The 57,671-nt window shown below is 72.2% G+C and carries 36 protein-coding genes and 2 pseudogenes (1 of these 38 running past the window's edge); 17 read left to right on the top strand and 21 right to left on the bottom strand.

What is annotated here, in order from left to right; translation table 11 throughout:
- The coding region (locus tag B207_RS41390; protein WP_407671329.1) for a DUF6444 domain-containing protein at positions 1 to 200 on the bottom strand (200 nt) is incomplete at its 3' end.
- Positions 201 to 819: 619 nt separating this feature from the next.
- Here B207_RS41390 and B207_RS33805 point away from each other — a divergent pair.
- A pseudogene (locus tag B207_RS33805) lies at positions 820 to 1,702 on the top strand (aldo/keto reductase).
- A 572-nt stretch (positions 1,703 to 2,274) separates the two neighbouring features.
- Positions 2,275 to 4,104, top strand: coding sequence for a flavin-containing monooxygenase (locus B207_RS0113780; RefSeq protein WP_026311035.1), 1,830 nt, complete (start codon positions 2,275 to 2,277; stop codon positions 4,102 to 4,104).
- 98 nt (positions 4,105 to 4,202) lie between these two features.
- Here B207_RS0113780 and B207_RS0113785 read toward each other — a convergent pair whose 3' ends face one another.
- The gene (locus B207_RS0113785) at positions 4,203 to 5,453 is read right to left on the bottom strand and encodes an acyl-CoA dehydrogenase family protein (RefSeq protein ID WP_018637134.1); all 1,251 of its coding nucleotides are present in this window, start codon (positions 5,451 to 5,453) and stop codon (positions 4,203 to 4,205) included.
- A 1,275-nt stretch (positions 5,454 to 6,728) separates the two neighbouring features.
- Between B207_RS0113785 and B207_RS0113790 the strand changes: the two genes are divergently transcribed.
- The 12 genes and pseudogenes from B207_RS0113790 to B207_RS0113850 all read left to right on the top strand — a co-directional run bounded on the left by B207_RS0113790 (position 6,729) and on the right by B207_RS0113850 (position 25,110).
- Positions 6,729 to 7,592 (top strand): phosphopantetheine-binding protein, encoded by an 864-nt coding sequence (locus B207_RS0113790; protein WP_018637135.1) that lies wholly within the window; start codon positions 6,729 to 6,731, stop codon positions 7,590 to 7,592.
- 155 nt (positions 7,593 to 7,747) lie between these two features.
- Positions 7,748 to 9,451 (top strand): long-chain-fatty-acid--CoA ligase, encoded by a 1,704-nt coding sequence (locus tag B207_RS0113795; protein WP_018637136.1) that lies wholly within the window; start codon positions 7,748 to 7,750, stop codon positions 9,449 to 9,451.
- Positions 9,448 to 9,894 carry a hypothetical protein gene (locus B207_RS0113800; RefSeq protein ID WP_018637137.1) on the top strand — a complete coding sequence of 149 codons (447 nt, stop codon included), beginning with the start codon at positions 9,448 to 9,450 and terminating at the stop codon, positions 9,892 to 9,894. Before B207_RS0113795 ends, B207_RS0113800 begins: the two co-directional genes overlap by 4 nt.
- 63 nt (positions 9,895 to 9,957) lie before the next feature.
- The gene (locus tag B207_RS0113805) at positions 9,958 to 11,193 is read left to right on the top strand and encodes a cytochrome P450 (RefSeq protein ID WP_018637138.1); all 1,236 of its coding nucleotides are present in this window, start codon (positions 9,958 to 9,960) and stop codon (positions 11,191 to 11,193) included.
- Positions 11,194 to 11,207: 14 nt separating this feature from the next.
- A pseudogene (locus B207_RS33810) lies at positions 11,208 to 11,600 on the top strand (LLM class F420-dependent oxidoreductase); the annotation flags it as partial.
- A gap of 10 nt (positions 11,601 to 11,610) precedes the next feature.
- Entirely contained in the window at positions 11,611 to 12,612 is a 1,002-nt protein-coding gene (locus tag B207_RS0113815; protein WP_018637140.1) for an LLM class flavin-dependent oxidoreductase, read from the top strand.
- Between the two features lie 351 nt (positions 12,613 to 12,963).
- Positions 12,964 to 13,815 (top strand): SAM-dependent methyltransferase, encoded by an 852-nt coding sequence (locus tag B207_RS0113820; protein ID WP_154675335.1) that lies wholly within the window; start codon positions 12,964 to 12,966, stop codon positions 13,813 to 13,815.
- A 109-nt stretch (positions 13,816 to 13,924) separates the two neighbouring features.
- Positions 13,925 to 14,554, top strand: a complete 630-nt coding sequence (locus tag B207_RS0113825; protein WP_018637142.1) for a PaaI family thioesterase — start codon at positions 13,925 to 13,927, stop codon at positions 14,552 to 14,554.
- Between the two features lie 258 nt (positions 14,555 to 14,812).
- Positions 14,813 to 15,643: an RICIN domain-containing protein gene (locus B207_RS38295; RefSeq protein ID WP_154675336.1), complete on the top strand. Its 831-nt coding sequence runs from the start codon at positions 14,813 to 14,815 to the stop codon at positions 15,641 to 15,643.
- Between the two features lie 940 nt (positions 15,644 to 16,583).
- The gene (locus B207_RS33820; protein WP_018637144.1) at positions 16,584 to 23,162 is read left to right on the top strand and encodes an SDR family NAD(P)-dependent oxidoreductase; all 6,579 of its coding nucleotides are present in this window, start codon (positions 16,584 to 16,586) and stop codon (positions 23,160 to 23,162) included.
- A 385-nt stretch (positions 23,163 to 23,547) separates the two neighbouring features.
- Positions 23,548 to 24,225 carry a TetR/AcrR family transcriptional regulator gene (locus B207_RS36900; RefSeq protein WP_018637145.1) on the top strand — a complete coding sequence of 226 codons (678 nt, stop codon included), beginning with the start codon at positions 23,548 to 23,550 and terminating at the stop codon, positions 24,223 to 24,225.
- A 438-nt stretch (positions 24,226 to 24,663) separates the two neighbouring features.
- Entirely contained in the window at positions 24,664 to 25,110 is a 447-nt protein-coding gene (locus tag B207_RS0113850; protein ID WP_018637147.1) for a nuclear transport factor 2 family protein, read from the top strand.
- 165 nt (positions 25,111 to 25,275) lie between these two features.
- Here the strand turns inward: B207_RS0113850 and B207_RS39730 are convergent, their stop codons facing one another.
- From B207_RS39730 to B207_RS0113920, 14 genes are all read right to left on the bottom strand, one after another.
- The gene (locus tag B207_RS39730; RefSeq protein ID WP_018637148.1) at positions 25,276 to 25,638 is read right to left on the bottom strand and encodes a hypothetical protein; all 363 of its coding nucleotides are present in this window, start codon (positions 25,636 to 25,638) and stop codon (positions 25,276 to 25,278) included.
- 114 nt (positions 25,639 to 25,752) lie between these two features.
- Positions 25,753 to 28,929: an ATP-binding cassette domain-containing protein gene (locus B207_RS41400; RefSeq protein WP_018637149.1), complete on the bottom strand. Its 3,177-nt coding sequence runs from the start codon at positions 28,927 to 28,929 to the stop codon at positions 25,753 to 25,755.
- A 13-nt stretch (positions 28,930 to 28,942) separates the two neighbouring features.
- A complete protein-coding gene (locus B207_RS0113865; RefSeq protein WP_018637150.1) occupies positions 28,943 to 31,096 on the bottom strand; it encodes an NHLP family bacteriocin export ABC transporter peptidase/permease/ATPase subunit in 2,154 nt (717 codons plus the stop codon).
- On the bottom strand, positions 31,093 to 31,893 hold the full coding sequence (locus B207_RS0113870; protein ID WP_154675338.1) for an HlyD family efflux transporter periplasmic adaptor subunit: 801 nt from the start codon (positions 31,891 to 31,893) through the stop codon (positions 31,093 to 31,095). The genes B207_RS0113865 and B207_RS0113870 overlap by 4 nt, the downstream gene beginning before the upstream one ends.
- The gene (locus tag B207_RS33835; RefSeq protein WP_018637152.1) at positions 31,893 to 33,356 is read right to left on the bottom strand and encodes a SagB family peptide dehydrogenase; all 1,464 of its coding nucleotides are present in this window, start codon (positions 33,354 to 33,356) and stop codon (positions 31,893 to 31,895) included. The genes B207_RS0113870 and B207_RS33835 overlap by 1 nt, the downstream gene beginning before the upstream one ends.
- 104 nt (positions 33,357 to 33,460) lie before the next feature.
- Positions 33,461 to 35,815, bottom strand: a complete 2,355-nt coding sequence (locus tag B207_RS33840) for a TOMM precursor leader peptide-binding protein (protein ID WP_018637153.1) — start codon at positions 35,813 to 35,815, stop codon at positions 33,461 to 33,463.
- A 410-nt stretch (positions 35,816 to 36,225) separates the two neighbouring features.
- The gene (locus tag B207_RS33845) at positions 36,226 to 36,990 is read right to left on the bottom strand and encodes a MerR family transcriptional regulator (RefSeq protein ID WP_018637154.1); all 765 of its coding nucleotides are present in this window, start codon (positions 36,988 to 36,990) and stop codon (positions 36,226 to 36,228) included.
- A gap of 174 nt (positions 36,991 to 37,164) precedes the next feature.
- On the bottom strand, positions 37,165 to 37,833 hold the full coding sequence (locus B207_RS0113890) for a DUF5825 family protein (protein WP_018637155.1): 669 nt from the start codon (positions 37,831 to 37,833) through the stop codon (positions 37,165 to 37,167).
- Entirely contained in the window at positions 37,814 to 39,745 is a 1,932-nt protein-coding gene (locus tag B207_RS0113895; protein WP_018637156.1) for a RiPP maturation radical SAM C-methyltransferase, read from the bottom strand. Before B207_RS0113895 ends, B207_RS0113890 begins: the two co-directional genes overlap by 20 nt.
- Positions 39,742 to 41,274 (bottom strand): TfuA-like protein, encoded by a 1,533-nt coding sequence (locus tag B207_RS36905; RefSeq protein ID WP_026311039.1) that lies wholly within the window; start codon positions 41,272 to 41,274, stop codon positions 39,742 to 39,744. The genes B207_RS0113895 and B207_RS36905 overlap by 4 nt, the downstream gene beginning before the upstream one ends.
- Positions 41,267 to 42,409 carry a YcaO-like family protein gene (locus tag B207_RS33855; protein ID WP_018637157.1) on the bottom strand — a complete coding sequence of 381 codons (1,143 nt, stop codon included), beginning with the start codon at positions 42,407 to 42,409 and terminating at the stop codon, positions 41,267 to 41,269. The genes B207_RS36905 and B207_RS33855 overlap by 8 nt, the downstream gene beginning before the upstream one ends.
- A 116-nt stretch (positions 42,410 to 42,525) precedes the next feature.
- Complete coding sequence (locus tag B207_RS0113910) at positions 42,526 to 42,885, bottom strand: hypothetical protein (RefSeq protein WP_018637158.1); 360 nt, start codon at positions 42,883 to 42,885, stop codon at positions 42,526 to 42,528.
- 242 nt (positions 42,886 to 43,127) lie between these two features.
- Positions 43,128 to 44,690 (bottom strand): thiopeptide-type bacteriocin biosynthesis protein, encoded by a 1,563-nt coding sequence (locus B207_RS36910; RefSeq protein WP_051102522.1) that lies wholly within the window; start codon positions 44,688 to 44,690, stop codon positions 43,128 to 43,130.
- Complete coding sequence (locus B207_RS0113920) at positions 44,687 to 47,434, bottom strand: lantibiotic dehydratase (RefSeq protein WP_195905289.1); 2,748 nt, start codon at positions 47,432 to 47,434, stop codon at positions 44,687 to 44,689. The genes B207_RS36910 and B207_RS0113920 overlap by 4 nt, the downstream gene beginning before the upstream one ends.
- Before the next feature lie 350 nt (positions 47,435 to 47,784).
- On the opposite strand from B207_RS0113920, the gene B207_RS33865 reads away from it, so the two are divergent.
- Positions 47,785 to 50,097 carry an AfsR/SARP family transcriptional regulator gene (locus B207_RS33865; protein WP_018637160.1) on the top strand — a complete coding sequence of 771 codons (2,313 nt, stop codon included), beginning with the start codon at positions 47,785 to 47,787 and terminating at the stop codon, positions 50,095 to 50,097.
- A 202-nt stretch (positions 50,098 to 50,299) separates the two neighbouring features.
- Complete coding sequence (locus B207_RS0113930; protein WP_018637161.1) at positions 50,300 to 51,079, top strand: FadR/GntR family transcriptional regulator; 780 nt, start codon at positions 50,300 to 50,302, stop codon at positions 51,077 to 51,079.
- 85 nt (positions 51,080 to 51,164) lie between these two features.
- Here B207_RS0113930 and B207_RS0113935 read toward each other — a convergent pair whose 3' ends face one another.
- On the bottom strand, positions 51,165 to 51,983 hold the full coding sequence (locus B207_RS0113935; protein WP_063820921.1) for an enoyl-CoA hydratase/isomerase family protein: 819 nt from the start codon (positions 51,981 to 51,983) through the stop codon (positions 51,165 to 51,167).
- A gap of 90 nt (positions 51,984 to 52,073) precedes the next feature.
- On the opposite strand from B207_RS0113935, the gene B207_RS0113940 reads away from it, so the two are divergent.
- Positions 52,074 to 53,834 carry an AMP-binding protein gene (locus tag B207_RS0113940; RefSeq protein ID WP_026311041.1) on the top strand — a complete coding sequence of 587 codons (1,761 nt, stop codon included), beginning with the start codon at positions 52,074 to 52,076 and terminating at the stop codon, positions 53,832 to 53,834.
- Between the two features lie 41 nt (positions 53,835 to 53,875).
- Here the strand turns inward: B207_RS0113940 and B207_RS0113945 are convergent, their stop codons facing one another.
- The 4 genes in view from B207_RS0113945 to B207_RS0113960 are tightly spaced (at most 37 nt apart) and all read right to left on the bottom strand, a layout consistent with a single transcriptional unit that may run on beyond the window.
- The gene (locus B207_RS0113945; RefSeq protein WP_018637164.1) at positions 53,876 to 55,309 is read right to left on the bottom strand and encodes an acyl-CoA dehydrogenase family protein; all 1,434 of its coding nucleotides are present in this window, start codon (positions 55,307 to 55,309) and stop codon (positions 53,876 to 53,878) included.
- The gene (locus tag B207_RS0113950) at positions 55,309 to 56,499 is read right to left on the bottom strand and encodes an acyl-CoA dehydrogenase family protein (protein WP_018637165.1); all 1,191 of its coding nucleotides are present in this window, start codon (positions 56,497 to 56,499) and stop codon (positions 55,309 to 55,311) included. The genes B207_RS0113945 and B207_RS0113950 overlap by 1 nt, the downstream gene beginning before the upstream one ends.
- Positions 56,496 to 57,398: an enoyl-CoA hydratase/isomerase family protein gene (locus B207_RS0113955; protein ID WP_018637166.1), complete on the bottom strand. Its 903-nt coding sequence runs from the start codon at positions 57,396 to 57,398 to the stop codon at positions 56,496 to 56,498. Before B207_RS0113955 ends, B207_RS0113950 begins: the two co-directional genes overlap by 4 nt.
- A gap of 37 nt (positions 57,399 to 57,435) precedes the next feature.
- A protein-coding gene (locus B207_RS0113960; RefSeq protein WP_018637167.1) for a class I adenylate-forming enzyme family protein crosses the window boundary here: on the bottom strand, positions 57,436 to 57,671 show its 3' portion. The gene runs 1,273 nt beyond the window's last position; 236 of the gene's 1,509 nt are visible here — the last part of the coding sequence; its start codon lies beyond the right edge, outside the window — the gene reads right to left on this strand; it ends in the stop codon at positions 57,436 to 57,438.

The following is a 57,671-nucleotide window of genomic DNA, read 5'->3' on the forward strand; positions in this document are numbered from 1 at the left end:
GACGACCGCGACGACCGCGACGGTGCCTTCGTGAACGGGCTGTCCGACGACGGCGGCTTCGACGACGTCGAACTGTCCGCACCAAGCCTGCGTTCGAGTTCAGCGACCCGGGCCGTCAGCCGCTCGATCAGCGCGGCCTGGTCCGCGACCAGGCGCACGAGCTCCTCGTAGCTCGGCTGACCCGCGGACTCCACCCCCACAAACTATCCGATCTTGACCCGCCGGCCGGCAACCAGCCGAACGATCAACAGACAAGATCCGCAAGACACCCGTTCAACCGAGCTGAACAGCTACCTTCCATCGATACCGGATTCCGCGGCCCGGGAGGATGACGCCTCCGCCACGGCACTCAGCGCGCCGACGACAAGTACACCTGCCGCGGCGGCTGCCACGGCACGAATAATCCTGCGATGATGCCGGTTCACGGGGCCCTCTCCATACCTTGGTACATGCTGACGAATGCGGTCAGGACGCGCTGACAAGATCAGAGCTCGGCCAGGATGGTCGCGCTATCCGTGGCACACCGTGCGCAGCCTAGGGGCCGAAGATGAACCGCTCCGGACCCTGGGGAAACCAGAATGCCTACATTTCTGCCCGATCAAAGGCCGGCGGTGCGTGCCAGGAACACCGCGTTACCGGGATCGGCCTTGCGGGCCCCTGATCCCCTGAGATTGACGAGCAGCAGACCGCAGCCCTGGCACAGCCCTGGTTACCGCCGGTTCGATATGTCTCCCCCTCGCCCGCAGCCGGTATGACCGATCACACGGAAGGACGGCGACCACAGCGAAACGCTCGGATCCAGGCGTAGGGAGAGCAGCTATGACGGCAGGCCGACAGGTCGGCATCCACCGCTCCGGGACCTTCGGTCTGGGCGGGAAGGTCGTGCACCGACTCGGGTTCGGCGCCATGCGCCTGGCCGACCCGGATATCCGGGGTCCCCCCCCCGCGGACCGGGACAACTCCGTCGGGGTCGCACGCCGCGCCGTCGAGCTTGGCATCGACTTCATCGACACCGCGGACGCGTATGGCTTCGGTGTGACCGAAGAGATCCTCCGGGAGGCACTGCACCCGTACCCTGATCATCTGTTGATCGCCACCAAGGCAGGCCACCCCCAGACGCGGCCTCGGGAATGGGTCTCTCTCGGCCGCCCCGAGTACCTTCGCCAACAGTGCGAGTACAGCCTGCGACGCCTGCGGGTCGACCGGATCGACCTTTTCAGCTTCATCGCATGGATCCTGAGGCCCCGTTCGACGACCAGATCGGCGAGCTGAAAGCACCGCAGGAGGAGGGCGGGATCCGAGCCGTCGGCCTGAGCGAGGTGGACGTCCCTCAGATCGAGGCCTCACGAAGGACAGTCGAGATCGCGAGCGTACACAACCTGTACAACCTGTACAACCTGGAGAGCCGAGGCTGGGACGAGGTCGTCGACTACTGCGCGCGCGAACGCATCGCTTTCATCCCCTGGTTCCCTGTCATGAGCGGGGACATGTCATCCGACAGTGCTGTCGCCGAGGTGGCGGCAGCGACGGGCGCCGCATCCAGGCAGATCGCACTCGCGTGGCTGCTGGCCCGCGCAGACGTGGTACTTCCAATCCCGGAACCTCGTCCGTCTCCCCTCTCGAGGAAAACGCCGTGGCCGCTCGGCTGGAGCTGAGCGCTGACCAGGTCGCAGCTCTCTCGGCGGCTCCGGTGACCCGGTAGTAGCCATCGCCCCACGGAAGCCGCCGTCGATCCACTCGGCGAACACCCTTGGCACTGCGCCCAGCCGGCGCACGTAGGCGCAGCTGACGACATGCGGATGCAGGCCGAGGGCCATCCAGGCCTCGGCCTCGCTGTCACGTTACGTGACGATTCCGACCGGACCAGGCCTATCGGACTCTCGTGGGCGTTGTCCATGCCCTCGTACGGCCGTGGTAGCGGTCGGTGGCCGGGGCGCAGGACAGGCGGGGCAGCCCCACCGCCGCGCAGGAGCTGCGCCAGGCGCTGGCCACCCGGGGAATCCACAACCGCTGATCAGTCGTATGGGCCGTTGATGGGTTCAGTCAACATTGCTATCCTTGCAAGGATACATGGCATAAGTCCGCGATGATATGACGTGCGGCGTGCCGCCGACGGCCAGCGACGGAGACGTGTCGGAACACCGGCGTCCGTACGTGCGGGGGGTCTCGACCGTGGTTTGTCACCGGTGCCGGCCAGCCGGCCAGCCGCGGAGCCGGCCATGACCGGATCCGCGGTGCTCAACAACACCCACGAGCAGGACCGAGGAATCCCCTATGCAGCCCTGTGAACCCACGAAAACCCCGGAAGTGGTCGACCAGGAGGCGCTTCACCAGAAGTACCTCGCCGAGCGCGACAAGCGGTTACGCCGCGACGGCCAGAAGCAGTACGTGGAGACCGTCGACGATTTCGCCGAGTTCTACGAGGCTGACCCGCACACCCCGGTCACGCCGCGCACGCCCATCGACGGCGACATCGAGGTGGTGATCCTCGGCGGCGGCTTCTCGGGTCTGATCGCCGCGCACCGGCTGCAGCAGGCCGGCATCACCGACTTCCGAATCGTGGAGCTGGGCGGGGACTTCGGCGGCGTCTGGTACTGGAACCGCTATCCGGGAATCCAGATCGACTCGGACGCCTACTGCTATCTTCCGCTCCTCGAGGAGACCGGCTACCTGCCGAAGGAGAAGTTCTCCCACGGCGACGAGTGCTATGAGCACGCACAGCGCGTCGGGCGCCATCTCGGAGCGTACGAGAAGGCACTGTTCCACACCCTGATCCGCTCGCTGGGGTGGGACGAGGAGATCCAGCGCTGGCGGATCGCCACCAACCGCGGCGACACGATCCGGGCCCGGTTCGTCATCATGTGCCAGGGCCCCTACAACCGGCCCAAGCTCCCCGGCATCCCCGGCATCTCCGACTTCCGCGGGCACACCATCCACACCGCGCGCTGGGATTTCGACTACACCGGCGGGAACCTGCACGGCGGGCTCGACAGGATCGCCGACAAGCGGATCGCCGTGATCGGCACGGGTTCCAGCGGCGTCCAGGCGATTCCGCACCTGGCCCGCGGCGCGAAGCACCTGACGGTGTTCCAGCGGACGCCGTCCTACGTCTTCGAGCGCTCCGACTCCCCGACCGACCCGGAATGGGCGGCGTCCCTGAAGCCCGGGTGGCGGGAGGAGCGCCAGCGCAACTTCCACAACGCGACCTTCGCCTTCTACTCCCCCGGCGAGCAGGACTGGATCTGCGACGCCTGGACGGAGGTCTCCCGCAACCTGGCAGCCCGCCTCAACGCCACGGACGGCTGGGGCGCGCTGGCCGATCCCGTGAAGTTCGCCGAGATGCACGAGGCCGAGGACTACCGGGTCGCGGAGCGGATCCGTCAGCGGGTCGACAGCGTCGTCACCGACCCGAAGACCGCGGAGGTCCTCAAGCCGTACTTCCGCATCCTGTGCAAGCGCCCGGTCTTCAACGACGAGTACCTGCCGACCTTCAACCGCCCGAACGTGACCCTCGTCGACGTGTCGGACGCGAAGGGCGTCGAGCGGATCACCGAGCGCGGGGTCGTCGCGAACGGCATCGAGTACGAGGTCGACTGCATCGTCTTCGCCAGCGGCTTCGAGATCACCAGCTCCCTCGACCGGCAGCTGGCCATCCAGCCGCTCGCCGGGCGCGAGGGCAGGTCCCTCTACGACCACTGGGACAAGGGCTTCCGCACGCTGCACGGCATCATGTCGCACGGCTTCCCGAACTACTTCTCGACCGGCTTCATCCAGGGCGGCGTCACCGCCTCCACGACCAGGATGTTCGAGCAGCAGGCCGACCACATCGCCTACATCATCGCGGCGGCGAAGACACGCGGGGCGACGGTCGTGGAGCCCACCGCCGAGGCGGAGGAGAACTGGATCCGCACCATCCGCGAGAACAGGATCGACAACACCAGGTTCGTCGGCGAGTGCACCCCCGGCTACTACAACAGCGAAGGCGAGACGAACGGGCGCTTCTTCCTCGGCGAACCGTACGGCCCCGGCTTCTACGCCCTCGAGGAGCTGCTGCAGGACTGGCGTGATGCCGGCGACCTCGCCGGTCTCGACCTGACCAGCTGACACCGCGCGATCTTGTCGGCCGGCCCCGCCACCCGTAGCGGTGGCGGGGCCGGCCGGACCAGCCCGGACCAGCCCGGGTCAGCCCGGGTCAGCCCGGGTCAGCCGGGCTGGCGTGCCGCGCGGGCGGCCGCCTGCCGGCGGATCTCGGCGCGGGCCAGGGCCGCCCGGTGGACCTCGTCGGGCCCGTCCGCGAAGCGCAGCGTCCGGATGCTCGCGTAGGCCTCCGCGAGCGGGAGGTCCTGGGACAGGCCCGCGGCACCGTGCGCCTGGATGGCCTTGTCGAGGATCCACTGCACCGCGGCCGGGGTCGCGATCTTGATCGCCTGGATCTCGGTGTGCGCCGCCCGGTTCCCGACGGTGTCCATCAGCCAGGCCGTCTTGAGGACCAGCAGCCGCAACTGCTCCACCCGCACCCGGGCCTCGGCGATCCAGTCGCGGATCACGCCCTGCTCGGCCAGCGGACGCCCGAACGCGACCCGGTTCTCCACCCGCTCGCACATCAGCGAGATCGCCCGCTCCGCGACGCCGATCGAGCGCATGCAGTGGTGGATCCGCCCGGGCCCCAGCCGGGCCTGCGCGATCCCGAAGCCCTGGCCCTGGGCGCCGATGAGGTTCGCGGCCGGCACGCGGGCGTTGACGAACTCCAGCTCCGCGTGGCCCCCGTGGTGGTGGTCGTCGTAGCCGAACACCTCCATCCCCCGGCGTATCACCAGCCCGGGGGTGTCCCGCGGGACGAGGATCATCGACTGCTGGTGGTGCCGGTCCGCATCGGGGTCGGTCTTCCCCATCACGATGAAGATCTTCGCGTCGGGATTCATCGCACCGGTGATCCACCACTTCCGGCCGTTGATGACGTACTCGTCGCCGTCACGCTCGATCCGGGTGGAGATGTTGGTCGCGTCGGAGGAGGCCACGTCCGGCTCGGTCATCGCGAACGAGGAACGGATCTCGCCGGCCAGCAGCGGCTCCAGCCACTGCGCCCGCTGCGCCTCGCTGCCGAACATCGACAGCACCTCCATGTTGCCGGTGTCCGGCGCGGAGCAGTTCAGCGCCGCCGGCGCCAGGCGGCCACCGTGGCCGGTGATCTCCGCCAGCGGGGCGTACTGCAGGTTCGTCAGACCGGCGCCGTGCTCCCCGGGGAGGAACAGGTTCCACAGCCCACGGCTGCGCGCCTCGGCCCGCAGCTCGGCCAGGACCGGCGGCCGCGTCCAGGCCCACCGCTGCCCCTGCTGCTCAAGCTCGGCGAGCTGCTCCCGGAACACCGGGTGCGCCGGCTCGACGTGACTCTCCATGAAGTCGAGCAGGTTCTCCCGCAGCTCCAGGGTCTTTGCGTCGAAACCGAAGTCCATCAGGGGTACTCCTCCTCGAGCACGGCGAACTGGCCTCGAGGAGCGTATCGACCCGCGGCGCCCCGGTCGTTGTTTGCCTGATCGGCGGCTCGAGGCACCTGACGGCATCGAGCGAGGTGCTGTCGTTCAGGGGTGACCGCGTCGGCCACCTCCCGCACCGGCGCGCATTCCCCGGTCACCCCTGAACGCTGCGACGACATTCCGGTCGCCACCTGATGACATCTACCGACCGCCCCGGGGCGCACCTCCGCGGCAACCCCGAGACAGCCGGGCTACCGGCAGGTCAGCAGGTGAAGCTGAGTGTCGGGGAGACCGCGCCGGCGACTACACCTCCGGAACTGGCGATTACTGTGGTTCTGAAAGTCCAGGGTCCAGTGTCCAGCGAGGAGCAGTCATAGGTCTGGTATTCGTACCAGTCCTGCTCGTTCACCGCCCCGACATGGCCGCTGTAGCTACCCGTCGAGAAGTTTGTCCAGGTACCGTCCAAAGCCAGCTTCTGGACGGAGATCGTCGCACTGACACTGATCTCGCCGAGAGAGTCGCAAACCACTCCTCCGTACCCACGGAGGGTCTGCTCGAACCCCGGAACGGTACTCTGCAGAGGTCGAAAGGCCTTGAGATCACAGGAGCCTCGGAAATCCACCTCGTTGTACGGCGTGCCCGCCGGCGGCGGACTCTGACCGTCCGCCCAGGCGGGGGTCATGGCGGTCGAGCCAACAGCCAGCGCTACCGGGCCAGCTGCGCCGATCGCGACGCGTCGCAACGTCTGTCCTCGCATGACACCTCAGTTCCTCGTGGTGTAGGTACAGGTGTTGGGCGCCCGAATCAAAACTGTAGGGAGAGATTTTTTTCCTGCCAAGACAATGGCATCTCCGATCAGCCTGCTCCAGGCGGAGCCCCTCGGGTTTCCCCAGGTCAGAAGCCAGAGAATCCGAACATGTGATTCACATCACATAGACGACCGCGGCGCAGACAGAGTTTGCTACCGCCCAGTCAGCGGCGCACGGAGAAACGCACCGGAGAGGAGGTAACCGCAGGTCAGAGGTTCATCGCCCGACACCCGACTGGCACCACTCCAACGTTCAGGGCCGGTCCAGCACCACTCGGAGAACCCAGACGACGCCCACCAGCGGAGTTGACGCAACACGACCCGGACGATCTTGAGTCGTGTTATACATGTCTGGCCGAGTCGCCGACGCACACCAGGACTCATATTCCCGGGTGCGGAGCGGGTATTCAACCTGCCCTTCTGACGCCTGACCGGTCGAGGAGCCCATGCTTACCAAGGACGCCTTCGAAGATCTTGTCAGCCAACGAACCGGTGTTCCGCGGGAACAGCTCGACAGCACTTCCCGGTTGGGAGCGGACCTGGGATTGGACTCGTTCGCCCTGCTTGAACTGATCGCCGCACTGACGGAACTCGATGTCGAGCTGAACGAGCGGGAGTGGGTGACGGTGGGGACCGTCGGCGACCTGTACGACCGGTACCGCGCAAGGGCCGAGCTCGCGACGCCCGCCGCTGCCGCGGAACCAGTCCCGGGCCGAGCGACAGCCGAACACGCTCCGACTTCCTCCGCAGAGCTCGGGCCACCTGTACTGGCCGGCCAGTTCTTTCGGCTCGTTCCGGTACTGCCGCCGGCGTTGCCTTTTCTGTACAGTCTGGCCGTCAGCCAGGACGTCGGCTTCCGCTGGCGTTACCGCGGTTCGGTACCGCCCTACCCTCAGTTCGAGCAGGAGCTGTGGCACGGCATGCTCGTCCAGTTTCTGGTGGAGTCCATCCAGACGAATCAGCCGGCCGGCCACCTGATCTGCTACAATGCCGATCTCAATCTCGGCCACGCCTACGTCGGTGCCGCCATGGCCAGCCCCTACCTTGGCACCGGTATAGCCGCGGAGCCGGTGCGCCTCTTCATCAACTACCTGTTCGATGTATGGCCGCTCCACAAGCTCTATCTGGAGATGCCGGAGTTCAACTACCAGCAGTTCGCCAGCGCCGGAGAGCGGGCGCTGCGAGTCGAGGCCCGTCTGCGTGACCACGACTACTACCGGGGGCGGCGCTGGGACCGGATCATTCTCGCCGCGTACCGTCCGGACCAGGAGATTCCAGCCGGACCCGAGAACTTCGCCAGCCCCTGCTGAAACCGACCGGCCGGCCCGTCCCACGCGCACGGCCTCCAGTAACGGATCACTGTCTTCACATCGCAGCACAGGTTTCCCATTCCCACCCCGTTCTTCCCCGGGCACCGGAATCGGCAGACCAGAACCTGTTACGCTCCTGAGAGGTATGACTTCTGGTGGTCGGACTGCTGGACGGAATCGACCGAGCCCGGCGCCAGTGCGGGCGGATCGTCTTTCTCGGCGCGGATTCCGAGGACGTTCTCGGCTGGTCGGAGTTCTTCACCGAGGCAGAACGCGTGGCTGCCTGGTTGCAGGGTGCGCGAGGCATCGGTCCCGGGCGCCGGGTTGTCATTCTCGCCCTGCCGGAACGATCGATGGTCACCGCCGTGGTGGCCGTATGGCTGGCGGGCGGCGCTGTGAGCTGTGCACCGACACCGGCGCGGACAGTTGATCTCGCGATCTATGCCGAACAGACCCGCGACCGAATCGCCGCACTGGGCGATCCCCTCGTCGTGCTCGGATCTCCCTACGAGCATCTAGCCGACACGCTGATCGCCGCAGATGCGCGGGTCGATTTTTTGCACGACGTGTTGACGGCGGATCCGACCGGGGTGTGGCAGGAGCCGGAACTCACTCCGGCCGATCCCGCCGTTCTCCAGTTCACCAGCGGTACGACCGCGGTTCCGAAAATCGTCCAGGTCAGTCACGGGAACCTGGCGGCGAACATCGTGGCTATCCGTGACCGGATCCGGCACGACGAGATCCACGGCAGGCTGCTGACCTGGCTGCCGCTGTCACACGACATGGGCCTGATCGGTGCGCTCGCGGTGCAGCTGACGTGCGGAAACTGCGATGTGCTGTTGGGCTCGCCCACGGACTACCTCGCCGCGCCGTCGTCCTGGCTGCGCAACGCGGCACGTCACCGGGCAACGGTTCTGATGGGTCCCGCATCGGCCTACGCACTTGCCGGCCGGTTGCTCGCGACCGGGCCGACGCTGGATCTGTCGTCGGTGAAGGTGGCGCTGTGCGGCGGGGAGCCGATCGAACCCGAAACGATCGAACGGTTCCTTGATGCAGCGGCCCCCCACGGATTCGACCGGAATGCGTTCCTGCCTGCCTATGGCCTGGCCGAGGCGACTCTCGCCGTTACCATGCCGACGGCCCCGGGCATGCACACCGACACGGTCGACGCAGGCCTCCTCGCGGATCGGCGGGTCGCCGTTCCCGCCATAACCACCACCGAGGTCGGGAAGGCCCGGACCCGTCGGCTGGTCCGGCTCGGGCCGGCGCTGCCCGGCCTGCAGATCCGAATCGTGGACCCGGAGACAGGCCAGGAGTGCCCGGAGCGGTCTGTCGGCGAGATCCACATCCGCGGCGCCTCCGTCACTGCGGGTTACCTCAACGACAGGGAGGCTGCCGGCCCCGCAGCGACGCCCCGGGCGGACAGCCCGGATCACTTTGCGGTCAGGCGAGCCCCGGGCGGGTGGCTCGCGACGGGAGACCTGGGGTACCTGCTCGACGATGATCTCGTCGTCTGCGGCCGGGCAAAGGATCTGATCATCATCGGGGGCCGCAACCTGCACCCCGAGGAAGTCGAGCAGGCGGCGTCCCGTGTCTTCGGTGTCCGGCCCGGCAACGTCGTCGCCTATGCCGCTGCCCGTGCCGACGGCGCGAGCACTGACGGGCTGGCCGTCGCGGTAGAGAGCAGACCCGGCCATGGTGATTCGCGCATCCGCGACGAGGTCGCTGCCGCCGTGCTCGCCGCAGTGGGGATCCGGCCCGCCCAGGTACACGTGCTGCCACCCGGCAGCATCCCGAAGACACCCTCCGGCAAGCTCCAGCGCGCCCAGGCCGCCCTGATGTTCAGGAGCAGAGGATGAACAACGGAACGGTAGGCAGGCGGGAAGCCGCCACCGTCGGTGCCGGGACGACCCTCGACGTCATCCAGGCGGTCACCACCGCCGCGGACCGGGTCCACGAGGCCTGGGCCGTCGACGACGACAGGCGCCATGGCCTGCTCGCCGAGGTCTGTGCCTCCGACGTCGCCTACGCGAACCCGCTGAAGAGCTCCACCGGTACGCAGGCTCTCGCCGAGCTGATCGCCGAGCTGGCCACCGCCTACCCGGGCTACGTGCCGGCGCGCACCTCCGGTGTCGACGGCCACCACGGCACCGCCCGCTACGAGTGGGTGCTGCGCGACCGGGCCGGCCAGATGGTGCTCGGCGGCATCGAGATCGTCCGTTTCACCCCGGACGCCCGACTGAGCTCGATCGTCTCCTTCTTCGGCCAGCCGCCCCGGCCTGTTTACACCTACCAGGCCTGACCCGCCGTGCCACCCGTCGAGGCCGGTCCGCACAGCGACCAGTCGCCCGATGCAACGGCGCCCGTGTGGCCGTCGAGCCGACGCTTCCGGGACGCGTCGCCGGACAGCAAACTCGCCTATCTGCGTCGACTGCGCGACGACCCGACGCTGCATCTGTTCGACGAACCTCCCATTCCGGGCCTCGCCCGCGGCAAGGGCTACCGCGCGCTCACCCGCCACGCCGACCTCGTCGAGGTCTCCCGCCGCCCGGCCGACTTCTGCTCAGGGCTCGGCACGCTGTGGGTCAACGACCTCGGCCCCGCCTTCAACGAGTTCTTCGGTTCGATCATCAACCTCGACGACCCTCGTCACGGCCAGCTCCGCCGACTCGTCGCCGCGGCGTTCACGCCGCGCACCCTGCGCCGCCTGCACGACAGTCTTGACCGCCATGCCGCCGCAACCGTCGCCGCCGCCGCACGGCGACGGGACCTGGACATCGTCGCCGACCTGGCCACGCCCTTCCCGCTCGCCGTGATCTGCGACCTGGTCGGTGTTCCACCCGGCCACCGGGCCGACGTCCTGGCTGCCTCCGACGTCATCGTCTCCGGCGGCGACCCAGAGCTCGTCCCGGACCAGCAGGACCCGATCAGTGCCTTCCTCGCCGCCGGCACAGCCCTGGCCGATCTGGCTGCCGACCTCGCCGAGCACCGCCGGCGCAGGCCCGCCGACGATCTGCTCACCACACTCGTCCAGGCGGACGTCGACGGCATCCGCCTCACCACCTCGGAGGTCGCGTCCTTCTTCGTCCTCCTGGCCTTCGCCGGCCAGGAGACCACCCGCAACGCGATCAGTCTCGGGCTGTGGGCGCTGCACAACGCCCCCGCGGTCCGCAGGGCCTGGGCCGCCGACTTCGACCGGCTACGCCCCACCGCTGTCGAAGAGGTTCTTCGCTTCACCACACCCGTCGCCACGATGCGCCGCACCGCCACCCGCGACATCACCCTGAACGGCCACCACCTTGCCGGAGGTGACAAGGTCCTTCTGCTCTACGCGGCGGCCAACCGCGACGAGCGCGTCTTCCCCGACCCCGACCGGCTCGACCTCACCCGATCCCCGAACCCCCATCTCGCCTTCGGCGGCCCAGGTCCCCACTTCTGCCTCGGCGCACACCTGGCCCGGGCCGAGATCGCCGCGATCCTCCGGGAGATCTTCCATCGCCTGCCCGACCTCACCATCACCGGTGAGCCGGAGTTCCTCCGGTCGGTCTCCGTCAACGGCGTCAGAAAACTCGAGGCGAGAACGGGTCGGCGCGGACCGTGATGTCACGAGCTCGGGTCGACGTCACGGAACCCGGGCGCTACCGGCGCCCGCTGGCGGCGATGAGCCGGTTCCTCGACGGTCTCGACGCCGCCCACCCGCCGGTGCCCGCCGGCGCACGGGTACTGGCCGCGCTGGGTCCGAAGATGCTGGACCTCGCGGCGGCACGGGCCCGTGGGGCGCATCCCTACCTCGTGACGCCGCAGCACACCCGGCTCTCCCGCGAGGCACTGGGTGACGGGGCACTTGTGCTTCCCGAGCAGACCGTGATCCTGTGCGGCGGGCGCGACGAGGCGCGGGTGGACGAGCACCGTGCCGCCGGCACCGATCACGTGGCCCTGCAGGCACTCGCACCCGGCCAGGGCGCATTTCCCCGCGAGCGGTGGCGGCGCTTCACGGCACTGCTGTAAACAGAATTCCATGTCGGAATCGAGCACGTTTGAGCTGTCCTGCGGGCTTCCGCCGGGCCCGGACTTCGCGGATCTCGCCGTCCTCGCCGAAGAACTCGGCTACGCGCGGGTCTGGATCTTCGACTCGGCTCCGTTGTGGGAGGACCCGTTCGCGCACCTCGCCCTGGCGGCTGTGCGGACGAGTCGGATCGGTCTCGGCACCGCGGTCCTGATTCCCACCCAGCGGGCGGTCATGACCATGGCGTCGGGCATCGCGACCATCGCCCGCCTCTCCGAAGGTCGTTTCCGCGCCTGCTTCGGCACCGGCTACACCGCCCGCATGACCATCGGCCAGCCGCCGATGCCGCTCGACGCCCTCTTCGACTACGTCGCCTCGATCCGCCGGCTGCTCGCCGGCGAGACCATCCTGCTCGACGGAAAGGCGGCCCGCATGCTGCACGGGCCTGGCCTGACCGCGCCACGGCCGGTCGACGTCCCGCTGTGGCTCAGCGTTCTCGGCCCACGCGGCAACAGGCGAGCCCCCGAAGTGGCCGACGGCACGATCGGCCCGCCACACCCCGCACTTCCGACCGCCACGATGGTCACCGGCACCGTGCTCGATCCGGGCGAGGATCCCCACTCGGCTCGCGTCCGGGAGGCGGTCGGCCCCTGGCAGGTCGTCCGCTGGCACACCGCCTATGCCGTCGGCGGGCCCGCGGCGGTGGACGCCCTGCCGGGAGGAAGGCAGTGGCGCGAGGCCCTCGAAGGCCTCGCCCCCGCCGACCGACGTCATCTGCTCACTTTCGAGGGGCATGTCACCCACCTGACCGAGCGGGACCGCCCGTTGCTGGATCACCTTGACCTCGACGCCCTGGTCGGAGATCTCACCAGCATGGTCGGGGAGGCGGCCGCCGTCCGGCAGAAGCTCTCCCGCCTCGCCGAGGCTGGTTTCCGCGAGGTCATGTACCAGCCCTCCGGCCCCGATATCGCCCGCGAGCTGCGGGCCTTCGCCGAGGCCCGCCCGGCGAGGTAGCACCGACTGCCGGTGTATGGATCGCCTGGCCGGTTCCCCGCCCGGCCGTGCTCGACCGATCGGGCGTGGACCGGCGAACCGCCATGACCCGTCTCGGTCGGGCCGCGCTTCGGGACCAGGGAGCGGTTCCGCCGGCAGGTCGCTGCCGTTGTGCCACGTTGAGGGAACGAGTCGGCATAATAAGTGACATTGCACCTTCGTGCTACCCCGCTCGACCGGCGGCCGGTGGCGCCCTGCCGGCCGGCGGGGCCGGCCCGCGCCGAATGGTCACCGCGGCGGGCACGATGGCGGGCGCCACCCGGCCGCCCGGCAACCTGTGGGGCGGGTGCGACGATTGTGAGAGGGCGGGCTGTGAGCAGCGAACCGAGGCGCGTTCTTCGCTGGAACCGGCTGGTTGACCATGTGGAGCCGGTGGACCTGCGGACGGACGTACCGCACTCGGCTCGGGTCTACGACTACTTCCTCGGCGGGAAGGACAACTTCCCCGCCGACCGGGAGGCCGCCGAGCAGACGCTGGCGATCTTCCCGGACATGCGGACCGGGGCACGGGAGAACCGGGCCTTCCTGCACCGCGCGACCCGCAAGCTCGTCGGGGAGCTGGGCCTTCGGCAGTTCATCGACATCGGCACCGGCATCCCGACGTCGCCGAACCTGCACGAGGTCGCGCAGGAGAGCGCCAAGGACGCCCACATCGTGTACGTCGACAACGACCCGATCGTCCTGGCGCACGCCCGGGCACTGCTCACCGGTTCCGCCCAGGGCCGCACCGCGTACCTCGACGCCGATCTGCGCGAGCCGGAGAAGATCCTGCGCTCGACCGAACTGGCCGAGACGCTCGACCTCGACCAGCCGCTCGTGCTGTCGCTGATCGCCGTGCTGCACTTCATTCCCGCGGCTGACGACCCGTACAACCTCGTCCGCCGGTACACCGAGATCCTGCCCTCCGGCAGTTACGTCGCCCTCACCCACGCCACCGGGGACTTCGCGCCGGAGGCGGCAGCGAAGGTGTCAGCCACCTACCAGGCGCGCGGTATTGCACTGACGCCACGCTCCCGGTCCGAGATCGAGGATTTCCTCACCGGCCTGGAACTCGTCGACCCGGGTGTCGTGCCGGTGCACCGGTGGCACCCGGAGAAGAACACGGGCGAGGAACTGGCCGACGACCGTGTGAACGTCTACGGCGTCCTGGCCCGCGTCCCCTGAGCTTGTCCGCCGGGCCCACTGCCGCCGGTCGGCGCACCGGCCGGCGGCAGTCCGACAACGCGAGGAATCGAGCCACACCTCCCGGCCCGATTTTTGGGACGCTTGGGCGGTGACGGAACCCTTCACTGATTTACCACCCGGCGTACCGGCTGTTCCCGCACCGGACAGGGGCGCCGGCCTGCCCGGCGGCCCGGACTTCGGCCGGTTCGTCGACAATCTGCGCCACCTGCTCGATGTCGTGACCGACGCCTGCCCACCGGCCGAGGTGATGACGCAGGTCGCTGACGAGTTCGCACAGATCAGTGCACGGCTGGCGCCGTTCGCGGTCGCGGAGTCCGAACGGGCGACCGGGCTGCGACTGGATCTCGCGGGCCGCGGCCAGACGATGGCGCCCGTCGTGCTGTGGGATGTGCGCGCCCGGGACCGGGCCACCTGCCGCGTGACGTTCGGCCGGCACTACGTGACCGTGAACGGCGCGGTTCACGGCGGTGCCATCCCGCTGGTGTTCGACGAGGTGCTGGCCGTGCTGGCCAACGCCAGCGGCGCCTTCGCCCGGTCGGTGTACCTGAACGTGAACTACCGCGCGCTCACTCGGGTCGGCGTTCCCCTGCGGGTGGAGGCGACGGTCGACCGTGTCGAGGGCCGCAAGCTTTTCCTCACCGGCCGACTTTTTGACGGCGACACGTTGTGTGCGGAGGCTGAAAGCCTGTTCGTCCAGCTGAGAACCGGTCAGCACTGAAGCGCCCGGTCAGCACTGAAGCGCCTGGCCGGTCCCGAGGCGGCCGACGCCTGTCCAGGGCACTGGTTCACGGCAATCCGGTGCAACATTTGCGCCAACGTTAACCGGATTTTCCTGGTTTCGCCACCGAAAGTACCGCCTTCTCTTCCGTTTCGCGTTTCTCGCACCCTCGAATGTCTGATCTCAGCAGAGATTTGGTCTAATAAGGTTGCTTTCGGTGGCTCGATGGGATTGTGGACGCGGGAGAGGAGAGGCGTGGTGCCTGCTCGGAGACCGGATGTCCGGTCGAGCCGGTGGCAGGCGGTCACCGTTTTCACCGTCCTGCTCGGCATGGCCGCCGTGGTTGTCGGCGTCATCGCGGCCCGCGGCGCCCAGTCGTACTACTCCTGGGATGGAGGCACCCCGGCAGCATCGGCCGAGCGACCGGTGGGCGGGGCGTTCCGCGAGTCCCGCTCGCCGCGCCCCTGGCCCACGGCGAGCGGGCCGGCGGTCGTCGGCACGCCGAGCCCGCCCGCCCCGATGACATCCGCGCCCCCTCCGACCGGCGGACCTGACACAGCGACAGCGTCCGCACCGGTCACCCCCTCGGGCCGTCAGGTCGCGGCGAGCCCGCGGGCCTCCGCGGGAGACGCTCCGCAGGCCCAGGGCGGGGCGCTCCCACCCGCCGCCGCGCCCGCTCCCCCGCCGGCCGCTCCGGCCGCCACCACGCCGCCCGCGGCCGTTGCCGGCACCTCCGCCTTCGTGCACGGAGCGACCGGCCTGTGCCTGGACAGCGACGGGACGACCTACATCCACGCCCTGAGGTGCAACGGCAGCGCCTACCAGCAGTGGACCGTCAGGGGGCTCGGCCCGGTGGTGATCACCCATCGGCCGACCGGCGTCTGCCTGGACAGCAACGAGAACGGCGCCGTCTACGCGATCGACTGCAACGGCGGCGCCTACCAGAAGTGGACGATGGCCGCGAACGGCGACGGCTCGCTGAGCCTGGTGGACGTCGCCACCGGTATGTGCATGCAGAGCAACGGATCCGGCGCGCTCACCACGACCGGTTGCGACGGCGGGGCCTACCAGCGCTGGCGTCGCGGCTGATGCCGTGCCCTGGAGGGCGTCTCACTACGCACCTGCGTGGATTTCCCAGAAGGAATCCGCCGCTGAACGCGGAACCACGTAACTGCCGTTCGAGATGCCGACGGAGATAACCGATCGTTTCCCTGACATGTGCATCCTGCATGTGCCGGGCCCAGTACCCACGCCGCCGTCACCGCCTGCCGTCACCGCCTGCCGTCACACTACGAAGTCAAACGTGTACCTACCACACCGATCGGGCGGTGGCACTCCCGCCACGCTGGGCGACGACGCGGACCAGGCAGCGGAACCGGCCCCGGTAGCCGGCAGCGGTTCACCCCGCGCTCGAGGTCGACCCCGCGACCTGACCGAGTGTCACCAGCAGGACATCGATCTTCGCCCGAGCCCGCCACCCGACGGCGACTCCGGTCGTCGGCGACCTGTTTCCGCAGTTCCACCCCCGGAGCCATCCAGGACACAGGACCGCCGACCGTGCCCCAGTCGCCAGGCCGACCAGCGCCGGTGGCACTTTTGGGCAGCGCCCGGCCAGGGCGACTGTGACCGCGTCACCACAGGAAGCCAGCCAACCTGACGCTGGTGGGCGGAGCGAACGCGCATTTTTGATCTTGCCATACGGGTGGACCTGTCACCTTTGGCCGTCAGGCGAAAGCGGAGGGTGGTTGCTGGGTAGCGTTCGCCCTGCCTATCGTCTGCCCTGCTTGCGTGCCTGGTGTAAGCCCAAGAAAGCTCACCGCGGCACAAAGGATGCGCGGTGGCGGGATAGCAATGCCTGCTTTCGCCGCACTCCGCACGTTATGTGGCTGCGCCCGCACGTCCAGGGCTCCAGCGTTTTATGCAACCGCTGTCTGCACTGTTCCCAATTTCGGAGACGGACAATTCCATGGCCAAACACACCCCTTCCCCGGATACGACCCGAACGAACAGCGACCTACCAGACACCGAGATGGTCGCGATCGTCGGAATTGGATGCCGGCTGCCCGGAGGGGTGACCTCCCCCGAGCCGCTGTGGCGCGTCCTGCACAACAGTGTCAATGCCGTCACCGACATTCCAGGAGACCGCTGGGACGCGGACGCCTACTACGACCCGGAGCCTTCCGTCCCCGGCCGGATGTGCAGCCGCTGGGGCGGGTTCCTCGACGACGTCGGCGGCTTCGACACCGAGTTCTTCACGATCAGCCGGGCCGAGGCGCTGGCGATGGATCCGCAGCAGCGAGTGCTGCTCGAGGTCGCCTGGGAGGCCCTGGAACAGGCCGGCATCCCGCCGGCTTCGGTCGCGGGGACCCGCACCGGCGTGTACACCGGGATGTCGACCGTGGACTACCTGCTGCGCAGCCAGCTCGGCGGCGCCGCGTCGAGCCCCTACTCGGCCACCGGCAACGCGCACAGTGTCGCGTCCGGCCGGATCTCCTACCTGCTCGGCGCGCACGGCCCCGCGGTGTCCGTCGACACCGCGTGCTCGTCGTCGCTGCTGGCCGTGAACATGGCGGCCCGCAGCCTGCTCTCCGGCGAGACGGACATGGCGCTGGCCGGCGGGATCAACCTGGTCCTGGGCCCGGAGACGGGCATCGCCTTCTCGAACTGGGGAATGCTCTCGCCGCGTGGGCGGTGCGCCCCGTTCGATGCCGAGGCCGATGGTTTCGTCCGGGCCGAAGGCTGCGGGATCATTGTCCTGAAACGCCTGAGTGACGCCGCCAGGGCCGGCGATCGGGTTCTCGCTCTGATCCGGGGCGGGGCGGTGAACCAGGACGGCCGGTCGAACGGGCTGACGCAGCCGTCGCAGCCGGCGCAGGAGGCGCTGCTGCGGGAGGCGCTGGCGGCCACCGGGATCGACCCCGCGCAGATCGGCCTGGTGGAGACCCACGGCACGGGCACCCCGGTGGGTGATCCCGTCGAGTTCGGAGCACTCGCGGCGGTGTACGGGACGGGGGAGAATCCGTGCGCGCTGGGTTCGATCAAATCGAACATCGGCCACCTCGAGGCCGCGTCGGGTATCGCGGGCCTCATCAAGGCCGTGCTGTGTCTGCAGCGCGGTGTCATCCCGCCCAATCTGCACTTCCGGTCCTGGAATCCCAGCATCGACCACGGCGGCAGCCGCTTCTTCGTACCCACTGAGACGGTCAGCTGGCCGGTTCCTGACGGGCCGCGCCTCGCCGCCGTCTCGTCGTTCGGGTTCAGCGGGACCAATGCGCATGTGCTGCTCCAGTCCGCCGCTCCGGCGGTCCTCCCCCGCCAGCGGACCGCCCGCACCGCCGCCGACGTCACCGGGGCGCGCACCACCCAGGCAGCCGCGCCGGTCACACCGGTCACGGAGGTCACGCCGGCCGCGGAGGGTACGCGGGGCACGCCGGGCACCCGGGGCACGCGGGACGTCCCGCACCCGCTGGTCATCCCCGTGTCCGCGAGTTCGCCGGCGGCGCTGGCCCGGACCGCCGACAGCCTCGCCGACTGGCTTGACGACCACGTGGACGTCGCCCTGCGCGACATCGGGTGGACGCTGGCGCGGCGCCGCGGCAACCGTCAGGCGCGGCTGGCGATCACGGCCGCCGACCGCGGCGAGCTGGTCGAGCAGCTCCGCGGCTTCGCCCGCGGCGAGTCCTCGCCCGGGACCGAATCCCGCACGACCCGGGTCCGGGTTCCCGGCCCGGTCTTCGTGTTCTCCGGCCAGGGTTCGCAGTGGGCGGGCATGGGCCGCGAGCTCCTCGAGCGGGAGGCCGCCTTCGCGGCGACGATCGCGCAGGTGGAGCCGCTCGTCCAGGCCGAGTCCGGGTTCTCCGTGACGGGTGAGCTGACCAGTGCCGCGCCCTCGGCCGCCATCGACCGCGTCCAGCCGGTGATCTTCGCGATGCAGGTGGCGCTGGCGGCGAGCTGGCGGGCGCACGGTGTCGAGCCCGCGGGAGTGCTGGGTCATTCGATGGGTGAGGCGGCGGCCGCGGTGGTGAGCGGCGCCCTGTCGCTGGCGGACGGGGTGAAGGTGATCTGCCGTCGCTCGCGGCTGATGCGGCAGCTGTCGGGCTCCGGCCGGATGGCCTCGGTGGAGCTGTCGGCCGCGGACCTCGACGCCGAACTGGCCGCGGCGGGCATCGAGGACGTGGTCGTCGCGGTGCTGGCCGCACCGACATCCACCGTGGTGGCGGGGGACGCCGAGCGGGTGAGCGAGCTCGTCGCCGGCTGGGAGGCGCGCGGGCTGTTCGCCCGCGAGATCGCGGTGGACGTCGCCTCGCATTCCAGCCAGGTCGACCCGATCCTGCCGGATCTCGTCGCCGCCCTCGGTGACCTGGCGCCGCGCGAGCCGGCGGTCCCCTTCTTCAGCACGGTGCTCGGCGATCCGCTCGGGCGGCCGTCGTTCGACGGCGCCTACTGGTCGGACAACCTGCGCCGGCCGGTCCGCTTCGCCAGCGCGGTCACCGCGGCGCTCGACGACGGGCAGCGCTGCTTCGTCGAGGTCGCGCCGCATCCCCTCCTGCTCCGCTCGATCTCCGAGACGATCACGAAGGTCGGGCGGGACGCCGCGGTCGTGGAGACGATGCGGCGCGGCGACGACGTCCACCGCGCGTTCCTCACCCGGCTCGGTGCCGTCCACTGCGCCGGCGTGGCGGTGGACTGGAGCCTCGATCACCCTTCGGGCCTGCTCGTCGACCTGCCGGCCACCGCGTGGAACCACGAACATCTGATGATCGAGCTCACGGATGCGACGAACGCGCGGGTCGTGGCCGTGCACCCGCTGCTCGGCGTGCACGTTCAGGTCCCGTCGGCCGAGGGCGGTCATGTCTGGCAGGCCGACGCCGGCACCGCGGCGCTGCCCTGGCTCGCCGACCACCAGGTGCGCGACGCCGTGGTCCTCCCCGGCGCCGGCTACTGCGAGATGGCGCTCGCCGCGGCGACGCAGATCTTCGGCGCGGACACGGCGACCGAGATCGTCGACATCGAGTTCCGGGGCGTGCTCTTCCTGGATGACCACACCCCGCTCTCCCTGGTCGCCGACTACCAGGCGGAGGACCAGGCCGCGCTGCGCATCGTCTCCCTCGGCACGGACGAGGTGTGGGCGGAGCACGCGGTGGCCCGAGCCCGCCGGGTGCCGCGGCCGCGGCCACCGGCCCCGGTCGACGTCGAGGCGGCACTGCGGGAACACCCGACGGCGGGGGACGTCGACGCCTTCTACGAGCGGCTGCGCGCCACCGGGATCCACCACGGGCCGAGCTTCGCCGGCCTGACCGCCCTCCACCACAGCGACCCCGACCACCACGGCGACACGGACACGTCCACCGTGCTGGGACGTCTCGAGCTGCCGACCGGGCTGCGGGCCGAGGCGTCGGCGTTCCGCCTGCACCCGGTGGTGCTCGACACCTGTCTGCAGACGCTGGCCGCGCACCCGGCGCTGGCCATGGCCCGCGACGCCGCGGACGGCCTCAGCCTGCCACTGGGCGTCGGCACGCTGCGCGTGCACGGCGACACCTCCCGCGGGCGCTACTGCCTCGCCCGGCTGACCCGGCAGGAGGCCACCGCCGCGTTCGGTGACCTGACCCTGCTCGCCGCCGACGGCACCGTCCTGGCGGAGCTGCACGATGTGCACCTGGGCGGGGCGAGTGCCGACCCGGCCGACCTGCGTTTCGCCCGGCGGCTGCTCGGCGTCGACTGGGAGGAACGGCCGCTGCCACCGTCCGCCGATGAGGAGGCGGTCGCGGGCAGCTGGCTGCTGCTCTCGGAGCAGGACGACCCGCAGGACCTCACCGACGAGGTCGTCGTCGGGCTGCGCGCCCGGGGTCTGCGGGCCGAGGCGGTGCGCCTTCCCGCCGGCGAGGAGGGCGACCGGGCGCAGACCGCGCTCGTCGCCGAGTGGCTGCGCACGGTCCCCGACTGGGGCGGGCTGGTGTTCGTCGCGCCGGGCGGGGCGTCGCACGTCGACCCGCCCGGCCTCACCCGGGCCCGCGACCGCGTCCGCCGGCTGGCCCGGCTGGTCCGCGCGCTCGTCGAGGACAACGACACGGCGGTGCCCAGGCTCTGGGTGCTCACGCGGGACGTCCAGCCCGTGTTCGAGGGCGAGGGAACGGCTCTGGACGCCGGCGCTCTGCGTGGCCTGTACCGGGTCATCAGCTACGAGCACGCCGAACTGAAGATCACCCACCTGGACGTCGACGCCACCGCCGGAGGCAAGGACCTGTGCTCGGAGCTGTGCGCCGGGCTCCCCGACGACGAGGTGGCCTGGCGGGCCGGGAACCGTTACCTCGCCCGGCTGCGCACGAGCCCGCTGCGGGACGGCGACCGACGCACGGCGGTGCGGCGGTTCGGCCACGACGGCATCACCCTCGGCGTGCGCCAGCCCGGCGACCTCGACTCCTTCGAGTTCGTCGCCCGGGAACGGCGCTCTCCAGGGCCCGGCGAGATCGAGGTCGAGCTGCGCGCGGCGAGCATCAACTTCGCCGACGTCCTGAACGCCATGGGCGTGTACCAGACCGCGGACGGCAAACCGATCCCGCTCGGCACCGACGGCGCCGGAACGGTCACCGCCGTCGGCCCGGGCGTGACGAGCGTCCGGCCCGGCGACCGCGTCGCCGTGATGGACTTCGGGGCGCTCGGGACCTTCCACACCACCCGGGCGACACGGGCCTTCCCGGTGCCCGACGGCATGACGCTGGAGGCTGCCGCCGCCCTGCCGGCCGTCTACCTCACCGCCTGGTACGGCCTGCACGAGCTGGCCGGTCTCCGGGCCGGGGAGCGGGTGCTGATCCACGCGGCGAGCGGCGGCGTGGGCCTCGCCGCGATCGCGATCGCGCGTGCCGCCGGCGCCGAGATCCTCGCCACCGCCGGTTCCGAACGCAAACGCGCCTACCTGCGCGAACTCGGCATCCGGCACGTCTTCGACTCCCGGTCCGCCCGGTTCGCCGAGCAGATCCGCGAGCTCACCGGCGACGGCGTCGACGTCGTGCTGAACTCGCTGACCGGGCCGGCGCTGCGGGCCGGCCTCGACCTGCTGCGCGTCGGCGGCCGCTTCATCGAGCTCGGCAAGCGGGACATCTACTCCGACGCGAAGCTCGGCATGTTCCCGTTCCGGCGCAACATCACGTTCGCCAGCGTCGATCTCGGCCTGCTCGGCACCGACCAGCCCGTGCTGCTCGACCGGCTGGTGCGGGAGGTCGGCGAGGAGCTCGCCGCCGGCCGGCTCACCCCGCTGGAGCACACCGCGTTCCCGATCACCGAGGCCTCGGGGGTCTTCCGGTCCATGGGCGCCGGCGAACACATCGGCAAGCTGGTCCTCACCATCCCGGCCGACGGCGAGACGACGGTCGTCGTGGCGCCCGGCGACATCCCGGTGATCCGAGGAGACGGTGCCTACGTCGTCACCGGCGGCCTCGGCGGGCTTGGCCTGGTCCTCGCCCGCTGGCTCAGCCGCTCCGGCGCCGGCCGGGTCATCCTCAACGGCCGGTCCGCGCCCTCCGCCGCCGCCGAGGCCGTGCTCGCCGAACTGCGGGGCGCCGGCACCGACATCGAGGTCGTCCGCGGTGACATCGCCGGCGGGGACACGGCCCAGCGCCTGGTCGCCGCCGCGACGGCCACCGGGCTGCCGCTGCGGGGCGTGCTGCACGGCGCCGCCGTCGTCGAGGACGCCGTCGTCACGCTGATCTCCGACAAGCTCCTCGACCGGGTGTGGCAGCCGAAGGTCGTCGGGGCGTGGCGGCTGCACGAGGCCTGCGAGGGCCACGACCTGGACTGGTGGTTCGGGTTCTCCTCGGCCGCCGCCCTGCTCGGCTTCCCCGGCCAGGGCTCCTACGCCGCGGCGAACGCCTGGCTCGACACCTTCACCAGCTGGCGGCGGGCCCAGGGCCTCCCCGCGACCAGCGTCAACTGGGGGGCCTGGGCGGACCACGGCCGCGGCGCCTCGTTCGAGGAGCGCGGCTACGCCATGATCGACGTCGAGGAGGGGCTGGACGCCTGCGAGCGGCTCCTGCGCCACGACCGGGCCCGAGCCGGCTACCTGCCGGTCGACCAGCCCACCTGGCTGGCGCACTTCGGCGCGACGATCGACTCGACGTTCCTGGCCACCGTCGCGATCGGCGGCGGTACCAGCGGCGGCCAGGCGGCGAACGCCCTCCTCGACGAGCTGGGCACCGCCGACCCGGCGACCCGCCAGAGCCTGCTGGAGAACTACCTGATCGGCGAGGTCAGCGGCATTCTCCGGATCGACCGGGCGGCCATCGACCCGCGGACTCCGCTGCTCGACGTCGGTATGGACTCGCTGATGATGCTCGAACTGCGCACCAGAATCGAGAAGGGCCTGGGCCTGCGGGTCGCGACCAAGGTCCTGTGGGCGCACAGCAGCCCGACGGCTCTCGCCGCCCACCTGGCCGACCGACTCGACCAGGCCGCGGGCACCAACCCGGTAGCGGCGCCGGCGCCCAGCGCGCCCACACCCGGCACCACGGCCTCGGCCTCGGCCACAGTTACAACCACAACCACAGTTACAACCACAGCCGCCAGCGCATCGGCGCTGCGCACCGCGACGCCGACCGGTGGGACAGCCGGATAGGCGACACGCGACGCCGCCCGCACGACGACGACGGGAAACGGCGGTCGGCCGCCCGCGGCGAGCGCGTTCCTGACCGGGACGCGCTCGCCCAGGGCCCACCCGCCGGCGACGTACGGAACACTCCCACTTGTTTCCCCGCTTTTACTTCCTCCTCCGCGACATTGCCGGATGGACACCAGGCGACCACCATCACGATGGCAACACCACCACCATTGGCGAATCCTCCGAATTTGGCGCTCTGGCGACGCCCAGGATCGATATCCTGCCCAGGACCTGTCCCGTCAGACCATCTTCCCCGTCAAACCAGCTGCCTATTTCGAGACCATGGAAGGCTCCGTCTGTGTTAAGTCGGGTCGGTTCGGGTTCACCGGAAGCAGAACGAAGCATGGACGCGACCGCGCAGACACCGGCTCCCCGCACCGGGGACGGGGGCCGGCGGCGGTCGGGGGCCAGCCGCCGCGAGGACATCATGAGGGCCTTCGCGGCACTGGTCACGGACAGGGGCCTCGACGCGGTGTCCATGGAGGCGGTCGCGGACCGCGCCGGAATCAGTCGGGCACTGCTGTACAAGCATTTCGCGAGTCGGGATGGTCTTATCACGGCGGTCTACCGAAGAGAAGTGGAGGTCGGGCATCACGAGATCCTCGCGGAAATGCGAGCGGCCAGCACAATCGAGGGGATGTACGAGGCACTCGCCCGCGGTTCGCTCCGGGCGGGAAGACAGCGCTACTCCCTGTATGTGGCCCTGTTCGCGGCGGCCCAGCGCAGCCAGGAGGTACGCCATGAGGTCCACACGCGGGTGGACCAGATCTGTCAGCTCCTGGTCGAGCGAACGTCACGGGAGCTCCGCGTCCCCGCGGAACGGGCACGGCTCGCGAGCGACATCCTGATCTCGGCGATTTCCACGATCATGCGCGAGTGGTACGGCAGTCCGACGGACAGCACCGCCGCCCGTCTGATCGACACCTACCTGATGCTCGTCCGTGGCGGCCTCGCCGGACTCACCGACATCGAACCCGCCCCCGCGACCGTCCCCGCCGCCCCGTACGTCGGCCTGAGCTGAAACGCACCCGGCAGTGACCGGGCACAAGCTCCGGTACACCGCGCCGATGGTCAGGACGACGACGGCGCAGGCGGCGACCACTCCGTCTGGACCACGCCGTCTGGACCACGCCGGGGCGCGGCGCGGATCAGGCTCGTGGCCTCCCGTCCGGCTCGGCGACGGGCAGCAGCACCACCGCGACCGGAAGCGGGTTCCGCCAGGTGGTGTCGCCGCAGGCGGCGCACACCCGCGGCCACACCGCGTCGGGCGGGTACCGCGTACCGCAGGAGGAGCAAAACGCATTCCGCATGGGCCCTGACGATATTCGGTCCACGCCAGGGCTCCAGCCCCACTCGACCCCACACGGCCTCGCACGGCCTCGCACGGCCTCGGGCCCGCCTGATCGGCCGTCCGGGATTTTCTTGACTAAGTGCAAATATTGAGGTCAGGCTAGCCGTCATGACCAAAGGCGAGCTGAGCCTCGAAGAGCGTGTGCTGCTGCTGGAGGACCGGGCGGAGATCCTGCAGAGCCTGTACGACTACGGCGAGCTGCTCGACACGCGTGATCTCGATGCCTGGGCGCGGCTGTGGGCCGAGGACGGCGTGTTCGAGATGAGCACCGGCCGCACCGCGAACGGCCGGGCGGCGATCAGGGACATGCTCGCCGCGGTGATGGAGCGGAGCGCGACCCCGGTGATCCACATGGAGATGAACCCGCGGATCACCCTGGAGGGCGACACCGCCCGCTCGACGATGCTCTACGGAGTCGCCCGCACGCAGGACGACGGGCTGACCCGCGTCATCTGGCTCGGTCACCACCACAGCCGTCACGTCCGCACGCCGGACGGCTGGAAGATCAGCTACCGCCGCAACACCGTGGACCTGCCGGAGACCGGCCATCCATGATCGGGCCGATCGCCCCCGGAGCGCCGCGGAGAAGGAGTTCACGGAGGCCGGCTGCACCGACGCGGAGATCAACAAGATGACCTGGGAGAACGCCTGCCGGTTCTACCACTGGGATCCGTTCGCGGAGCTGCCGAGGGAGCGGGCCACCGTGGGCGCGTCCACGGCTCAGCTGCAGCAACAGGGGCAGCAGCAGGCGCAGGTCGACTGCACCCCCGCGACGACCCCGTCGAGCTCGGCCTCGTCGAGCTCGGCCGTCGCCAGCTCCGTGAGGGTGGGCACCACCAGCCGCATCTCGCCGGTGGCCGGCGCCTCCTGCCAGTACCGCACCTGCACGTCGAGGTCGGGCTCGCTGCCGACGACGTCGCGCACGGCGACGACGCGCGTCCCGTCCGGGACGGGCACGCCGTGGCGGGCGAGCAGTGCCCGCGGGTCGTCGGCGAGCTGGCGTTCGCTGTGCGGGTTGGACCAGACGTCGACGACGAGGTTGGTGTAGGCGGCGATGAACACCGCCCGTTCCCGTGGTGTCACTGCGATCCCTCTCCGGTTCGGTGTGCCGGGCGGTCCGCCGCGACGCGGGCGGGCCGGGCGTCGGATGTCACGGCCGCGGTCGTCCGGATGTCACGGCGGTGGCCCCGCGGGTGTTCACGGCTGGGGCCGTTCGTCATCGAGGAGCTGACGGCGGGCGAGCTCGGCGAACAGGCCGCCGGTGTCGGCCATCAGATCCGCGTACCGGCCCTGCTGGACGACCCTGCCCCGGTCGAGCACGATGATCAGATCGGCGTCGGCGATCGTGGACAGCCGGTGCGCGATGACGACCCGGGTGGCCGCCAGGGCCCGGGTGCTGGTGGTGACGATCTCCTGGGTGCGGTTGTCCAGCGCGCTGGTCGCCTCGTCGAAGAAGAGGATGCGGGGCCGGCCGACGAGCGCCCGCGCGATCAGCAGGCGCTGGCGCTGGCCGACCGAGAGGGTGCCGCCGCCGAACGGGAGCACCGTGCTCATCCCCATCGGCAGGTCGGCGATGTCGGTGTCGATGCCGGCCATCCGGGCGGCGTCCCACAGCCGGTCCAGCGGATGGGCGGCGGCGCCGGCGATGTTCTCCCGGATGGAGCCGGCGAACAGCTGGCCGTTCTGCAGCACCACGCCGCACTGGCGGCGGACCGCGGTGACGTCGAGCTCGCTGAGATCCTGCCGGTCGTAGAGCACGGAGCCCGACAAAGGCTGGTCGAAGCCGAGCAGCAGCCGCAGCAGGGTGGACTTGCCACAGCCGCTGGGACCCACGACGGCGACGAACTGGCCGGGCTGGATCTGCAGCGAGAGATGGTCGAGCACCATGGGGCCGTCGGCGGCGTAGGCGAAGCTGACGTCGGCGAGCTCGATGCCGCCGCGCAGCTCCCCGGGGTCGACGCGGTCGGCACGCCGTTCGACCTCGGTGTCGGCGACGAGCGCGAGATCCTCGATGCGAGGCAGCAGCGCCAGCGCCTCGACGCCGGCGTTGACGAGCACCAGCATCATGCCCATGAGCATCAGGAACGCCGCGTTCACCACGAAGAACTGCGCCGGTCCGACATGGCCGGCCAGCGGCCCGGCGAGCATCGTCAGCAGGAACAGCTGGCCGGCCGTGGGGATCGCGACGGTCATCGCGAGCAGCATCGCCTGCACGCTGCGCACCCGCCGCATGCCCCACTCGGCGGTCGTGTTCACCGCGGCCCACTGGGCGTAGGCCCGGTCCTCGGCCGCCGCCAGCTTCACCTTGGTGATGCCGTCGATGATCTGGTTGGTGAACGCGGCGACCCGGTGCTCGGCGGGCAGCGCCCGGCGCTGGCGGCGCACCACGACCACGCCGAGCACCGCGGTGACCGCGGCGACGCAGCCCAGGACGGCCAGGGCCAGGCCGGCCACGGCGGGGTCGATGGCGAACAGGAGCACGACCACCATGACGATCACCAGTCCGGCGGACAGCGCCTGGGCGAGCAGCCCGCCGAGCGCCTCTCGGACGAAGGTGATCCCCATGACCATGCTGGTCAGCTCACCGCTGCTGGTCCGGCCGAAGAAGCGCAGCGGCAGGCGCATCAGCCGGTCCCAGGCGGCGATCTGGGTGTCGCGCTCGACCCGTCCCTCCAGCCGGAGGAACAGCAGGTTGTTGACGACGCCCACCATGGCCGCGACCAGCGCGGCCACCACGAACAGCGCGGAGACCTCGAGCAGGCGCGAGGTGCCCTGCCCGCTCGCGAGCCGGCCGAGGATGTCACCGGTCACCAGCGGAGTGGCCAGCCCGAGCGCCGCCACGAGCAGGCCGGTGAGCACGACCCCGCCCGCGTCCCGGCGCGCGCCGCGCACCCCCGACCCGAGCAGGCCGCGCAGCCCGCCCCCCGGGGGCATGGGCAGCTGCACGGTGAGCCCGTGCTCGGCGAGGCCCGCCGCCGTGGCCCGGCTGACCGGCGTCCGGGCCAACGTGTCCGGGTCGACGGTGTGGTAACGCCCGCGCCGGAACCGCACCGCCACAGCCCGCACCGGGCGTTCGTCGGTGGGGTCGCTGGGATCGAGCTCGGATTCCGCGCCGACCGGGCGCCAGACCACCAGCGGGCCGAAGTCTCGCCGCCACCAGCCCGGCGGCAGCGCCAGTTCCCGGGTGTACAGCGCCGAGCTGCGCGCGACGGCGAGCACCGCCTCCCGCTCGTCCCGTGGCTGGTGGCCGCGGTCGACCGGTTCCCGGACGAGCTCCTGGTCCCCGGTGACCACCCGCAGCACGGCGGCCGCGCGGGCGAGGCGGTCGACGTCGGTGACCGGCGCCTCCCCCAGCCGCACCCGGTTCGCGCCGATTCCCAGCACCCGCAGCGACAGGCGCGCGGCGTTGCGGACCACGGCGGCGTTCACCCGCCGGCGGTCCTCCAGCCGGTTCAGGTGGGCCGCCTCCGCCTCGCGGATGCGGCGGTCGGCGGCGGCGAGCACCCGCGCCCCGTGCCGTTCCAGGACGTCCCACAGCTCGCCGGAGCGGAGCAGGTCGAACGTGGTCTGGCTGTGCAGGGTGCAGGCGGTCCGGGCGGCGACCCAGTCGCGGCCGGCCAGCGCCACCGGCAGTGCGTCGGCGGCACCCTCGCAGACGGCATCGGCACCGGCGTCGGTGTCGGCGTCGGCGTCGTCGGCGGCGGCGGCGGCGGCGGTGTCGGCGGCGGCGGCGGTGTCGGCGGCGGCGGTGTCGGCGGCGGCGGCGGTGTCGGCGTCGGCGGCGGCGTCGAGGAGCAGATCTCCGTCCAGCGGCGTCAGCCAGGTGACGGAGCCGTTCGCGGCGAGCGCGTCGCCCTCGGCGAGGGTGAGCCGCGAGCCGGGCTGGATGATCGTGGTGCCGCGCGGTGGTGAGCCGCGGCCCAGCGCCGTGGCGATCGCCAGCAGCGCCCGGTCGACACCGACGGTGAAGCCGAGCGCGGCCGACTGCGGGCCGGCCGAGGCGGCCTCCCCGTCGTCCGCCATCTGGCGCAGGCGCCGCAGCCGGGCGTGGGAGATCGCGTGCAGGGTCGTCCCGGGCAGGGGCACGAGCAGGAGCCGCCAGGTCCCGGTGGCCGCACAGGTGTGCAGGACGCTGCCGGCGGGCACCCGGGCGACCGGGTTGCGCAGGGCCGCCGAGCCGTCGAGGGTCTGCCGCACCGCGAACAGGTCCGCGGCCCCGCCCTCGACGAGGTAGGCGGCGCGGTCGCCGTCGAGGTACCGGGCCGGCACCGAGGCCGCCGGCGACGCCTCGGAAGCAGCCGGCGCCGACGCGGGCGCGGGCGGTGTCGGCGGTGTCGGCTGTGAGGATGAGGGCGGTGGGTTCGTGGTCTGCATGTCCGTCCTCCCGCTACTGCTGGCGGACGAGGCCGGCGTAGTGACCGCCCCGGGCCATGAGGTCGGTGTGGGTGCCGCGCTCGATCTCCCGGCCGCGGTCGAGGACCACGATCAGGTCGCTGTCGCGGATGGTCGACAGGCGGTGGGCGACGATGAGACAGGTGAAGCCGCGCCGCCGCAGGTTGTGGTCGACGGTGAGCTCCGTGGACGGGTCCAGCGCGCTGGTGGCCTCGTCCAGGACGAGCAGTGACGGGCGCCGGACCAGGGCCCGGGCGATCTCGAGGCGCTGCCGCTGCCCGCCGGAGAAGTTCTTGCCCGCCTCGCGGACGGGTGCCGCCAGGCCGCCGGGCCGGGCGGTGACCGTGTCGTACACGCAGGCGTCGCGCAGCGCCTCGGCCAGCTCCTCGTCGGTGATGGTGCCGTCCCAGAGGGTCAGGTTGTTGCGGATGGAGTCATCGAAGAAGACCTGGTCCTGGTCGACGAGCGCGATCGAGGAGGCCCACAGCTGCGGATCGGTGTCGTTCACCGTCCGCCCGTCGATCGTGACGCCGCCCGACCAGGGGGCGAACAGCCCCGCGGTCAGCCGGCCGACCGTCGACTTCCCGCTGCCGGACGCGCCGACCAGCGCGACGCGCTGACCGGGGGCGACGTCGAGGTTGAAGTCGCGCAGCAGCGGCTCGGCGAGCGGGTTGTAGCCGAAGGTGAGGTTCTCCAGGCGCAGGTGGCCCGACATCCGCGTCCAGGGGCCGGTGTGCGCCCGCGGCGCCGGGTCGGGGTAGCGCTCCACGTCGTTGACCCGGTTGAGGTCGGCGCCCATGTTCTCCAGCCGGGTGGCGAGGCCGGCGAGCTCGCTGATCGGCCGGTTCATCGCCGTGATCAGCCCCTGCATGGCGACGAGCAGGCCGATGGTCAGCGTGCCGTGGGAGACCCGGCCGCTGCCGACGGCGAGCAGCAGCGCGGTGTTCAGCGCGGCCAGCAGCGCCGGCACGACCGAGATCACCGCCGTCGGCACGCCGAGCTTCTGCTGCCCGGAGAGCACCGCGGCCTGGCGCGCGGCGAAGCGGCGGAACGCGTGCTCCTCCTCACCGGCCGCCTTCACCGACTCGATCATCAGGATCGAGGTGTAGGCGGCGGTGATGAGCTTGCCGCGCTCCGCCTGCAGCCCGGCCACGGCGCTCGTCCGCCGGCGTGCCGTCCAGCGCAGGACGACGACGTTGAGCGCGGAGAAGCTCAGCGCGATCAGGCCGAGGGTCAGGTCGTACCAGCACAGCAGCGCCCCGTAGGTGACGACGAGGACGGTGTCGACGACGGTCACCGCGACGTGGCGGGTCAGCATGTCGGCGATGACGTTGTTGACGCGCACCCGCTGGCCGAGGTCGGCGGCCTGGCGCTGGCTGAAGAAGGCCAGCGGCAGGCGCAGCAGCCGGCGGAAGAAGCGCGCGGCGCTGCTGAGCGCCAGGACGCTGTCGGCCCGCAGCAGCAGGCGCTGCTGCAGGGTGCTCGCGACCAGGGTGAGCCCGACCGCGGCGCCCATCGCCGCGACCAGGCCGACCACCGCCCCGGAGTCGCCCGCCAGCAGCACCCGGTCGACGAACACCCGGGTGAACATCGAGGTGGTCAGGCCGACGAGCGCCACCAGCAGGCCGAGCAGCAGGATCTGCGGGGTCACCGACCCCAGGCCGCGCCAGCGGGCGAGCAGCTTGTGCAGCGTGCTCTCGGGACGGCTCCCCCGGGTGAAGTCCGGTCCGGGCTCGAAGGTCAGGATGACACCGGTGAACGAGGCGTCGAACTCGTCCCAGCTCAGGGCACGCGGCCCGGTCGCCGGGTCGTTGATGTGCACCCGGCGGCGGCTCATGCCCTCGAGCACGACGAAGTGCTCGAAGCGCCAGAACAGGATCGCGGGCAGCCGCACGGTGGCGAGCTGCGGCAGGTCCATCCGGAAGCCCCTGGCGATCAGCCCGTGGCGGCGTCCCGCTTTGAGCACGCTCGACGCGGTCGAGCCGTCCCGGCTGACACCGCACGTCTCACGCAGCCGCTCCAGCGGGACGAAGCGCCCGAAGTGGCCCAGGATGATCCCGAGGGAGGCGGCCCCGCACTCCACGGCCTCCATCTGGATCACCGTCGGCGTATGCACCCGGCGCCGCCGCGGGCGGTTGCGCGGCGTCATCGGCGCACCAGCCAGTCGACGGGACGCTCCTCGGCGACCGTGAAGGCGGCGGTCGACATGGTCAGCGCGGTGAGGGTGAACGGAGGCTGCGCCTTCGACCAGTGCAGGCCGCCGTCCGCGTCCGGCTCCAGGGCGACGGTGACCGCGATGACGTTGCCGTCGCCGAGCAGGCTGGGGACGTCGGCGGAGCTACCGGTGAACTCGCGGACCGACTCCGCGCTCTCCTGACGGGCGCCGACCTGGGTGACGGTGCCGCGCAGCGTGCCGAAGACGGCTGCGGGCGCGGCGTCGACCTCCACCTCGACCGGCATGCCGACGCTGACCATCGGCGCGAAGCCGGAGCGCAGGTAGACCCGGGCCTGGAGCCGGTCGTCGGGGGTGTCGAGGCGGACGAGCTCAGCCACGGACATCCCCGGCTGGAGCAGCTGGCCCTGGCGCACCTGCCAGTCGGTGACGTAGGCGTCCCAGGGCGCCGTCACCTCCTGGGCGGACCCGTCGGCCCCGGCCAGCCGGTACAGCCGCTCGCCCTTCGCGACGTTCGTCGCGGGAGCGGCCCACACGTCGGTGACGAGCCCGGCGGCCGTGGCCTCCAGGCTGGACACCCCCGCCGTGTGGGTGATCACGCCGCGGGCCTCCACCGTCCGGGGCACCGTGGTCACGGTGGCCCACACCGCGGCGCCGCCGACCGCGACCACCAGCACGGCCGTGATCAACCAGCCGGGCACCGTCGCGAGGCGGATCGCCTCGTCGAGCTGTTCGGGAGCGTCGAGCTGCCGCAGGGCGCGGCGTCGGAACATCACAGCGTGTCCACCTTCTCTTCCCACTGCGGCGCGTCCTGCGGGAGGCACGAGCCGAGGACGAAGTCCGCGACGCTCGGTTCGGCGAGCGGGTCGACACCGGCCGCCCGAGCGAACGCCGCCGAGTCGCCGGCGCCGACGGCGCACGGCGCGAGGCCCATGGCCGTGGCGACGAGGTACATCAGACCGGTGAGAACCCCGGCGTGCTTCATGATCAGGGTGTAGCCGAAGCCCTCGTACTTCCACATCACCCGGGCGACCCGCGCCGTGATCACCAGATGGACCTGCGGGGTTCCGGTGAACCGCGCCGAGGCCGTCACGTACTCCAGGGCCCGGGTGGCGGCGCCCTCCAGCGGCCCGAGGCGCTCGAGCCGGTGGCCGACCGACTCGTAGTGGTAGACGCCCGGGTCGAGCCCCTCGCACCGGCGGACGACCGCGTACACCTCCAGCTCGTGGAGCGCGCCGCCCGCCGGGTAGGGCCGGGCACCGACCTCGGTGCCGCCGTCGTCCCCGAGGACGGTGGTCCGCTGCACCCGGTGGAGGAACTCCGCGAGCTGCGCGGCCGTGATCGGGTTGCTGTCATCGTGCTGGCGGACGGTCCGGCGGACCCGCACGACGTCGGTGAGGGCGGGATCCGTCTTGGCCACCAGCGCGAGGTCCGGCTCGGGCAGCGGGACGGCCGCACAGCCGTCGAAGGTCCGGGCGAGCGGCTCCGGCTCGATGCGCCCGCGCATCGGGTAGGTCCCCCCGACGGGCAGGACGTGCCGGCCCGGGCGGGAGCGCTCGTGCAGCGCCAGCTCGGTCGGCGACCAGGGGGCCAGCGGCGCCGCCCCGCTCTCCTGGCCGGCCGCCGCGGCGCTGACCAGGACCCGGGCGGTGAGCAGGTCGTCGAGAACCCGGCCGGCGAGGTCCTCGGCGACACCGAGCGTGCGGGTGAGGTCGTCGAGGCCGATGCCGTCGCCCACGGCCGCCTGGGCGAGCGCGGCAGCGACCGACGGGGCGAGCGCGGCCACGGCGAGTGTGCTGAGCGGGGTCTCGGCGACGAGCCGCCCGTCGGCGGAGCGGATCAGCGCGAACCGCGACAGCCGGTACCGGGTGGTCGCGTCGTGGCCGAGCGGTGGCGGCAGGCTGTTCGACCCCAGCCCGCGCGGGATCAGCTCGAGGAGCGCGCGGCCGTCGCCGAGCAGGCGCCGGCCGAGCCAGGAGTGGGCGAGCAGGCCACGGACGAGCACCTGGACCCCCAGGATCCGCGTCTCGCCCTCGACGGCGGCGACGAGCTCCCCGATCTCGGTGTCCGTGGTCCACGACTCGCCCAGTCGCAGCAGAGTCGACCGGCGGCCGACGCTGACGTCGTCCAGCACCAGCCGGTATCGCGCAACCCGCAGGACGACGGCGCCGTCCTCACGCAGGGTCACCGTCGCATCGGGTCGGAGGCGGTACGCGTCGTTGCCGCCCAGGCTCATGGCAGTCCACCAGCTTTCTTGCCGTTGGTCACTCGCCGTCAGAAGAGGGTTCGGAAGACTCAGAGGGTCCAGAAGACTCAGCAGGTTCAGAAGGCTCAGAAGGCTCAGAAGAAGACGCTGTAGGGATTGGCGGCCGTCTCGTCGCCGGCGAGGGGGCTCCGGCCGAGGCGGGCCGGCACGTCCCACAGGCGCCCGGCACCGAGCCGACGCCAGAAGTGACGGGCGCCGGGCACGACGACCTTCGCGACCGCCAGGTCGATGTCGGGACGGCTCTGGTCGACCACGAGGACCTCCAGGCCGGCCCGCGCGGCGACGTCCACGCAGTACGCGACGTCGGCGGCGACGTCGCCGGGGGCGACCCCGCGCGGGTGGTCGGCGGCCGTCCGCGGCGCCTGGCCGGGGTCGGGGAGCAGCCAGGACTGCTCGGCGGTGCGCACGGTGGTGAACCAGCGCAGGCTCGCCGGGTCGTTCAGCCCGTACCGCGTGGTGCCGTCGGGGTTGCGCTGCGTCACGGAGGGGAGGAACTGGTTGACCTCGGTCAGCGCCCGCACCAGCGCGACATGCGGGTCCAGCGCCGCCCCGAAGCCGACGACGACGTCCTCGGCCGCGCCGCCGACGCGGCTCGACACGCCGGCGTAGGTGGGGATCCCGAGATCCGTGGTGAGGTCGAGCACCCACAGCCGGCGGTCGAGCCGCTCGGCGTGCACCCGCCGGATGTCGTCGACCCAGCGGTCTCCGAAGCTGTCGAGGTCCACGCCGGGCAGCCGCGACCGGTGGTACCACCACAGCGCCACCGCATCGCGTTCGACGACCTCGCAGAATCCCTGGACGATCGCCTCCTCCAGGGTGGAGCCGGCGGCGGCGCCGTTGGAGTCGGCCGCGCAGGCGGCCAGGGTCTCCCGCTCGGGGTGCCCGTACCAGCAGTAGGCGGCGGGCAGCTCCCGGACCCGCTGCGCGGTCAGCGACCAGGCGGGCGTCCAGTCCATCTCGACGTCGTCGCCGGTGGGGCGCGGGATCCAGTGGAAGGGGCCGGAGTCGGCGTTGCGGCGCTCGCGGTCGGCGTACTGCGCGTCGGAGAACAGCAGCAGGTCGCGCAGGGGCACCGCCCGGTCGGGGCCGAGCGCCGCGAAGCTCGCCCGGCGTACCGGGCGGTCGCCGCGCCACAGGCCGCAGTAGCGCTCGATCGCCTCACCGAGCGCGCTCGCCCGGGCCTGAATGTCGCTGCGTCCCTTGCCCCCGCTCTGCCCGCGCAGGTTCCGGCGCAACATGTCGAGGTCGCGGCCCAGCGCGAAGTTGTGGCCCGCGCTGTAGGCGAACGTGACGCCGTCGCTGTGGTCGTCGAGGGGGGTCAGTCGGGTGACGACGCCCAGGTAGGGGCTGACGTGGTGCTCCAGCCTGGCGACGATGTCGGCGGCGGTGACGGCGCGGGAGTCCGCGCCGGACGGGCGGGAGGTGACGGCCAGTTTCGGGTCGGCGTCGCGGAGCAGGCCGGGGTCTCCGCACACGGGGCACTGCGGCTGGCGGACCAGAACATGGTGCGACGTCGTGTGGTCCCGGGAGTCGAGCGCCAGCATCCGACCGGTCAGGCGCGGCGAGGCGCCGTGCTGCGCGATGACCGCGAGCTCGGTCATCAGCAGGCCGGCCAGCGCCACCGTCGTGCCCGCCACGTCCGCGCGGGCGGCCAGTGGCCGTGGCTGGTCCGGGCGCGCCCGGGCGAGGTAGTTCTCGACCTGCTCGTTCTCCTGCCAGCGGGAACGCAGGCACTCCCAGCATCCCGTCTCACCGGGGACGAGGTGCGGGCCGAGCATCGCCACCGCGCCGCGCGGCCGGACCAGCACCCAGTGCCGCCCGCTCGCGAGCATCGCCTCGTTGACGGCGCGCAGCAGCGGGTTCAGCGCCGAGTCCGTCACGACCACCACCGGCGGAGCGCCCGCCGCGGCCGGGAGAACGGCCGACCTCACCGCTGCCTGCACCGCTGACAGCACCGCCGCGGCGGAGGTCGCGGAGGTCGCGGTCGGGCCCGGGGCGCTGACGGTGCGCACGGGCAGGCCGAGCCCGGTCAGGACCCGGCCCAGCGTCATCCCCGTGGCGGCAGCCGTGTGGAGGACCGTGACGGTATGCGGGCCCGGCCAGCCCGCGGCGCGCACGGGATCGACCTCCAGGAGATCCCAGCCGGCTGCCTCGCCGGCCGGGATCCTCCCGGCCGGGCCGTCGGCGAGCACGCCGAGCGCCTCGAACCGCCGCAGGGCACGCAGCACGGCGACGAGAGGGTGGCGCCCGTCCATCGCCACCGCGAGCGCGCCGACCGTGCGGGTGCCGTCCAGCAGCGGGACGAGATCGACGGCGGCGCGATCGTCGACCACCAGCCGGCGTGACTCCCCCAGGAGGAACAGCCGGGAGCCGTCGCCGTCACCGACGACGACGGGCTCATAGTCGGCGCGCAGGCGCGGATACCGCATTCTCGACCCCCCGTATGGCGTTGACGCCCAGCTTCCCCACCCGGATCCGGATGTGCCAGCAACGGCCAGGAAAGAGGCCACGGGGAAGCGAACGTGCCAGAAATCCGTGCAAGGAACGAAACATTCATCCCACCGACCTCCCGGCGATCGTTTCTCGCCGTAGACGCATTCTTCACGCGTTGTTCAATTACCTGGGTGATGGCCGTCGAGAGGTCGGCCCGGCGGCGGCGGGCGCCTTACTGACAGGAGAAAGCCGCCACGGCGACCAGGCCGTGGCGGCGGATTGCCGGAACAGCGGACACCGAACGGCGGACACCGAACGGCGGATACCCAACGGCGGATCCGGAGTCCGGCCGTCCAGGCCCTCCCGAGCTCCGGCGACGGGCTCGGCCGGCGGGTCAGCCGGCGGGTCAGCCGATGTCGAACGGCTGGGAGGGGTCGACGTCGGTGTGCAGGTCGAGCCCGAAACGCCGGTTCTCCAGCGCGGCCACGATCGACTCGCTGCAGTTCTCCACGGCGACCCGGAACGAGGCCGACACCAGCTCGATGATCCCCTGGACCAGCTCGCCCGAGTCCTGGTCGGGGTTCTCCCACGACGCGCCCCGCGCGCCCGCACGCTCCGGGGAGTCGGCCAGGACTCCCGAACTGAACTCCTCGGCGATCTGCTCGGCGACCGGCGCGAGCCGGCTGAGCAGATCCACGAGCACCCGCAGCGAGGCGGCCTCGCCCACCCCGACCTCGCCCAGGCGCAGGGCGGCCCGCAGCACCTGCGGCCGGGCCAGCCGCACGTCGCCCTCCTCCGTCCGGGCAACGACGTTGTGCCTGCTCAGCGCATAGACCAGCGACGGGCTGTGCAGGGCGAGCCGGCCCAGCGCCGCGGTCAGCGCCGCGACCCCCGGGTCGCTGGGGCGGGCCCCCAGCATGGCCTCGATCGAGACGAGGTTGAACCCCTGGCGCTGCAGCGCGACGATCGTGCGCAGCCGGCGGACGTGGCTGTCGTCGTACAGCGCGATCCGGCCTCTGCGGACCGGCGGCGGGAGCAGTTTTCGTGCCTGGTGCGCACGGATGTTCCTCGGTGACATGCCGACGATCCGGCTCAGTTCCTCCACGGTGACGCCGTTCGCCGTGCCGTCGGAGGGGCTCGTGCCCCGGTCCGGCGCTGCGGTCTTCGTCAACCTTCCTCCCCTGACTGGACTCGCGGACCGCACCGGGGCACCGCCCCGGCCCGCCTGCTCGTCCTTCGTCGAGGTCACGGACGCGAGGATGGTACGGCGCGGCACATACAACTCGCATACACCAGGCGTATACCGATGTCCTCCGGACCGGGCACTTCCGAAGATCAGGCGTGGTCAGATCACCTGCGCCGGGAAAGGCCATCGGTATATCCGGGTCGGCACCCACCACGCACAGCCGGCCAGCCCGAGGACGAGACGGGCCGCCGCGAGCTCCCGGAGCAGTTCCGCCGGCATCCGCTCCACGGCGATGCCACCGATCAGCGTCTCGATGACGTCGAGCGTTTCAGGGTCGTCGAACACGTGCCGTTCCAACGGCCCGAAGCGCCGGTCCCGCACCTCGACGAAACCGGGCCCGTGGCGGAACACGCACCGGCCGGGGAAGTACCCGCGGCGCCACCGCGCCGTGGTCGCCTTCGAGGCGCCGAAGATCCACGCTGGTGGGAACAGGTGCCCGAGGGCGCCGTGGTCGGCGCAGCCCTCGTCGCAGCGGGCGATCCAGTGCACCGCGAAGCCGCGGGCGGTGAGCTCACTGATCAGCGTGAGCGAGCGCACTGCCGTCACCGGCGCGTCACCGCACAGCGGCACCGGTTCGGCGACCCGGGCGTAGCGGGCACCCTCGCCGTACAGCTCGGCCGCCCGCTCGCTCCAGTCGCCCGTCAGCTGGCGCGTTCCCAGCGCCATGCCGGGCAGGGCGAGCGCGGCACGGGCGTAGTCACGCCACAGCTCGACGGTGACACCGAGGTCGTCCGACGGGGCACCGAGGTCATCCGACGGCGGCTGCACGACGGTCCCTCTCCTCGGAACTGGTGGTCAGGCCGGCGGCCGCCGTCTCGTCGGCGACCCCGGACCGCACCCGCAGCAGCGCCTGGTTCTCCGCCTCGACGGCCAGGTGGACGTACCGGCCGTCGTCGTGGAAGACGAGGCCGTGGCGGGTCCACCGTTCCAGCAGGGCGGGGACACCCGGCGGCCCGCTCCTGATCCGGCGGGTGAGCGCCGCCGCGCCCCGCGGTTGGTCCAGCGCCCGGAACAGCTCCAGTTCGGCGGGAGTGGACAGCTCCAGGACGGACCAGTCGTACGCGGGCCGACTGTTGATCAGCACGATCCGGTCCCCGAGGTCGTGGTAGGTGAGCCGGCTGTGCGGATGCTCGGCCCGCCACCGCTCGACCGCCCCGCCCAGCGTGGTCGCCAGCTCGGCGCCGATGCCCTGCGGCGCCGCCGTGAACAGGTAGGCCAGGTCCGCCAGGGTCTCCGCCGGAAGCTGGTAGGTCTCGGCGTACTGGGCGGCCGGCCGCGGGTCGGGAAAGCCGAGTTCCGGGCGGTCGAAGTAGGGGCTGAACCGCTCGATGCAGATCCGCATGCTGCCCGCCGGCGGATCCAGGTGGTGCAGGGCCGGGAACTGGTCGAGAACCGACGTGTAGTCCCCGTCCCGCTCGCCGGGAAACCCGTGGAGGTAGTTCCACGAGACGCTGACGCCGCTGCTCTGCGCGTCGCGCAGCGAACGCACGTTCTGGGTACCGCTGACGCCCTTGTCCATCAGCCGCAGGACGTGCGAGCTGAGGTTCTCGATGCCGGGCTGGACCTGCGCCGCGCCGGCCTCCCCCAGAGCCTGGAAATGGTGGCGGCGCAGGTTCGACTTCACCTCGAAGTGCAGGCGCAGGTCGTGGTCGGACGCGGCGAGCGCACGCAGCACGGTGTCGAAGTAGCGCATGTCGATGATGTTGTCGACGACGACGAAGTCGAGCACCTGGTGGCGCCGCGCGAGGTCGAGCAGCTCCGTCAGGAACGCCTCGGGGCTCTTGCTGCGGAACTGCATGAGCGAGCCGTTGAGCCCGCAGAACGTGCAGTGGTGCTTCTCGCCCCACCAGCAGCCGCGGGCGCCCTCCACGAGCAGGGCGGGCGCCGACCAGGCCGCGGCGGCGCTGCCGTGCAGCCGTTCGAAGAACCCGTCGTAGGTGGCCGGCAGGATCTCCTCGGGCGGCAGCGGGAGCTGCGCCGGCGGGTTCGCGACCGCCTCGCCTCCCGGGGCCCGCCAGCACAGGCCCGGCAGGTCGGAGAGGTCCTCGACACCCGCAGCGCTCTCGGCACCCGTGGCGATCGCGTCGAGCAGCGCCGGGAACGTCCGCTCGCCCTCGCCGCGGACGACGAAGTCGACGAACGGGAAGGAGCGGTGCAGGGCCTCGCCCTGGGGGCCCTCGCAGTTCGCCCCGCCGAACACGGTCCGCACGCCGGGCAGCCGGGCCCGCAGCAGCCGGGCGACGGCGAGGCTGGCGGTGTTCTGCTGGAAGGTGGTGGTGAAACCGACGACGTCCGGGCGCAGGTCGGCGAGGTCGTCGACGACGCGGTCGACGAAACGGGGCGCGAGGGCGTGCAGGGTGCGGGTCAGCTCGATCCTGGCGGCGCTGGCGCCGGCGTCCGCGAGCAGCCGCGCGAAGCTCTCCCCGTCACACGGCCCGCCGTTCAGCGCTCCGGCGAACACCCAGTCACCGGCGCCCAGAAAGTAGGACGACTCGGTGTAGAACTGCAGCTCGGACCGGCCGAACGTGGTCTCGCCGACGACCCAGTCGGCGAAGTCGAGGTTCGCGTAACGCACCGTAACCTCGTGGCCGCGGCGCTCGGCGGCGGTACGCAGGATGCCCAGAGCGAGCGAGGGCACGTGGGTCGCGGCCCACGGCATGTGCACCAGGACGGTCCTCACGGCGACGGGCTCCCGGTACCGGCGGCGGGGAACCAGCGGGCGTGCGCGGCGAGGTCACCGGCGTGGCGGCGCAGGTGATGCAGGTCGGGAAAGCCGCGGTCCCAGGCGCCCGCCTCCAGCTCGTCGACGGCGCACCCCCACAGCCCGGCGCAGTAGCGGTCGACCAGCTCGTACCGCAGCCGCTGCCCGCCACCGTTCGCCCCGCCACCGTTCGCCCCACTGCCGTTCGCCCCACTGCCGTTCGCCCCACTGCCGTTCGGCTCGCTGCCGTTCGGCTCGCCGGCGCTGTGGCCGCCGGTCCGGCCGGCGCCGCGCCGCAGGGCGAGATCGGCGAACGTCGTCACGGCGGCGACCCGCTCGTACCATCCGGTGATGTCCGCCGGGAGCACGGTCGGCAGGATGGCCAGCCGGGCCGCCGGCGTGGTGCCGTGGCTGCGGGCGAGGACCCGCAGGACGGCCTGGGCGGCCGGCAGCCCGTCACGTTCCGCGGGGGTCAGCCAGCCCAGGCAGGCGTCGGCGAGGGTGCCGGTGGCGTCCAGCAGCCCGCGGCGGCGGGCCAGGTCGACGCCGAGGCGCTCCACCCGCTCGACCGCCCCCGCCCCCGGCACCGGCGCCCCCGGCACGTCCACCCGGCCCTTCACCCCGCTCATGCCCTTCACCCCGCTCACCCCGCCCACCAGGGCGGTCAGCACTGCCAGGCGGTACCGGCGGGGGAAGCCCGGGTCGGCCAGGGCCACGGTGTTGGCGACGGCGTCGCGGGTGACCCAGGCCCCGGCCACCTCCCGCCCGCCGAAGCCCTGTGACCAGCTCGCGGCGTACATGGTGTCGTGGCCGGTGATCGCCAGGTCCTCGCCGTCAGGCGGCCGGATCCACGGCGATCCGTTCGCGACGAGGGCGAGCAGGGCGCGGGCGTCCGCCGCCTTCGCGTCGATGTGGTGCTCCCGCAGCCACCCGGCGAGCGCCTCGGCCGTGGCGGCCGGCAGCAGGGAGCGGGCGAGCCGGTTCAGCCCCGGCAGGCTGCGCCCGCGGAACGGCTGCGCCCCGACCGCGGTGACGAGCGCCTCGCGCTGCCCGGCGTCGATCACCCCGGCGGCCGCGGCGCGGTCGAGGTCGAGCCGGATGTTGACCATCGGCTCCGACATGGCCCGCGAGTCGTTCTCCTCGTCGGCGTGCACGATCGCGACCTCGTCGTCGCCGTCGATGACACCGTCGCGGTAGAGGTCGAAGACCTGCCCGACCCCGCGCATCCCGTACGGCCACAGCTCGGCGGCGCGCAGCGCGCCCATGCTGCTGGCGCCGGCGACGGTCACACCGTCCGCGAGCAGGCCGAGGATCTCCTTGTGCCGCACGGCCGCGCTGTGCAGGAACAGACCGTCGATCAGCAGGACGGTGTCCCCGGGGCCGGCGGCGAGGCGGGCGAGGTCGCCGTGGCGCACAGGGGGTTCGATCCGCGCCTCCGGGAGGATGCGGTGCACCTCCGCGCGCGTCAGCGAGGGCCCGACGTAGGCGATGGTGCGGGGCTCAGCCACGGCTCACCTCGTGCCTTCCGGAGAAGTGCAGGCCCGGCGCGAACGTCCGCCAGACCGGCACGGCGAGATCGGGCCGGGTGAGGTCGACGGCGAACGGCTCCGTGCCCGTGCGGTCGGTCACCCGGCGGGCGACCCGGTCGAGGATGTCCGCCAGCGAGGACGGCAGGTGTGGCGTCTCCGGCACGGGCTCCGTCGCGGGATGGGTGACCGGGGGGCGCGCGTCGAAGTCGCGGCTGCCCCGGTACATCGCGTTCGCGAAGTCGTCGCGGGTACCGGAGATGAAGGTCAGCCGGGACTGGGCGGCTTCGGTGAGCGCCCGCAGGAGGGCGACGGTGGCATCGGGATGGCAGCCCGCGCCCGCGAACAGCACCGGCAGGTCGGCGGCCCAGGTGTAGGCCACATAGCAGGGCACGCCCAGCTCGTTGGTCGCGTCGCAGACCTCCAGCCAGCAGCGGGCTGCCTCGAAGCCGTCGAGCACGGTGTGGACGGGGCCGGCGGCGGCCGTGCGCGGATCGGTGTAGCGGCGGTCCTCGAGCGCGGTCGCGCCCAACTGGGCGGTGCAGTCACGTTCGATGATCTCGAGCAGGCCGTGCAGCTTCGCCTCGGTGGCCGTGTTGCCGCTGGCCAGACCGTTGCTGCTGGGCATGAACTGGGCGTACTCCCAGGCGACGCCCAGGCGGGCGTCCAGGCCGATGGCGGCCAGCGGCACCGGCTGGGGCGTGCCGGTCAGCAGCCCCTGGCCCGTCACCCACTCCAGAACGAGGGAGTCGGTCAGCAGGGGACGCGCGGCGATCGACAGGCTCCGCAGGTCGTAGGCGTCCGTCACCGCGCTCGCCGGCCCGACGTGGGTGGGCGCCAGGTGCAGGTTCTCGGCGTGCCAGGTCTCGATGGACTCCATCACGGCGCTGATCCTGGAGTCCAGGGGCGTCAGGCCCTTGCCCTGGGAGACGGCCAGCGTCCTCGACGTCGGCCGGACCGCGAGGTAGACGGGGATTCCCAGCTCGTCCAGGCCGGTCACGTCCGCCACCCGGGTGATTCCGACGGCGGGGAGAAGGTGCGCGATCCGCGCCCAGGTCTGTTCGGCCGTGACACTGCGGTACGTCCGGACGTCCGCCCTCGGCATCGTGGTCGTCATGTCGTCATCTCCTCCACCGCGGCGTGCGGGAGACCCGTCCGCGATCCGCTCCCCCGGCGGGGAGCGGATCGCGGACCCGGTTCCGGTGGGGCTGCCGGGACTACGGCTGCCGGGACCTACTTGGTGTCGACGTAGCAGGCGATGATGACGACCGCGGCGGCACCGGCGGCGACGGTGTCCAGCTCGACGTCGGTCAGCTCGGCCGGGTCGAAGGTCGGCGCCGGGGGCGCGTGCAGGACGTGAACGCCCTCGGTGCCGGTCCAGTCCTGCACGAGACGCTCGGTCGTGTAGAGCCCGTCCATCGCGGTCTCGTCGATGCGGACCTCACGGCCGGCCTCGACGGGCAGGCCCGCGTCGAGGGCGTACTGGCGCGGGTTGGAGCGCAGCCGGGCGATCTCGGACTCGTTGGCCCACAGCTTGTTGAACATGAGCAGGTAGGTGTCAGCGAACTTCTTCGGGTCCTCGATACCGGCCATTATGGCCCCCTTCTCTGCGTCGTCCGGAGCTGTTCTCGCCCGGTGCAACCGAACCTACGCGGCATGGACCAACACCCGGAAGAGATTTCCGTGAAATGCCATCCGAACGGCCTTGTTTGCCATTTTCCTTGCACCATCCCATGTCATTCTCCAGGGCCACCTGGACAGCGTCGTACATTCACTCGAACGGCATTGTGTGATGCCGCGGCGCCGCGAACCGTGCCATCGTTTCGTGACAGGTTTCAGCGGTGACTGGCCGGGCCGACGACGAGCAGGCAGGCCAGCACCTCGTCGACGCCGTCGAGCAGGAACAGCTCCTGGGCGAGGTCGTCGTGGAAATCCCCCACCACCGCGAGGTCGAGGTTCAGTGCCTCCGCCCGCGTGGCGGCGGCCTGGGCGACCCGCCCGGCGTCGAGGAACGCCTGCCGCAGCGCACGCAGGCCGCACCGGGCCCGCAGCTCGCCGAACCGGGTGTACACCCCGACGACCGCCGCGGGCACGGCCGGTGCCCCGCCTGCGTCGGGCAGGCTCGCCGCGAGATCCGCCGCGGGCGCCGGCGGGCCGATCAGGACGGGCTCGTCCGCCGCGTTCCCCTCGTACAGCCCGGCGGGCAGCCCCACCACGTCGTGCACGAGCAACCGCAGCCGCATATCGCCAGGGCCGACGTCCTGGAGCGGTCTCACCGTCAACAGCCCGAGGACGGCGTCGCTGCGCGGCAGCCGGTCCCGCGGGGTGGCACGCGGGGCGGCCAAGGTGGCAGCGGGGGCCGCTGGCGCGGCGAACAGGAGTGCGGGTGGAGCGGCCGGCTCCGGAATGGTCGGCGGGAGCGGCGGGAGCGGCGGGAGCGGCTTCCCCGCCAGCGTCGGCAGGTGCCGGCTGCCGTCGAGATAGCGCCGGTCGGCGGCGTCGGGCCCGTCGGCGAAGAAGTCCGGCGGGCCGTCAGGGCTGCGCAACGCGAGCACCAACATGGCGTGCAGCGCGTACTCCTGCTGCGGCCACAGCCCGAGCCGGTTGTGCAGCATGTGCAGCTGAGCCGCCCAGATCTCCGACCGGCGCTCCGGGTCGGCGCCGAGGTCGGCCAGCTCGGCGTCCGCGGCACGCACCTCGGACGCCCACATCCCGAGGTGTGCATGGCCGACGGCGACGGCGGCCTCGACGGAACGCCACCGCCGCGCCACGGCGGGCCCCTGGGCGTTCGCCCCGAGGGCCGCGAGCGGTGCCAGGACGGGCCCGTCCGGATGGCTGCGCACCGAGACCATCCGGCGGCGCAGCCAGGCCACCGTCCGCCAGGGGTCGAGGCCACGGGCGATCACGGTCGCCAGCGTGAGATCCAGGGCCGCCGACACGCGCCGGCCCGGTGCCCCGCCAGCACCGAGGACGTCGAGTGCGTCCAGCGCCACCTGCGACGAGCGGCAGAAGACACGCTCGGCCACCGACACGGCCGCCGCGCCACCGTACCGGGCGACCTCCGGCTCGTAGGGAACCGGACGGATCCGGCCCCCCGCGCCCGGGCTCCCGGCCCACCGCGCAAGGTCGGCGGCCACCGCCTCGGGGCCCGCCCCACGGAATCGGATCCGCACATGTGTGCCCTCGTCGGTGTGACGGACGAAGAACCACTCGTCGACCGCGCCGCAGCTCCGCAGCGCGGACATGCGCTGACGAAGCGTCTCGGTGAGGAATGCGTCGACCAGCTCCGTCTCGCGGTGCAGCTCCGTCTGGTCGCGGCGAGGGTCGTGGGCCCCGTCGTGGGCCCCGTCGTGGGCCCGGTCGTGGTTCAGGTGGTAGTGCAGGCCGTGCCAGATCACCAGGCCCGCCGATAGGTCTCGATCATGATCTCGGTGGCGCGCTGACCTGCGGCGGGCGCCGGCAGCGCCTCCTCGACCACGACACCGCCCGGGTGACGCGCCAGCAGCCGGCCCAGCGCCCGGGCGTGCAGGACGGAGCCGAAATCCACGAACTGCGGTTTCGGCAGCTCGCCGCGCACCGGCTCACCATCGCCCACCGGGAGCACGACGACCTTCTCCGGCAGCTGCAGCAGGCTCCGCCACCGCAGAGCGGTTCCCACCGGCGGACCCGGTTCCGCGGCGAGATCGTCGGCCCACGCCCGCACCATTCGGGCCGAAAGCGTCCACCGGGCACGGGCGAGCACCACGGCCCGGTGACGCAGCCGCCGCCGGTGCGTCACCGGGCCCAGCGCCGTCTCGAGCCGCGAGGGTGGGCTGAGCGTGTCGGCGAGCTCCACCTGGCCGCAGCCAAGATCGGCCACCAGGGGCAGCAGCCTGTCCGGCAGCGTCAACGGCTGCAGAAAGCCCAGGTAGAGAAGGTCCAGGTACCGACCGGTGGCGGTGTGCCGCAGTCGGAGCAGGTCCTGCTCCGGGTCGTGGACGAGGCACAGGTCGTCAGGCCGGATCGTCCCCCACGCCGGATCGTCGGACACCTCCTCGACGGGCGCACGGACGTCCCCGGCCAGGTCGGCGGCCCCGCCGCCAGCCGTGGCGCCGGCGCTGTCACCGAGAAGCGGGTGCAGGTTGGCGTTGAAGCCGCACACCGGCCGCAGCTGGGCGAACCGCGCATTCGAACCGAGTGTGCCGCGCACCTGCGCCGCCACGGCGCCGAGCGCCTGCGGGCCGAACGCGGGGAGAAACCGGCTCGTGAACCGGCCCCAGCCGCCCTGCACGGCGTTCACGCACAGCACGGTGCCCAGCGCAGTGGTCATCGGCTGCGCGAACACGGCGTAGGACGCCGGGCGGTTACCCAACCAGACCGGCAGCCGCCGGGCGGCCTCGTCCAGCACGTGGTCCGGGAGAACCACCTCCTCGGCCTCCGGCTCGGCGGCCGCGACCGCGGCCGCGAGACGTCCCAGCTCCGCGCGCAGGCTCGCCAGCTGCGGGCTCGTCGCCTGGCTCCACAGGCGGGCGTACTCGCCGCCGAACGCGACGACGTCCGCGCACGTCCCGCCCGCGCCGAACCGCTCGACGAACAGGTCCCGCGCGGCGCGGCGCAGCAGCGAGTACCGGTCGAAGATCTCGAACAGCGGCGTCACCCGGGCCAGATCACCGCGGACCAGCCGCCCGTGACGCTCCCCGAGGGTGAGGACGCCGTCCAGCGTCACATCCTCCGTCAGCGGCGCGGAGTCGGCGGCCGCGGCCAGCGTCGCCGCAGGTGCAGGGCCGGGCGCGGGGGCGGGGCCGGGCGCGGGGCCGGACGCAGGTGCGGCGGCGCGGGTAGCCGCAGCGGCCAGTGCGGCGTCCCAGGCGTGGCGCAGCCGCGCCAGCTCGGCTGGTCGCCGCCCGGCCGGGGTCGCCGCGTAGGCGCGCGTCCGGCGGTCGAGGTCGGCGAGGGTTCCCGCCATCTCCGTCGCAGCCGTTGCTGTCTCCGCCGCCGTGGTCGACGAAGCGATGCCGCCGAACCAGGTCGCAAGCGCGCCGAGGCAGTCGAACTCCTGGGGGTCCACGGGTGCGCACGGCTGCAGCAGCCCCGCCCGGACCAGACTCGCGACGTATCTCCCGGCCGCCGCGCGCGCCTGTTCCGGCGGGCCGGCCATGCGCACGGCCAGCGCGGCGGTGACCTCCGCGAGCTGGACGACACCGCTTCCGGCACGGTCGAGGACGAGCCGCAGCGGCCCGGTCAGCGGCAGGGCGAGATCCTGCTCGCCCGCGATCGCCTTCGGGTCGTCCGCGGGTGTCGGCCGGCGGAAACGCAGCCTCCCGCCGTCGACCCGCAGTCCCGACGCGAGCCGATGACCGAAGTGCTCGTTCAGGTCGGGCCATCCCACCAGCTGCACGATCAGGCGGTCGACGAGATGGCGGTCCGGCCGGGCGACGGCGCGGGCGTGGACATCCTGCCCGATACGCAGGCCCGCTCCGATGATCGCGTCGTCCCCGGTGCGGACGACATCCCAGGCGGGCATGGCACGCCCGGAGTCCGCGGCCGTCGAGGGCCCGGTGGGCTCGTCCTCGTCGGCCCAGCGGCCCCATCCCACCAGGGTGAACCAGGACAGCGGGCTCGTTCTTGTCGTCGCCCGCAGGGCGTAGCGCAGCACCGTGTGCTCGGACTTGCGGCAGCGCTCGTCGGGCCGGCCGCCCTGCTCGGCCGTGCGGCTCACCGCTCGCAGCAGGTTCTCGCTGATGGTGGCGACCGCCCGCCGCAGTGGCTCCGCCCGGCAGAGCTCAGCCAGTACGGCCCGCTCGGCGGCGAGAACGGCAGGGGCCCGCTCGGTGAGGTCGGCAATGAGGGTGTCGATCTCGCCCCGGGCCTGCAGCCAGGCGGACGCGAGAGGCGGGAGATCCGGCACGGCGGCGAGCGTCGCCTGCAGTGCCGGCCGAGACGACCGGCAGTTGTGGACGTCGCGGCGCAGCGAGACGAGAGCGCGGCGGTGCCCGGCCGCGGATCCGGCGTCACCGGGACAGGCGCCGACGCGGTCGTGCAGCACGGCTGCCAGCGACTCGGAATGCTCGGCACACCAGCGAAGCCGCTCGACCAGCCGGGCGCTGTGCCGCCGAAACTCCTCGACGAGCCGTGGGTCTGCCGGCGGGGCAAGAGCGGACACCCGCACCACCGCGCAGGGCGCGACGGAAACAGCACAGACGATCCCTGAGCGCGCATCGGGACCGGGCGATTCTACAACACCGAACACCATCCGTCATCCCCTCCACCCAGGGCCCGACAGGCTTCTCTGCATCTTTCCCGCGCCCTCGCAAGCATCCGGCAACGGAATACCTGGTTACAGGACCGGCTCATCCGAGGGAAGCATTTAGTTCCGGCATCGACAACAAGAACAACCAGCCATTCTTTGGAGGTCGGTCCGGCGCAGGCGGAACCCGCCGGTACAACAATAGAATGCTCCGCATACACCCGGCGTACACGCCAGGTACAGGCCGTGACGCATCCGCGCCGGGCGTGCGCTTCGACCTGCTCGGGCCGTTGGTGGTGCGCCACGACGATCGTCCCCTGCGGCTGGGCTCGGTGAAGCAGCGCCTGCTGCTGGCCACTCTGCTGGCCCGGCCGAACGAGGCCGTCCGCATCGCGGAGCTGACCCGCGCGCTGTGGGCCGGCGAGCCGCCACCCTCGGCGGCGGCGAACCTGCGCACGTACGTGCTCGGGATCCGCCGCACGGTGGGCGCCCGGGACGGCGCGGCCCGGCTGCCGGCCACGGCCGGCGGTTACCTGCTCCGGGTGGAGAACGGCGAGCGCGACGTCGACCGCTTCGACGCCGCCGCCACCCGCGGCCGGGCCTGCCTCGACGCCGGCGACGCCCCCGCGGCCGAAGCCGAGCTGTCCCGCGCGCTGGCTCACTGGCGGGGCGCGCCTCTCGACGGCCTACCGCTCCCCACGTGCCTGGAGCCGTGGGCGGGCCGGCTTCTGGAGCGGCGCCTGCTCGTCGAGGAGGACCACGCCGAGGCCATGCTGGCCCTGGGCGCCGACAGCGAGGCCGTCCGCTGCCTGCGGCCCCTGGTGGAGAGCCATCCGCTGCGGCAGCGGGCGTGGGGGCAGCTCATGCTGGGCCTGTACCGGGTGGGTGACGTGGCGGGCGCGCTCGAGGCGTTCCGGCAGGCGCGGACGGCCCTCGCCGAGCAGGCGGGCCTGGACCCCGGGCCGGAGCTGACCCGGCTCCACGACGACATCCTGCACAACAGCCCGACCCTGGCCGAACGGGGCAGAGCGCATCCGCACCGTTGTTCGGGGGCGGCCCCGGACCTCGGGTGGTTCGAGCTGCCGCCCGCGGTGGAGCCGCTCGTCGGCCGCCGGAGCGACCTCGCCACCCTGCTCTCCTGGGCCGGGGGCGCCGAAGGCCCGGTGATCGCCCTGCACGGCCCGGGTGGGGTGGGAAAGTCAGCGCTGGCCGTGCACGCCGCCCGCGCGACGGCCGCGTCCTTCCCCGGCGGGGCGTTGTACGCCGACCTTCGTGGCGCCGACACCGACCATGATCCAGCACGGCCCGCCGAGGCACTCGGACGCTTCCTGCGAGCGCTGGGCGTCCCCGACGGAGCCGTGCCCCCCGACGTCGACGAGGCTGCCGCCGCCTACCGCCGTGAGCTCGCCGGCCGTCGCGTGCTGGTCGTTCTCGACAACGCCCACAACGCCGCGCAGGTCGCCCCGCTGCTGCCCGCCGATCCGACCTGCGCGGTCGTCGTCACCAGCCGGCGGCGGCTGGCGACCCTGTCCCGCGCGCGGCATTTCGCGGTCGAGCCGCTCACCGCGGAGGACTCCGCCGCCCTGCTCGCCGCCGCCGGTGCCGGCCCGCGCGCGACGGCCGAGCCGGCGGCGGCCCGGCGCCTGGCCGGGCTGTGCGGCCATCTCCCGCTGGCACTGTGCGCCGCCGCGGCCCGGCTGGCCAGCCGGCCGCAGTGGTCACTGGGCGCGTTCGCCGACCGGCTGGGCGACCCCACCCAGCGTCTCGACGAGCTCTGCTACGACGACCTGTGTGTACGCGACGCACTGCGGCCGGCCTACACGGCGCTGCGCAACGGCACCGAACACGAGCGCCTGTCCGCCCGGGCCTTCCGCCTGCTCGGAGTGGTACCGGTCTCGACGATCACTGTCGGAGCCGCCGCGGCGCTCGTCGGCCGGCCGCCCGACCGGACCAGGCGCCTGCTCGACACCCTCGCCGACCACCGGCTGCTCGAACCGCACCAGGCGGGCCGCTACGTCCTCCCCGAACTGCCGCAGATCTACGCGCACGAACGGGCCCGGGACGAGGAGACCACGGCGGAGCGCGATGCGGCGCTGCGCCGCCTGACACAGGCCTATCTCGCGGTCGCCGAACATACCGAGGGCCTGGCCCAGGCCGACGGACCACCGCCACTGCCGGCACCCTCCCCCACGCCCGCGGCCTCCCCCACGCCCGCGGCCTCCCTCGCCCTGCCGGCGACCGCCACGGACGTGACCCGCTGGCTCGCTGCGGAACACCGCACCGTCGGCCAGCTTGTCGCCCGGGCCGGCGGCGCCGGGGGCGACCTGCCGGAGCTCGCCGTCCGGCTCGCCCGGGCCTGCGGCGGTCTGTGCGCCCGACACGGACACCCGGCCAGAGCGCGCGCGCTGATCGACGGGGCGGTCGACCTCGCCGAGCGGCTCGGTCTGACCGACCAGCACATCGCTGCCCTGTTCGACCGCGCCCGCCTCCGCGCCGCCGGCGGAGACGTCCACGGAGCACTCACCGACCTGCTCGACTGCGCCCGTACCGTGGATCACTCGGAGCCTCTGCGGCGGTGAGCCGGGGTGTGGTGACGGAACAGCTCCGCCATGGCAGGGTGCCAGACGGTCCCGCTGCCCGAGGTCAGCCCGTCGTGACGGGTTCACCAAAAATCTCTAGATGTATGAAGTGCGAGACCGTGCGATCACACGTGGACACGGAGGGCCAATCCTCGCGGCCCGGTAGGCTGGGCGGACCGCGGACACTCAGAGAAGGTCGATCATGGTGGCCCAGCCGAGAAAAGCACAGAATCGCGACCGGGCCGCACTGCGCGAAAAGCCCCAGCGCATTGCTGACGAGCTTCGTCAGCTCATCGTCCAGGGCGAGCTTTCGGAGGGCGAGTCCCTCGGCCACGAGCCGGACCTGGTCGAGCGTTTCGGGGTTTCCCGCCCGTCCCTGCGCGAAGCCCTGCGCATACTCGAGACCGAGGGTCTGATCTCGGTCAGGCGCGGTGTTCTCGGCGGAATCGTCGTCCATCAGCCGGACCAGCGGATGACGGCCCGCACCGCGGCGCTCGTGCTCCAGGCCCGCAACGTGCCGCTCGCGGACGTCCACGCCGCCCGCAGCCTGCTCGAACCTGTCGCCGTGCGCATCATCGCCTCGGCGCGGGATCACAGCTCCGCGGCCGCCGAGCTCCGGCGGCTCAGCGCCGAGCAACTCGAGGTGATCGACGACCCCGAGGCGTTCGGAAACGCCAACTCGCGCTTTCACGCCCGCCTCGTCGAACTGGCCGGGAATCAGACCCTCGGCATTGTCGCCGAAATGCTCAACGAGATCGTCGCCCGAGCCGTCGCGGCGGTCAGCCAGCCCGAGGGCGGGAAGGACACCACGGAAACGCGGCTGCGAGGGCTCCGTTCCCAGGCCCGGCTGGCGGCGCTTGTCGAGGCGGGCGACGCAGCCGGTGCCGAGGAGCACTGGAAGGAGCACATGACGATCGTGGGAAAGGTGCTCCTCACCCAGGGCGCCCGTACGGTCATCGACCTGATGCAGCACCACTACTGAGGCCACCGCGAGTGCGGCCACCGGGAGCAGCCGGCGGGGCAGTTGACGGGGCAGTTGACGGGGCAGTTGACGGAGCCGCCGAGGGTCAGCGTCCCTCGAAGAGGGGCGGGCGGCGCTCGACGTAGGCCGCCAGCGCCTCCCGCATGTCCCGGGTGTGGACGTTCACCGTCTGCGCCAGCGCCTCGACCTCGAGCGCCTGGGCGAGGGACGACGTCCCGGCGGCGGCCAGCGCGCGCTTGGTCATGGACAGCGCCACCGGCGGCCCGGCGGCGATGCTGTCGGCGATCTCGCGCACCGCGGCGTCGAGGCGCGCCGCGGGCACGACCGCGTTCACGAAGCCGATCTCTGCCGCCTCGGTCCCGCTGAGCATCCTCGCGGTGTAGGCGAGCTCCTTCGCTCTGTGCACACCGATCCGCTGGCGCAGCAGCCAGGAGGTGCCGAAGTCGAGGCTGAGGCCCCGCCTGGCGAAGATCAGCGAGAACCGGGCCGTCCGGGCGCACCAGGTGAGGTCGGCGGCCAGCGCCAGGCCCAGGCCGGCACCGACGCACAGGCCGTCGACCTTGGCCACGACCGGCACCGGACAGTCGTGGACCGCCAGCACCACGTCAGCCAGGACCCGCATGTTGTCCAGGTTGTGCGGCGGCGCCCCGCTCCCGTTCGACGGGCGCTCGCCGCGGGCGCCACCGAGGTCCGCTCCGGCGCAGAAGTCACCGCCGGCGCCGGTGAGGATGACGGCGCGGGCACCCGAGAAGGCGACGTCCCGGAAGGTACGTCCGAGCGCCACCCACATGTCGCCCGTACAGGCGTTCTTCGACTCCGGCCGGTCGATCGTGACGGTCACGACGAATCCGTCCCGGTCAGCCCGGATGTTCGGGTGGTACGACGGGGGAGACTCTTGCGTCATGGACATATATCTAGAGATATTGGACGGACACGTCAACCGGACAACCTGCGAGCGCGAGCCCGACCTGCGCCCGGGGTGAGGGAGAACCGCGTGACAGCACAGGAGTGGTCGTTACCCGCCGTGCTCGACGTCGTCACCGACGTGGCCCCCGACCGTGACATGCTGGTGTCGGCCACCACGCGCCGAAGCTACGCGCAGGTGCGGGACCGCACCCGGCATCTCGCCGCCCACTTCCGGCAGCACGGGCTCGGCGTGCGACGCGAACGCCGCGAGCTGCGGCGCTGGGAGTGCGGCCAGAGCACCGTGGCGCTCGTGATGTCGAACTGCCCCGAGTACCTCGAGGCGATGATCGGGGCCTTCCGCGCCCGGGCGGTGCCGTTCAACGTCAACCACCACTACGCCCCGCGGGAGATCGGCGCGCTGCTGGGCCAGGTCGGCGCCGACGCCGTGGTGTACCACCGGCGGCTGGGCCCGAAGATCGCTCAGGCGGCCCGGTTCGACACCCGGCTCGACACCCGGCTCGGCACCCGGTTCGACACCCGGCTCGACACCCGGCTCGGCACCCGGTTCGACACCCGGCTCGACACCCGGCTCGACACCCAGCCTGGCGGGACCCTCGACGGGCTGCTGCTGATCGACGTCGACGACGGCTCCGGCGTCGCCCCCCTGCCGGGCAGCACCCCGTTCCCTTCGGCGGTGGCCGGCGCCGAGGGAGTCCACGACCTCCCGGTACCGTCACCCGACGACCTCTACCTCGTCTGCACCGGCGGCACGACCGGGACCCCGAAGGGCGTGCTGTGGCGTCAGGGGGACGTCTACGTCTCCGCCACGGGCGGGGTCGACGGAGCCACCCGCGACGTCATCGCGGAGATCGCCGAGGCCGGGGCGGGCGTCTGGTTCGCGGCTCCCCCGCTGATGCACGGCGCCTCGCAGTGGACCGCGTTCGCCGGGCTCGTCAACGGCGGCACGGTCGTCCTGCACGACGACTCCCGGCCGTTCGACGCGCGGGAGATTCTGCGGACCGTCGAGCGCGAGCGGGTGACGATGATGTCGATCGTGGGCGACGCCTACGCCCGGCCGCTGATGGACGAGATCAGCGCCGGCTCCTACGACCTGGCCTCGCTGGTGCGGCTCGGCACCGGCGGTGCGACGACCAGCGCCGGGCTCAAGCAGGCGCTGCTCGACCTGCTGCCCCAGCTCACCGTCGTCGACGGGTACGGGGCGTCCGAAACGGGCGGGATGGCGTTCGGGACGTCGACGTCGGGCAGGCCGGCGCATCGGTTCAGGCTCTCCGCGGGTGCGGCGGTGCTGTCGGCGGACCGGTCCCGCTTCCTCGACCCTTCGGACGACGAGGTCGGCTGGACGGCACGGGTCGGCCGGATCCCACTCGGCTACCTCGGCGACCGGGTGCGCACGGAGCAGACCTTCCCGCTCGTCGACGGCCGGCGGACCTCGGTTCCCGGGGACCGTGCCCACTACAACAGCGACGGCGACATCATCGTGCTCGGACGGGACGCGATGGTCGTCAACACCGGCGGCGAGAAGGTGTTCGTCGAGGAGGTGGAGGAGGTCCTTCGGCAGCACCCCGACATCCTCGACGCGCTCGTCGTCGGGCGGCCGAACGACCGCTACGGCGAGGAGGTGGTCGCGCTCGTCCAGCTCCGGGCAGGTACGCAGTTGTCCCCCGCCTCGGTCCGTGAGCACGTCGCCGGCCAGGTCGCACGGTTCAAGGCGCCCCGGGCCGTGCTGCTGTGCCCGCGGATCGGCCGCCACGTCACCGGCAAGGCCGACTACATCTGGGCCCGGCGGGCGGCTCTCGAGGCGGTGTCCGCCACCGTGCCGACAACCTGACGGGTCCGCGGGGCGGCCGGGCGGCCGCCCCGCAGGTCGGGCTACTCCCGGGCCGACGACCAGCCACGGGCGTCCCGCAGCACCTCCCGGAACGGCTTGCCGCTGTCGAAGGACGGTTCGCGGGGGAGGCCGAGCACCCGCTCGCCGATGCTGTTGCGCTGCATCTCGTTGGTTCCACCGGCGATCGACATGAAGCGGCTGTTGAGGAAGCCGACCGCGGCTTTCGGCCCAGGGCTGTCGCCGGGCCGCTCGTCCCGGTTCACGGCGTCCCCGTGCGCTCCGTCCGCGCCCATGGTTTCCCAGTTCACGGCGTCCGCGCCGCCGATGCGCATGGCGATGTCGGCGCGGATCGGGTCGTGGACGCCGCTGACCAGCTTGGCGTAGGAGGCGAGGTGCAGCGCCTGGGCGGGATCCGTCCGCATCCGCGCGCCGAGCCGCCCGAGCAACGCCCGGCGTGCCACGTCGTCGACGTGGGCGCGCACGATCAGGTCGCGGGTGAGCGGGTCGGCGAGCCGGCCGGCGGCCCGGGCGAGCTCGACGAGGTCGGGCGCGACACCCGTCGAGGCCCGGGTGGTGCGGGTGGTGCGGGTGCCGTGGCTGAGCCCTCCCCCGCGTTCGAACATCAGCATGGTCTGGGCGACGGTCCAGCCGTCGTTCACCTGGCCGATGACGTCACCGTCGCCGAGCACGACGTCGTCGAAGAACTCCTGGCAGAACTCGGCGTCGCCGGTGATCTGTCTGATCCGCTCCACGGTCACGCCGGGAGCGGTGACGGGGACGGCGAACCACGTCAGCCCACGGTGCTTGGGCACATCCCAGTCGGTGCGGGCGAGGCACATGCCCCAGTCGGCGTAGTAGGCCCCGCTGCTCCAGATCTTCGACCCGTTGAGGACCCACCCGTCGCCGGAACGGACCGCCCGGGTGCGCACACCGGCGAGGTCCGACCCGGCCTCCGGCTCGGAGAAGAACTGCACGAACAGCTCCTCGCCGGCGAGGATCCTCGGGATGTGCCGGCGCAGGAAGTCCGCCGACGCGTGCGCGAGCATCGTCATGGCGCACACGCCGAACGTGGTGCCGCCGGCTATGCCCAGGTCGGGCAGCCGGTAGCCGCGCGCCTCCTGCCCGAAGGCGCGTTCGTACTCCGGTCCGAGGCCCTGGCCGCCGTACTCGCGCGGCCAGGTGATCCCCGCGTACCCGGCCTCGTACAACCGGCGCTGCAGCGCACGCCCGGCCGCGATCGCGGCCGGATCGGTGTCGCCCCTGCGGAGGCCTGAAACCTGGCCCCGCTCGAGGTTCGCCTCGATCCAGGCCCGGGCCCGGGCCCGGTACTCGTCGAGAGCCGGCGCCGGGACCTCGCGGCCCGGCGCCGCGCTGTCGCCATGTTCCGGCGCCCTGTTGTCGCCGTCGCCGTCGCCGTCGCCGTCGTCGCGCTCCGCTGCCGCGTCACTGTCGTGCTCCGCCGCGATGTCCCGCATCAGCCGACTCCGATCCGCTCGCCCAGCCGGGCGCGGTGCCACTGCGCCGAGCCGAACGCCACCGCGTCCGCCGCGAGGCGCCTCATGAACAGGTGGTGGTCGTGCTCCCAGGTGTAACCGACCCCGCCGAAGACCTGGAAACAGCCATGGGCCAGCTCGACTCCGTGCTCGGCGACGAAGGCCTTCGCGGCATGCGCGAGATCCACCCCGTCACGGGCGCCGGAACCGGGCGGCCCTGAGCCAGACGAGCCGGAACCTAGCGACTCCGCGGCGGCGGACACCACGGCCTTCGCCATCTCGAGGGAGAGGCTCAGGTCTGCGAGCAGGTGCTTGACCGCCTGGAACGAGCCGATCGGCCGTCCGAAGGCGATACGTGTCCCGGCGTGTTCGACGGCTGCCTCGAGGTCATGGTGCATCGCCCCGACCGACTCCGCGGCGGTGAGGACCGCGGCGATCCCGACCTGCCACTCGAACCGCGCCGCGGTCGCGTCGCCCGGCACTCCGAGCACCGCGTCCGCGCCCACCCGGACATCGTGAAACCGCGCCGCGCCCGGCCGACGGGTGATGTCCAGGCTCGCCATCCGCCGTGTCTGGACTCCGGGCGTATCCGCGGCGACCAGGAACTGCGTCAGCCCACGCGGCCCGTGCGCGGTGACGGCCAGCAGGTCGCAGTCGGCCACGTCCGGTACGTGCCGGACGTCCCCGTCGAGGCGGAAGCCGCCGCCATCGTCCTCGGCCGCGACGATCTCGCCGGCTCCCGGCGTCAGCCCGGCGACGTCGCCCACCACCCACGTCGCCCGGGCCCGGCCGGCCACCAGCCCGGCGAGGGCCTCGCGGCGCCTCGGGCCCTCGGCCGCCAGCAGGTGGGCGACGACGTTCGCCGCGGCGAACGGGCCGGGCTGCAGGACGGCGCCCCGCTCGGCGGCGACCGCCGCCGCGTCCAGCAGGCCGTTGCCCGACACGGTGCCGCCGCCGTGCTCCTCGCCAACCAGCATCCCGAACCAGCCGAGCGAGCCCGCGGCCTCGTGGTAGCGCGCGTCTGGTCCACCCGCGCCCACAGCGAGTCCGCCTTCGCCCGCGGCGAGCTCGCGGACCGACGGCAGCGGCATCGTCCGCTCGATGAACCGGGAGCTGGAGTCGAGGAGCAGCTCCTGCTCGGGCGTCGCGGACGCCAGCAGCCCGACGCTCATGCGCCGGTGAACCCTGGCTCGCGGCGCTCGGCGAAGGCCCGGAAGCCCTCCCGCGCATCCATCGTGGTGTAGGCGATGTGCTGGGCCCGCGCCTCGTCCTCCACCGCCCGCTCGAACGTGGCCGAGTCGCTCGCGTCCAGCAGCCGTTTGATCAGGCTGAGCGCGGTCGTCGGCCCGGCGGCCAGCCGACGGCCCCACGCGGTGGCGACCTTCGTCAGCTCGCCGGCCGGCACGACCTCGTTGACCAGGCCCCACGCCAGCGCGTCCCGGGCGCCCACCCAGTCGCCGAACAGGGCCATCTGCTTCGCCCGGCGCAGCCCGATCTGGCGGGGCAGGCTCCAGGACGTCCCGCCGTCCAGGGAAAGGCCTCGTCTGGCGAACACCTCGCAGAACCGGGCCCGGTCGCTGGCGACGACAAGGTCGCAGGCGAGCACCAGGCCGAGCGAGACGCCGACGGCGACGCCGTCCACCGCCGCGATGGTCGGCTTCGGCAGCCGGTGCAGCCGGTTGACGATGTCGCCCGCCGTGCGCATCTCGTGCAGGATCGCCTGCCGGGGTCCGGAAAGCCCGCGGGCCTCGTCCCCCCCGCCCGTGGCTGCGCCCGCGTCCGTGCCCGTGCCCGTGGCCGTGGCCGTGGCCGTGGCCGTGGCCGTGGCCGTGGCCGTGGCCGTGGCCGCGCGCGCGCCGCCGCGCGCGCCGCCGGTCAGGTCGGCGCCCGAGGAGAAGTTCCCACCGGCGCCGGTCAGCAGGAGCGCCCGGTCGGCCGGGTTCCGGGCGACCTCGGTCAGCACCCGGTCGAGGTCGGCCCAGCTGGCCCCGTCCAGCGCGTTCTTCTTCTCCGGGCGGTTGAAGACAACCGTGACCAGGCCGTCACTGCGTTCGACGAGCGTCGAATCCATCGGGTCCTCCGTCCAACCGGAATCAATATAGATATTTTCAGTCGACATGATCGCTCGAGGCCGAGACCGAGGCCAACCAGCCTTCGAGCACACGCCGGAGGACCTTGCCCATCGGGTTGCGCGGCAGCTCGCCGACGGTCTCCAGGCGTTCCGGGCACTTGTGGCGGGCCAGTCCCTCGGCCTGGCAGTGCGCGACGAGAACGGCCAGCGGGACGTCGTGACCCGGCCGGACCACGACGACGGCGCAGATCCGCTCGCCGGTCCGCTCGTCCG

This window comes from Parafrankia elaeagni (assembly GCF_000374165.1).
Classification (GTDB): domain Bacteria; phylum Actinomycetota; class Actinomycetes; order Frankiales; family Frankiaceae; genus Parafrankia; species Parafrankia elaeagni.

What these genes read in the sequence shown, in the direction of transcription:
- B207_RS0113950 (WP_018637165.1), bottom strand. Translation starts at nt 56,499, where the DNA reads ATGAGCGTCGGGCTGCTGGCGTCCGCGACGCCCGAGCAGGAGCTGCTC.
- B207_RS0113870 (WP_154675338.1), bottom strand. Translation starts at nt 31,893, where the DNA reads ATGTTCCGACGCCGCGCCCTGCGGCAGCTCGACGCTCCCGAACAGCTC.
- B207_RS0113910 (WP_018637158.1), bottom strand. Translation starts at nt 42,885, where the DNA reads ATGGCCGGTATCGAGGACCCGAAGAAGTTCGCTGACACCTACCTGCTC.
- B207_RS33835 (WP_018637152.1), bottom strand. Translation starts at nt 33,356, where the DNA reads ATGAGCCTGGGCGGCAACGACGCGTACCGCCTCCGACCCGATGCGACG.
- B207_RS0113780 (WP_026311035.1), top strand. Translation starts at nt 2,275, where the DNA reads ATGCAGCCCTGTGAACCCACGAAAACCCCGGAAGTGGTCGACCAGGAG.
- B207_RS0113955 (WP_018637166.1), bottom strand. Translation starts at nt 57,398, where the DNA reads ATGGATTCGACGCTCGTCGAACGCAGTGACGGCCTGGTCACGGTTGTC.
- B207_RS33840 (WP_018637153.1), bottom strand. Translation starts at nt 35,815, where the DNA reads ATGCGGTATCCGCGCCTGCGCGCCGACTATGAGCCCGTCGTCGTCGGT.
- B207_RS0113800 (WP_018637137.1), top strand. Translation starts at nt 9,448, where the DNA reads ATGAACAACGGAACGGTAGGCAGGCGGGAAGCCGCCACCGTCGGTGCC.
- B207_RS0113945 (WP_018637164.1), bottom strand. Translation starts at nt 55,309, where the DNA reads ATGCGGGACATCGCGGCGGAGCACGACAGTGACGCGGCAGCGGAGCGC.
- B207_RS0113850 (WP_018637147.1), top strand. Translation starts at nt 24,664, where the DNA reads ATGACCAAAGGCGAGCTGAGCCTCGAAGAGCGTGTGCTGCTGCTGGAG.
- B207_RS0113790 (WP_018637135.1), top strand. Translation starts at nt 6,729, where the DNA reads ATGCTTACCAAGGACGCCTTCGAAGATCTTGTCAGCCAACGAACCGGT.
- B207_RS0113865 (WP_018637150.1), bottom strand. Translation starts at nt 31,096, where the DNA reads ATGACGCCGCGCAACCGCCCGCGGCGGCGCCGGGTGCATACGCCGACG.
- B207_RS0113815 (WP_018637140.1), top strand. Translation starts at nt 11,611, where the DNA reads ATGTCGGAATCGAGCACGTTTGAGCTGTCCTGCGGGCTTCCGCCGGGC.
- B207_RS41400 (WP_018637149.1), bottom strand. Translation starts at nt 28,929, where the DNA reads ATGCAGACCACGAACCCACCGCCCTCATCCTCACAGCCGACACCGCCG.
- B207_RS33855 (WP_018637157.1), bottom strand. Translation starts at nt 42,409, where the DNA reads ATGACGACCACGATGCCGAGGGCGGACGTCCGGACGTACCGCAGTGTC.
- B207_RS33820 (WP_018637144.1), top strand. Translation starts at nt 16,584, where the DNA reads ATGGTCGCGATCGTCGGAATTGGATGCCGGCTGCCCGGAGGGGTGACC.
- B207_RS0113930 (WP_018637161.1), top strand. Translation starts at nt 50,300, where the DNA reads ATGGTGGCCCAGCCGAGAAAAGCACAGAATCGCGACCGGGCCGCACTG.
- B207_RS0113785 (WP_018637134.1), bottom strand. Translation starts at nt 5,453, where the DNA reads ATGGACTTCGGTTTCGACGCAAAGACCCTGGAGCTGCGGGAGAACCTG.
- B207_RS36900 (WP_018637145.1), top strand. Translation starts at nt 23,548, where the DNA reads ATGGACGCGACCGCGCAGACACCGGCTCCCCGCACCGGGGACGGGGGC.
- B207_RS0113935 (WP_063820921.1), bottom strand. Translation starts at nt 51,983, where the DNA reads ATGACGCAAGAGTCTCCCCCGTCGTACCACCCGAACATCCGGGCTGAC.